General features: G+C 67.5%; 51 protein-coding genes and 1 riboswitch (2 of these 52 only partly in view). Of the genes, 32 read left to right on the top strand and 19 right to left on the bottom strand.

Annotation, left to right across the window (positions count from 1 at the left end):
- Positions 1-225, bottom strand: partial view of a glycoside hydrolase family 16 protein gene (locus R5O87_RS15900; protein ID WP_410557867.1) — the 5' portion only. 903 nt of this gene lie to the left of the window's left edge; only the first 225 of its 1,128 coding nucleotides appear in the window; the start codon lies at positions 223-225; its stop codon lies off the left edge, out of view.
- A 293-nt stretch (positions 226-518) separates the two neighbouring features.
- Between R5O87_RS15900 and R5O87_RS15895 the strand changes: the two genes are divergently transcribed.
- The 8 genes from R5O87_RS15895 (at position 519) to R5O87_RS15860 (ending at position 9,958) form a co-directional block, all read left to right on the top strand.
- On the top strand, positions 519-1,313 hold the full coding sequence (locus tag R5O87_RS15895) for a glycosyltransferase family 2 protein (protein WP_410557866.1): 795 nt from the start codon (positions 519-521) through the stop codon (positions 1,311-1,313).
- A gap of 1 nt (position 1,314) precedes the next feature.
- Entirely contained in the window at positions 1,315-2,313 is a 999-nt protein-coding gene (locus tag R5O87_RS15890; protein ID WP_410557865.1) for a glycosyltransferase, read from the top strand.
- Between the two features lie 70 nt (positions 2,314-2,383).
- Positions 2,384-3,484, top strand: coding sequence for a hypothetical protein (locus tag R5O87_RS15885; protein ID WP_410557864.1), 1,101 nt, complete (start codon positions 2,384-2,386; stop codon positions 3,482-3,484).
- A 1-nt stretch (position 3,485) separates the two neighbouring features.
- Entirely contained in the window at positions 3,486-5,606 is a 2,121-nt protein-coding gene (locus R5O87_RS15880) for a glycosyltransferase (RefSeq protein ID WP_410557863.1), read from the top strand.
- Entirely contained in the window at positions 5,603-7,585 is a 1,983-nt protein-coding gene (locus R5O87_RS15875) for a hypothetical protein (protein ID WP_410557862.1), read from the top strand. Before R5O87_RS15880 ends, R5O87_RS15875 begins: the two co-directional genes overlap by 4 nt.
- A complete protein-coding gene (locus R5O87_RS15870) occupies positions 7,575-7,982 on the top strand; it encodes a hypothetical protein (protein ID WP_410557861.1) in 408 nt (135 codons plus the stop codon). The genes R5O87_RS15875 and R5O87_RS15870 overlap by 11 nt, the downstream gene beginning before the upstream one ends.
- 260 nt (positions 7,983-8,242) lie before the next feature.
- Complete coding sequence (locus R5O87_RS15865) at positions 8,243-8,980, top strand: hypothetical protein (RefSeq protein WP_410557860.1); 738 nt, start codon at positions 8,243-8,245, stop codon at positions 8,978-8,980.
- A gap of 108 nt (positions 8,981-9,088) precedes the next feature.
- Positions 9,089-9,958 (top strand): DUF4031 domain-containing protein, encoded by an 870-nt coding sequence (locus tag R5O87_RS15860; RefSeq protein ID WP_410557859.1) that lies wholly within the window; start codon positions 9,089-9,091, stop codon positions 9,956-9,958.
- A 15-nt stretch (positions 9,959-9,973) separates the two neighbouring features.
- Here the strand turns inward: R5O87_RS15860 and R5O87_RS15855 are convergent, their stop codons facing one another.
- The 3 genes from R5O87_RS15855 to R5O87_RS15845 form a co-directional block, all read right to left on the bottom strand.
- On the bottom strand, positions 9,974-10,375 hold the full coding sequence (locus R5O87_RS15855) for a YccF domain-containing protein (RefSeq protein WP_410557858.1): 402 nt from the start codon (positions 10,373-10,375) through the stop codon (positions 9,974-9,976).
- A 74-nt stretch (positions 10,376-10,449) separates the two neighbouring features.
- Positions 10,450-11,625, bottom strand: coding sequence for an MFS transporter (locus R5O87_RS15850; RefSeq protein WP_410557899.1), 1,176 nt, complete (start codon positions 11,623-11,625; stop codon positions 10,450-10,452).
- A 19-nt stretch (positions 11,626-11,644) separates the two neighbouring features.
- Positions 11,645-12,241, bottom strand: a complete 597-nt coding sequence (locus R5O87_RS15845) for a phosphoribosylanthranilate isomerase (RefSeq protein ID WP_410557857.1) — start codon at positions 12,239-12,241, stop codon at positions 11,645-11,647.
- Positions 12,242-12,346: 105 nt separating this feature from the next.
- Between R5O87_RS15845 and R5O87_RS15840 the strand changes: the two genes are divergently transcribed.
- The 5 genes from R5O87_RS15840 (at position 12,347) to R5O87_RS15820 (ending at position 15,139) form a co-directional block, all read left to right on the top strand.
- Positions 12,347-12,973 (top strand): HutD/Ves family protein, encoded by a 627-nt coding sequence (locus R5O87_RS15840; RefSeq protein ID WP_410557856.1) that lies wholly within the window; start codon positions 12,347-12,349, stop codon positions 12,971-12,973.
- A gap of 42 nt (positions 12,974-13,015) precedes the next feature.
- Positions 13,016-13,546: a ferritin gene (locus R5O87_RS15835; protein ID WP_410557855.1), complete on the top strand. Its 531-nt coding sequence runs from the start codon at positions 13,016-13,018 to the stop codon at positions 13,544-13,546.
- A 126-nt stretch (positions 13,547-13,672) separates the two neighbouring features.
- Positions 13,673-13,741: riboswitch (guanidine-III (ykkC-III) riboswitch) on the top strand.
- Positions 13,742-13,750: 9 nt separating this feature from the next.
- On the top strand, positions 13,751-14,074 hold the full coding sequence (locus R5O87_RS15830; protein WP_410557854.1) for a DMT family transporter: 324 nt from the start codon (positions 13,751-13,753) through the stop codon (positions 14,072-14,074).
- Positions 14,074-14,445 carry a DMT family transporter gene (locus R5O87_RS15825; RefSeq protein ID WP_410557853.1) on the top strand — a complete coding sequence of 124 codons (372 nt, stop codon included), beginning with the start codon at positions 14,074-14,076 and terminating at the stop codon, positions 14,443-14,445. Before R5O87_RS15830 ends, R5O87_RS15825 begins: the two co-directional genes overlap by 1 nt.
- 43 nt (positions 14,446-14,488) lie before the next feature.
- On the top strand, positions 14,489-15,139 hold the full coding sequence (locus R5O87_RS15820; protein ID WP_410557851.1) for an MBL fold metallo-hydrolase: 651 nt from the start codon (positions 14,489-14,491) through the stop codon (positions 15,137-15,139).
- Positions 15,140-15,220: 81 nt separating this feature from the next.
- Here the strand turns inward: R5O87_RS15820 and R5O87_RS15815 are convergent, their stop codons facing one another.
- Positions 15,221-17,089: a DEAD/DEAH box helicase gene (locus R5O87_RS15815; RefSeq protein WP_410557850.1), complete on the bottom strand. Its 1,869-nt coding sequence runs from the start codon at positions 17,087-17,089 to the stop codon at positions 15,221-15,223.
- A gap of 651 nt (positions 17,090-17,740) precedes the next feature.
- On the opposite strand from R5O87_RS15815, the gene cycA reads away from it, so the two are divergent.
- From cycA to R5O87_RS15795, 4 genes are all read left to right on the top strand, one after another.
- Positions 17,741-19,234 carry a D-serine/D-alanine/glycine transporter gene (gene cycA, locus R5O87_RS15810; protein ID WP_410557849.1) on the top strand — a complete coding sequence of 498 codons (1,494 nt, stop codon included), beginning with the start codon at positions 17,741-17,743 and terminating at the stop codon, positions 19,232-19,234.
- A 112-nt stretch (positions 19,235-19,346) separates the two neighbouring features.
- The gene (locus R5O87_RS15805; protein WP_410557848.1) at positions 19,347-20,087 is read left to right on the top strand and encodes an SAM-dependent methyltransferase; all 741 of its coding nucleotides are present in this window, start codon (positions 19,347-19,349) and stop codon (positions 20,085-20,087) included.
- Between the two features lie 106 nt (positions 20,088-20,193).
- The gene (locus R5O87_RS15800) at positions 20,194-20,466 is read left to right on the top strand and encodes a hypothetical protein (RefSeq protein WP_410557847.1); all 273 of its coding nucleotides are present in this window, start codon (positions 20,194-20,196) and stop codon (positions 20,464-20,466) included.
- A complete protein-coding gene (locus R5O87_RS15795) occupies positions 20,463-20,606 on the top strand; it encodes a hypothetical protein (protein ID WP_410557846.1) in 144 nt (47 codons plus the stop codon). Before R5O87_RS15800 ends, R5O87_RS15795 begins: the two co-directional genes overlap by 4 nt.
- A gap of 94 nt (positions 20,607-20,700) precedes the next feature.
- Here R5O87_RS15795 and R5O87_RS15790 read toward each other — a convergent pair whose 3' ends face one another.
- Positions 20,701-22,092 (bottom strand): MFS transporter, encoded by a 1,392-nt coding sequence (locus tag R5O87_RS15790; RefSeq protein WP_410557845.1) that lies wholly within the window; start codon positions 22,090-22,092, stop codon positions 20,701-20,703.
- Between the two features lie 2 nt (positions 22,093-22,094).
- A complete protein-coding gene (locus R5O87_RS15785) occupies positions 22,095-23,168 on the bottom strand; it encodes an Lrp/AsnC family transcriptional regulator (protein ID WP_410557844.1) in 1,074 nt (357 codons plus the stop codon).
- 100 nt (positions 23,169-23,268) lie between these two features.
- Between R5O87_RS15785 and R5O87_RS15780 the strand changes: the two genes are divergently transcribed.
- Together R5O87_RS15780 and R5O87_RS15775 are read left to right on the top strand one after the other, a co-directional pair.
- Positions 23,269-24,546, top strand: coding sequence for a M20 metallopeptidase family protein (locus R5O87_RS15780; protein WP_410557843.1), 1,278 nt, complete (start codon positions 23,269-23,271; stop codon positions 24,544-24,546).
- A gap of 24 nt (positions 24,547-24,570) precedes the next feature.
- Positions 24,571-25,860 carry an MFS transporter gene (locus tag R5O87_RS15775; RefSeq protein ID WP_410557842.1) on the top strand — a complete coding sequence of 430 codons (1,290 nt, stop codon included), beginning with the start codon at positions 24,571-24,573 and terminating at the stop codon, positions 25,858-25,860.
- Between the two features lie 70 nt (positions 25,861-25,930).
- Here R5O87_RS15775 and R5O87_RS15770 read toward each other — a convergent pair whose 3' ends face one another.
- On the bottom strand, positions 25,931-27,229 hold the full coding sequence (locus R5O87_RS15770; protein ID WP_410557841.1) for a CynX/NimT family MFS transporter: 1,299 nt from the start codon (positions 27,227-27,229) through the stop codon (positions 25,931-25,933).
- 312 nt (positions 27,230-27,541) lie between these two features.
- On the opposite strand from R5O87_RS15770, the gene R5O87_RS15765 reads away from it, so the two are divergent.
- The 3 genes from R5O87_RS15765 (at position 27,542) to R5O87_RS15755 (ending at position 29,797) form a co-directional block, all read left to right on the top strand.
- Entirely contained in the window at positions 27,542-27,901 is a 360-nt protein-coding gene (locus R5O87_RS15765; protein ID WP_462836315.1) for a hypothetical protein, read from the top strand.
- Between the two features lie 29 nt (positions 27,902-27,930).
- Complete coding sequence (gene trmB / locus R5O87_RS15760; protein WP_410557839.1) at positions 27,931-28,863, top strand: tRNA (guanosine(46)-N7)-methyltransferase TrmB; 933 nt, start codon at positions 27,931-27,933, stop codon at positions 28,861-28,863.
- A gap of 127 nt (positions 28,864-28,990) precedes the next feature.
- Positions 28,991-29,797, top strand: a complete 807-nt coding sequence (locus tag R5O87_RS15755) for a DUF1206 domain-containing protein (RefSeq protein ID WP_410557898.1) — start codon at positions 28,991-28,993, stop codon at positions 29,795-29,797.
- A 29-nt stretch (positions 29,798-29,826) separates the two neighbouring features.
- On the opposite strand, the gene R5O87_RS15750 is transcribed toward R5O87_RS15755, so the two are convergent.
- Together R5O87_RS15750 and R5O87_RS15745 are read right to left on the bottom strand one after the other, a co-directional pair.
- Positions 29,827-30,510, bottom strand: a complete 684-nt coding sequence (locus R5O87_RS15750) for a zf-HC2 domain-containing protein (RefSeq protein WP_462836314.1) — start codon at positions 30,508-30,510, stop codon at positions 29,827-29,829.
- Positions 30,507-31,007, bottom strand: a complete 501-nt coding sequence (locus R5O87_RS15745) for a sigma-70 family RNA polymerase sigma factor (protein WP_410556306.1) — start codon at positions 31,005-31,007, stop codon at positions 30,507-30,509. The genes R5O87_RS15750 and R5O87_RS15745 overlap by 4 nt, the downstream gene beginning before the upstream one ends.
- Before the next feature lie 192 nt (positions 31,008-31,199).
- Here R5O87_RS15745 and R5O87_RS15740 point away from each other — a divergent pair, with 192 nt between their 5' ends.
- Together R5O87_RS15740 and R5O87_RS15735 are read left to right on the top strand one after the other, a co-directional pair.
- Positions 31,200-31,721: a COG4315 family predicted lipoprotein gene (locus R5O87_RS15740; protein WP_410556305.1), complete on the top strand. Its 522-nt coding sequence runs from the start codon at positions 31,200-31,202 to the stop codon at positions 31,719-31,721.
- 54 nt (positions 31,722-31,775) lie between these two features.
- Entirely contained in the window at positions 31,776-32,369 is a 594-nt protein-coding gene (locus R5O87_RS15735) for a DUF5655 domain-containing protein (protein ID WP_410556304.1), read from the top strand.
- 14 nt (positions 32,370-32,383) lie between these two features.
- Here R5O87_RS15735 and R5O87_RS15730 read toward each other — a convergent pair whose 3' ends face one another.
- From R5O87_RS15730 to R5O87_RS15700, 7 genes are all read right to left on the bottom strand, one after another.
- Positions 32,384-33,907 (bottom strand): glycoside hydrolase family 32 protein, encoded by a 1,524-nt coding sequence (locus R5O87_RS15730; RefSeq protein ID WP_410556303.1) that lies wholly within the window; start codon positions 33,905-33,907, stop codon positions 32,384-32,386.
- A 31-nt stretch (positions 33,908-33,938) separates the two neighbouring features.
- Positions 33,939-34,817, bottom strand: a complete 879-nt coding sequence (locus R5O87_RS15725; protein WP_410556302.1) for a carbohydrate ABC transporter permease — start codon at positions 34,815-34,817, stop codon at positions 33,939-33,941.
- Between the two features lies 1 nt (position 34,818).
- Complete coding sequence (locus R5O87_RS15720) at positions 34,819-35,778, bottom strand: carbohydrate ABC transporter permease (protein ID WP_410556301.1); 960 nt, start codon at positions 35,776-35,778, stop codon at positions 34,819-34,821.
- A gap of 85 nt (positions 35,779-35,863) precedes the next feature.
- A complete protein-coding gene (locus R5O87_RS15715) occupies positions 35,864-37,159 on the bottom strand; it encodes a sugar ABC transporter substrate-binding protein (protein ID WP_410556299.1) in 1,296 nt (431 codons plus the stop codon).
- Between the two features lie 149 nt (positions 37,160-37,308).
- Positions 37,309-38,331, bottom strand: a complete 1,023-nt coding sequence (locus R5O87_RS15710) for a LacI family DNA-binding transcriptional regulator (RefSeq protein WP_410556298.1) — start codon at positions 38,329-38,331, stop codon at positions 37,309-37,311.
- 167 nt (positions 38,332-38,498) lie between these two features.
- A complete protein-coding gene (locus R5O87_RS15705; protein ID WP_410556297.1) occupies positions 38,499-40,220 on the bottom strand; it encodes an Ig-like domain-containing protein in 1,722 nt (573 codons plus the stop codon).
- Positions 40,221-40,426: 206 nt separating this feature from the next.
- Complete coding sequence (locus R5O87_RS15700) at positions 40,427-41,284, bottom strand: DMP19 family protein (RefSeq protein WP_410556296.1); 858 nt, start codon at positions 41,282-41,284, stop codon at positions 40,427-40,429.
- A 248-nt stretch (positions 41,285-41,532) separates the two neighbouring features.
- Between R5O87_RS15700 and R5O87_RS15695 the strand changes: the two genes are divergently transcribed.
- On the top strand, positions 41,533-44,976 hold the full coding sequence (locus R5O87_RS15695; RefSeq protein ID WP_410556295.1) for a DEAD/DEAH box helicase: 3,444 nt from the start codon (positions 41,533-41,535) through the stop codon (positions 44,974-44,976).
- 29 nt (positions 44,977-45,005) lie between these two features.
- On the opposite strand, the gene R5O87_RS15690 is transcribed toward R5O87_RS15695, so the two are convergent.
- A complete protein-coding gene (locus tag R5O87_RS15690; RefSeq protein ID WP_410556294.1) occupies positions 45,006-45,428 on the bottom strand; it encodes a hypothetical protein in 423 nt (140 codons plus the stop codon).
- Positions 45,429-45,729: 301 nt separating this feature from the next.
- Here R5O87_RS15690 and R5O87_RS15685 point away from each other — a divergent pair, with 301 nt between their 5' ends.
- The 7 genes from R5O87_RS15685 (at position 45,730) to R5O87_RS15655 (ending at position 55,765) form a co-directional block, all read left to right on the top strand.
- On the top strand, positions 45,730-47,091 hold the full coding sequence (locus tag R5O87_RS15685; RefSeq protein WP_410556293.1) for an NAD(P)H-dependent oxidoreductase: 1,362 nt from the start codon (positions 45,730-45,732) through the stop codon (positions 47,089-47,091).
- A gap of 77 nt (positions 47,092-47,168) precedes the next feature.
- Complete coding sequence (locus tag R5O87_RS15680) at positions 47,169-47,909, top strand: FadR/GntR family transcriptional regulator (protein ID WP_410556292.1); 741 nt, start codon at positions 47,169-47,171, stop codon at positions 47,907-47,909.
- Between the two features lie 89 nt (positions 47,910-47,998).
- Positions 47,999-49,324, top strand: coding sequence for an MFS transporter (locus tag R5O87_RS15675; RefSeq protein WP_410556291.1), 1,326 nt, complete (start codon positions 47,999-48,001; stop codon positions 49,322-49,324).
- 111 nt (positions 49,325-49,435) lie between these two features.
- Positions 49,436-51,397, top strand: coding sequence for a helix-turn-helix domain-containing protein (locus R5O87_RS15670; protein WP_410556290.1), 1,962 nt, complete (start codon positions 49,436-49,438; stop codon positions 51,395-51,397).
- Positions 51,398-51,548: 151 nt separating this feature from the next.
- Positions 51,549-52,799, top strand: coding sequence for an iron-containing alcohol dehydrogenase (locus R5O87_RS15665; protein ID WP_410556288.1), 1,251 nt, complete (start codon positions 51,549-51,551; stop codon positions 52,797-52,799).
- A 45-nt stretch (positions 52,800-52,844) separates the two neighbouring features.
- Positions 52,845-54,320, top strand: a complete 1,476-nt coding sequence (locus R5O87_RS15660; RefSeq protein ID WP_410556287.1) for an NAD-dependent succinate-semialdehyde dehydrogenase — start codon at positions 52,845-52,847, stop codon at positions 54,318-54,320.
- A 65-nt stretch (positions 54,321-54,385) separates the two neighbouring features.
- A complete protein-coding gene (locus R5O87_RS15655) occupies positions 54,386-55,765 on the top strand; it encodes an MFS transporter (RefSeq protein WP_410556286.1) in 1,380 nt (459 codons plus the stop codon).
- Between the two features lie 78 nt (positions 55,766-55,843).
- Here the strand turns inward: R5O87_RS15655 and R5O87_RS15650 are convergent, their stop codons facing one another.
- Positions 55,844-56,633, bottom strand: partial view of a SulP family inorganic anion transporter gene (locus tag R5O87_RS15650; protein ID WP_410556284.1) — the 3' portion only. The gene runs 1,535 nt beyond the window's last position; the window shows 790 of its 2,325 coding nt (coding positions 1,536-2,325); the start codon falls outside the window, past its right edge; its stop codon occupies positions 55,844-55,846.

Genomic DNA, 56,633 nt, shown 5'->3' with positions numbered 1-56,633 from the left:
CGGCGGCGAGGGCTTGGCAGCGTTGGCGTCCGGGGATGTCGCAGCGGCCGCTTTCGTCGCCGATGGTTCCTCGGCCGGCCCCCGGTCCGACGGTGCCCGCTGCGCCTCCGTGGCCACTGTCCCGTACACGGTCAGCGCGGCCACCGCTGCGAGCACAGCAAGGCGCCCGAGGGGACGTCGCAGATTGCGGCGCCCACGGTGCCTGCCGTGGGCTGAGTTAACCATGGGGCAAGTGTGACACCGGAGACTTGTAGCCACCTAGGATTCCGCGACCCCTAAAACTGGGGTCATTTCAAGTGACCCCAAGCTTTTTACAAGTTGGCGGGCCGACCATGTTCCGAGGGGGAGTGCAAGCAAAGTTGCCAGTACCGCAGCAGCAGGCGCTTCTATTTTCCCGTATCCAGCCGGGAGGGCTGCTCGGGAGGGGCATAGGCATACGACTCCAATGAGTGGTGAGGCTAGTGACCATCCCTATACAAGTTTCATCTGTTCGTGCACCAAATGCGGTACCGGTACCCTTGGCCTCCATCAGCGTGGTGATCCCCACCCTTAATGAAGCCTTGAACCTTCCGTGGGTCCTTCGACGCATGCCCTCGTACGTGGACGAGGTGGTAATAGTCGACGGGCGTTCCCTGGACAGCACCGTCGATGTGGCCCGCGCGTTGCGCCTGGACGTCGTGGTGGTTTCCGAACCCCAGGCCGGCAAGGGTTTCGCGGTGCGGGCGGGTCTGTCCGCGGCATCCGGGGACATCATCGTCATGCTGGACGCTGACGGGAGCATGGATCCGCAGGAAATCGGCTGGTTCATCTCGCCGCTCCAGCATGAATTCGACTTCGTCAAGGGCTCCCGGTATGTCACCGGCGGGGGCTCCGAGGACATCACGCTGCTCCGCAGTGCCGGCAACCGAGCCCTGACCCGGCTGGCCAACCTCGTCCTGCACAGCAACTACTCGGATCTTTGCTACGGCTACATCGCAATGCGGCGGGAATGCCTGCAGATCCTTGAGCTGGCGTCGGAAGGGTTCGAAATTGAGACGGAGCTGATCGTCCGTGCCTCCAGGGCCGGCCTGCGGATCGCCGAGGTACCCAGCAACGAACTGACCCGGATCTCCGGCAACTCCAACCTTCATACCTTCCGCGACGGCTGGCGCGTGCTGCGGACCCTGGCCCGTGAATGCGTGGGCTGGGAAGCCCCTACGGCGGGCGCCAGGCCCGAGTCGCTCAGGCGCGTGAAATACAGGTACCCCAGCATGACCCTCCCCCACATTCCGACGGATCCGGCGACCGTCCTTGGCCTGATTGCGGGTGATTAACGTGAACCGCTCTGAAGGGCTCCCTGCCGTTTCGGTGGTGATCTGCTCCTACACGGAAGACCGGTGGGACCGGCTGATGGCCGCCGTCGAATCCGTCCGTGCCCAAACGGTGCCGCCGCAGCAGACCATCCTGGTGGTGGACTACAACGTGGACCTCTACAAGCGGCTCATCTTCACGGTCGATGACGTCGTGATCCTGGAGAACACCGGCCCCAAGGGCCTCTCCGGGGCACGGAACACTGGCGCCGCGGCGGCGACGGCCGGCGTCGTAGCCTTCCTTGATGACGACGCAGTGGCGGCCCCGGACTGGCTGGAGCGGCTGACGGCCCTCTACGACGACCCCGACGTGCTGGCCGTGGGCGGACGCGTGGTGCCGGACTGGGAAACGGGCCGGCCGGACTATTTCGGCGAGGAGCTGGACTGGATCATCGGCTGCACGCACCGCGGCCTGCCCAAGGTGGCCGCCGAGGTGCGCAACGTCATCGGCGCCAACATGTCCTTCCGTTCCCAGGTTCTGCAGGTGGTCGGCGGCTTCAACACATCCCTGGGCCGCCAGAATTCGCTGCCCCTGGGCTGCGAGGAGACGGAGATCTGCATCCGGGCGGTCATCGGTTCACCGGGAGGCCGCGTGGTGTACGAGCCGGCGGCCCTCGTGAACCATTATGTTCCGGCCCAGCGGGGCACGCTCAGCTACATGCTGCGGCGCGCCTGGTCCGAGGGAATTTCTAAAGCCATGGTCAGCAAGATCGTCGGCCACAAGCGCGCACTGGGACCCGAAAGGCGGTACGTCCGCAGCGTGCTGCCGCGTGCCGTGGCCTCAGGCGTAGCGGGCAGGATCCGGGGAAAGGACCCCGCCGGCCTGCGCCGCGCGGCGGCCGTCATCGCCGTGCTGGCCGTCACTACCTGCGGGTACATCCGGGGACGCCGCCTGCCCCTTGATACAGCGGACGCGGGTTTCGCGCCGCACGAGCCACACGCCAGCTGGAGGGAAGTCAAATGACCAGGATGTACCCGCAGTACACGCCTGCCTGCACCGCAAAGACCACCGAGACCGCTGGAGGGCACGGGGCATGAGCCAGTCCGAAAAAGAATTCCTGCGGGATTCGGTCCCGTCCACCGGCACCAGCTTCGACGTCCACGGCCTCGTGGGTATCGACGTGGCCCCCGGAACCCCCGGCGAAGCGCAGCTGAGGGACATGCTCGCCCCGTTCCTGGGTCCGTCCCGGGCACCGCTCCGGCTGCATGTCAGCGCCGAAACGGCGGAGGTGGCGGACCAGTCGCACGCCGAGGATACCTTCCGGTTCACCGCGGAGTCGCTGTACATCCCGGCGGACCGCGTACAGGTCCAGGAGACCTCCGACGGTTACTCCGTCCAGGGCCGCGGCGAGCTGCTGACTGCCGTCATCCCGCTGCTGGACCGGCTCTGCATCCGGCAGAACGCCGCCATGATCCATGCGGCGGTGGTCGACTTCCGCGGCTCGGGGGTCCTCCTCCCGGCGTGGGGCGGCGTGGGCAAGACCAGCACGGTCGCGAAACTTGTGGCCATGCCCGGCGTGCGGTTCATGGCCGATGACTGGGCGTTCCTGGATGCCGACGGCATGCTCATGGGCTATGCGAAGCCGATGTTCCTCAAACCGCACCACCGCAGGATCTACCCCGAGGTGTTCAGCGGCGCCCGCAAGCCTCTGGCCCCGGGCTGGCTCACGAATACGGTGGCCCACCTCGCCACGGCCGTCCATCCCGTGATCGTCCGCTATCCGAAGACCGCTGCCTTCACGCGGCGCTGGTCCCCTGAGCACCGGATGGTCCATCCGGAGCTGGTCTTCGGGCAGGACGGCATCTCCTCGGCGGCGCTCACCCGGCTGGCCATTTTCCTTGAACGCTATGACGGTTCCGAAGCCCGGCTGGAAACACGCAGCCGTGAATGGATGACCTCCCGCATTGTCGGGAACTTCCATTCCGAACTGCCGGTGGTGTCACGGCGGCTGATCGAGGCACTCGGCGCCACCAGTCTGGTTCCGCTGGAGGAATTCTTCAGCCAGAAGGCAGCCGTGGTGCGGCGGGCCCTGGATGATGTGCCATGTTCCCTGCTCCGGATTCCCGCCTCGTGGTCCGCCGACCGGACATCCGACTACGTTGCCGCCCTGATCAGCTCCAAACTGGAGGAGTGATATGCGGGCCCACGTGAGCGACCTCGACGTGTCCGTAGTGGTTCCCGCGCGGAACGCTGCCCGCTGGCTGGGTGAATGCCTGGAATCCATCCGCGCCGAGAAACCGTGGGAGATCATCGTGGTGGACGGCTGCTCCACGGACAACACGGCAGAGATCGCACGGTCCGCGGGCGCCCGCGTCATCTCGGACGAGGGCCGCGGGCTGCCGGCAGCGCGGATGCTCGGGGTACAAAGCGCCAACTGCGACGTAGTGGCCCTGATCGACGCCGATGTCGTCGTTCCGGCGGGTGCGTTGGGCGGGCTCCTGGACGAGTTCAAGGCCTGCGGCTACGACGGACTGCAGTTCGGCCTGGTCAGCGAGGCGGACGGCCCCGGCTATTGGGGCGCCGCCCTCGCCTGGCACCACGTCCATAGCCGGGTGCGCTCCTGGTTCGGCGTGTGCGCCACGCTTATGCGCAGGAAGGTCCTGCTGTCCGTGGCGTTCGATGACACCTTCCGTTCCGGAGAGGACATCGAGCTGAGGATCAGGCTCGAAGAGGCCGGCTACCGGCTTGGCGTCTCGCGGACCACTTTGGTGCGGCATCGCTTCATGGATTCATTCGACGACGCACGGGACCAGTGGCTCCAGGACGGGGCCGGGATGGCCCGCACGATCCGAAAGCACCCCGGACGCGCCGGCTGGCTTGCGGTACTGCCGCTGCTGGCCACGGTCCGCGGCGTCGGCCTGTCGCTGCTCCGGGCGCCCAGGTTCCTGCCCTACTGGGTCTGTTTCCTGGTTTATAACTACCGCTCGATGCTGGGCGAGCTCCTGCGTCCGCCCGAGACCGGGCTCTCCGTGGGAGGCAATGCGGCCTGGCTTACCGCTGCCCGGGTTGCTCCGATGGCCGCGGGGTTCCTGTTCTGGGCACTGGCTGCTGTCGGGCTGCCGCCGGGGCAACTCGGCTTGGGTTCCGCGGTGGTGGCAGCGGCCCTCCTGACCGTACAGCTCGGAATGCTGGGCGTTGGCCCTGCCATTCTCACGCTGCTTCCTGCACAGCCCGACGGCGGACGCCAACTGGCCGCCAGTAGCCTCGTCACAGTCGCGGTTTCCACGCTTGTTGTGTCCGGCGCAGTGGCAGCGGTGACCTACGGGCTGGGTTCCGGCGTGGGCCTCGCGTGGAACGATCCGGTCATGACCGGGTTGTTCGCTGCCACGGCGCTGTTTGCTGCGGCCGCGTACCAGCTGGATCACGTGGGCGTCGCACAGGAACGCTCCGACCGTGCCATGGTCAGGAGCCTCGCCCAGAGCGTGGTGCAGCTGGCTGTGCTGGCTTTGGCGCTGGCCGCCGGAATCCGGGAAACGTCGGTGGTGGTCGCGGCGGTGGCCGCGGGCGCCCTGGCGAGCGTGGTCCTCGGGCTGCGCCAGCTGAACCGCGCCGGCATCTCACCCGACTGGAAGCACGGGCTCCGCATCGGTCCGGCCCTGCGGCTGCTGCGGCCGGGCCTGCCGAACCATGCGCTGATGCTCGCCGACCGCGCCCCCGGCTACCTCCTTCCGTTGATCGTAGCTGCGGTCCTCGGCCCCACCGCCACCGCATCCTGGTACATGGTGTGGATGATGGCGTCGGCGGTGTTCTTTGTTCCCCAGTCCGCCGGGTTCTCGCTGCAGACCGCGCTCGCCGGTGGCAGGTCACGGCCGGGGCTGGTCTCCGCGGCACTTAAGGCCAGCCTTGGCCTCACGCTGGCCGCCGGCGTGATGCTGCTGGTCGCCGGGCCTTATCTTTTCAATTTCCTGGGACCGGAGTATGCCGGGGCCGGCATCCTGCTCCCTGTCCTGGTGCCGGCCCTGCTGCTGGGCTGCGTCACGCAGGTCTACTTCGGCCTTTGCCGGGCACAGGGGCGCCTCGCCGAAGCTACAGCCGTCGCAGTGTCCGCCGCCGTGCTGACCGTGGCCCCCGCCGCCTTCACCGCCCAACAGTTCGGCCTTGTGGGCATCTCTGCCCTCTGGTCAGGCGCCCAGGCCGCCGCAGCACTGGCGGCCGTCTGGCGCCTTCGGATGCTGACTCCCGCCACGCCCGCCGCTGAACCGGTCCAGGTTGCATCAGCGGTCCTCAACCAGCCGACCGAAATCGAGAAGCCATGACACCTGAACCCACGTCCACGGCACCTGCGGCGCCACCGTCACCGGCCCCTCCGAAGCCGGCGCCGCCATCACATGCGCCGCACCGGCACCTCGAGCCGAAGCGCGGCGAAACCCACCACGGCCACCACGGCGAGCACGCCGAAACCAAGCACAGCGGTGCCAGGCACGGCGGGGCTGAACCGCCCGCCGTCGTGCATCACGGCCCCACCCCGCCGTGGCAACTGGTCACACTGGCTGCTTTGGCAGCCGCTGCCCTGGCGCTTGGTATCTGGAGCCTGCTGAGCGTGGACCCTGCGCGGATTGGCGGGACGGGGCTCGTGGAGGCGGTGCCGCCCACCTACTTCCTTGCCATCTTCCTCAGCCTGACCGGGTTCGTGGCAACGCTGAACCTGCGCCGGCACACCCCGACGCTGCTGGCCGCCCAGGTGGTGGTCCTCGTGGTGATCCTGCACGCCGCCGACCCCATCGTCCACGGCCTGCCCCGGCTGACGGCCAGTTACAGGCACCTCGGCGTCGCCGACTACATTGCCAGCTCGGGGCAGCTGGACACGAACCTCGACGCCTACTTCAACTGGCCCGGCTTCCTCGCCTTCCTGGGACTGCTGTCCGATGCCACCGGCGTCAGGGACCTGATGGGCATCGCCACGTGGGCACCCCTTGGAATGAACCTGCTGCTGCTGGCGCCGCTACTGGCCCTGGCCAGGCGGCTCACCTCCCAAAGCCGGCACGCATGGGCCGGTGTGTGGCTTTTCTACTTGAGCAGCTGGGTGGGGCAGGACTACCTCGCGCCGCAGGCTTACGCCTTCCTGCTCCTGGTCACGCTGACCGCCTGCCTCCTGAGCGCCTTCAGCGGCTGGGCCTGGCCCACCGGCAGCAACCGCTTTACGAGATTCCTGGCACGCCACGTGACCCGGCTGGATCCGACCGTCCCGCACCAGGGCATGTCCAGCCCGCCGCCGGTGGACACCGCAATCCTGCTGGTCGTCTGCGCCGGCCTCCTCGTGGCGATGACAGCCGCCCACCAGCTCACACCCTTCGCGGCTATCCCGATCCTCACCGTGTTCCTCCTGAGCGGACGGCTCCGGATGCCGTCCCTGCCGATTCTTTCCGCGGTGCTGGCAGTCGGCTGGCTCGTGTTCGTGGCGAGGGACTTCTTTGACGGCCACCTGACCCAGCTGTTCGGATCGTTCGGCGACGTCGAGGGCCACACCCTCGGGGCCGTGACGCAGAGGGTCGGCGGCAGCGACGACCACGTCCTGGTGGTCTACACCCGGCTGGCCGAGGTGGCCCTGGTTTGGCTACTGGCCGCACTCGGAGCCTTCATGGCGCACCGGCGGCGCTCAGCCTGGCTCACCGCGGTGCTCGGGGCACTGGCCCCGCTCACCCTCATTCCCGGCCAGCCCTACGGCGGCGAACTGCTGCTCCGGCTGTACCTCTTCAGCCTGCCGTTCGCAGCCTGCCTCGCCGTGCTGACGCTCCTGCCGGACCGTCCCGGCAAGCCCGGCTGGCGCCGTGCGTCTGCGCTGCTGGTGATGGGAGCCGTCCTGGCCTCCGCCACTGTGGTCACCAGGTACGGCAATGACAGCATGGAGAAGTTCACGCCGGACGAAATCTCACTGGTCAACCAGCTCTATGGGACGGCGCCGGAGGGATCGATCCTCATCGAGGCGGTGCACAACACTCCGTGGAAGTTCCAGAAGTACGCGGACTACAAGTACCGCGCGCTGGTTAACGCCGAGCCGAGACCCGGTGCCGAACCGCTGACCTGCGATCCGGCCAACAAGATCGCCGAGCAGTCGGGTGCCTACCTGATCGTCACGTCCAGCCAGAAGCGGGCCGCGGACCTTCTCGAAACGACGCCCCCGGGGGATCTTGACCACTTCATCGCCACGTGTGGCAGTTCCCCGGGCTGGACGAAGTTGTTCGAGAACGCCGGTGGCGTGGTCTTCCATATTCAAGGAGCAGGCAATGGCAATTGATCGCAATCACGTCGCGTGGGTGGTGGCGGCCCTCGCCGTCGCCGCGGTCCCGCTGGCATTTTTCGGTCCGGAGGGACTGCGGCTGGCCGTCATCGGCCTCCTGATGCTCGCCGGACCGGGGACCGCCCTGGTCCTGTATCTCAGGCTCGGCTCGGCAGGCAACGATGACGCCGACGGCGCCGGCGCCCACCGGTCGGCCGCGCAAAGCACCCTTCCGCTGGCCATCTCCATTGCGGTGGCGTCCAGCCTGGCGCTGTCGACGCTTGTGGCGACGGCCATGGTCTTCGCCAGGATGTGGTCCCCGCCGGTGGCGGTGCTGGTGCTGTCGCTGATCACCCTCCTCCTGCTGGTCCTCGGGGCCAGAAGGTTCCCGGTTTCCGCGGCAGGTGCGTCATGATCGTCTTTTTGGCTGGCTTTGCCACCGTTGTAGCAGTGGTTACGTGTGATGCCTTGCGCATAGTTCGGCCGGATGCCCCCCTGCCGAAAACCGCGGTATACACCGCGGCGGCTCTCCTTTCCCTAATCTGCGTTTCGCTTCTGACCAGGCTCATCCAACTGCTTTGACGGCGTTTCGCTCCTGACGGCCTGCCCGGCTGCTGGACCGGGCCCGGCACCTGGTGCCGGTGACCTTCGAAACCGAACAAGATAGGACAACCAATGAGCAAGCTGAAGAAACTGGGCACCCTGGGCACCGTCGGTGTCCTGATGACGGGCGGGCTGATGCTCGGCTCGTCCCCCGCCAACGCTGTGACCTGCAGCAACTCCACCGTAAAGCCAACAAACTCGCTGACCGGCACCACGGTGGCCGCCACGAGCTTCGAGACGGCGTCCTTCACCCCGTTCGTCACCTCCACGGCGACCACAGGGACCGCGACCATCAGCACCTCGCAGCACCGGACGGGCACCTGCTCGGCCAAGCTGCATGTGACCACCGACTCCGGCTCGGTGGCCAAGATGTCCGTCTCCCTGGGATCCACCGCTCCCAGGACGGCCAACGCCGACGGCTGGTTCAACATCACGACTGCCGGGGTCACGGGCAATGATGTCCCCTACCTGCGGTTCTTCTCGAACGGCACGCGGATCGCGGACATCTACCGCTACAACAGCAACGGCCAGCTGTGGCTGCGGGTCACGGCGCCCAACGGCACCTTCTCCTACACCAAGCTGAAGTCCTCCAGCATCCCGCTGAGCACCTGGCACCGCGCCCAGATGGAGGTCACTGCCAACCGCAGCGCTTCCACCATCAAGGTGTGGTTTGACGGAGCACTTGAGTTCTCCAGCAGCGCGGTGAACCTCGGCGTCTCAAGCCTGACGCATGTGCAGCTTGGAGCCGAGCACTCCCGCCAGATGGGCGACGAATACATCGACGACGTCGTCGTCAAGAAGACATCCTAGGCGCAGCGGGTTCCACGTTTACGGCACGGCAGGCGGTGGCCGGTAGTACGCCTGCCGTGCCGTCCTGCGCTTAACAGCCAGGCGCGGGCGCGGACTAGACTCTCCCCCATGGCCGTCTATCTCGATCCGCCGCTTTGGCCTGCCCACGAGACGCTCTTTTCGCACCTGATTTCGGATACCTCCCTGGCGGAGCTGCACGCCTTCGCCGCGGCCGCGGGCATCCCGGAGCGGGCCTTCGACGGCGACCACTACGACGTGCCGCAGCGCCGCTATGACGATCTGGTCGCCGCCGGCGCCATTCCGGTGGAGGCGCGGGTCCTGGTCCGGAAACTCATCGCCAGCGGGCTCCGGATCCCGGCTCGCAGCCGCACGAAGTCCCTCAAGACTCCCCTGCTCAACCGCTGGAACACGGTGATGCCCGGCCATGACGCCCTGTTCCTGGACCTGCTGGACCGCTGGAGCGAGAGCCACCGCAGGTACCACGGCTGCACCCACCTGCTCGCGGTGCTGGAGGCCCTGGATCTGCTGGCCGAGCCGGCGCGGCCGCCGCGGACCGTTGTGCTGGCGGCCTGGTTCCACGACGCCGTCTACCGGGGAGCCGCCGGCCAGGACGAGGAGGAATCCGCCCTGCTCGCCGAACTCCGGCTGGCCCAGGCCGGGCTCCCGCCGGCCGACGTCGAAGAGGTGGCGCGGCTGGTCCGGCTCACCTCGGATCACCAGCCGGAGGCAGGGGACGACGACGGCGCCCTCCTCTGCGACGCGGACCTGTCGGTTTTGGGCGGGGAACCGGAGCCCTACGCCCGGTACGTGGCCGCCGTCCGGGAAGATTATGCGCACATCGGCGACGCCGATTTCGCGGCCGGAAGGGCCGCCGTCGTCCGCCAACTGCTGGCGCTGGACCCGCTTTTCCACACCGAACGGGCCCGCGAGCTGTGGCTGGACGCCGCCCGGCGGAACCTGCAGGGCGAACTGGCCTGACCGGCGCTTGCGGGGTCAGCGGTAGGCGGTGATGAACGGCCGGTCCGTTGGCACGATCTGCTTGCCCAGCGGCATCAGCGAAACCGGGATCAGCTTCAGGTTGGCGATGGCCAGCGGGATACCGATGATGGTCATGGCCATGGCGACGGCCGTGACCACGTGCCCGATCGCGATCCAGATGCCGGCCACCAGCAGCCAGATGACGTTGCCGAGCAGCGAAAACACGCCGTTTCCGCCCGGCTTGTCCACCACCATCCGGCCGAATGGCCGCAGCGTGTACGACGCGATCCGGAAGGACGCGATGCCCCAGGGGATGGTCACGATGAGCAGGCAGCAGATGATGCCGGCGGCGAAGTAGCCGAGCGCCAGCCAGAAACCGCCGAAAACCAGCCAGATGATGTTCAGGAGTGTCTTCATTCGTCCATTCTGCCGGTCACGGGCCCCGAAGCGCCTCGGGATCTGCCCTGATTTAACCCTTAACCTTCAGCCTGCTAACTTTCGTCCCGGGAATCATCCGCCGCTGCGCTGAGGCGAGGGACCCCCGCGGCGGCGACCAGCAGCGCGAGCAGCCCCAGGCCCAGCGGGAACGAGGCAGCGGTGGCAACAGTCCCCACCAGGAGCGGACCGCCGGCGTCGCCGAGTTCGCGGCCCAGTTCGGCCGAGCCCATGGTCCGGCCCATCCGTTCCTTCGGCGTGCTGTCCGCCAGATGCGCAAATCCCAGCGGGGTGGCCGCGCCGACGCCGGCGCCAATCACCGCCGCGGCGATGAAGATGGTGACCGGCCCCGGCACGGCTGCCACGAGGGCCACCCCGGCGGCGGTGAGCAGCAGGCCGGTGCGCATCCCGCCGGCGTCGCCGATGCGGTGCATGTCGCGCATCGCGCCGATCCGCGGCTGGACCAGCAGCGAGGCGACGGCCAGCACGCTGACGGCTGCGGTGCCGGCCACGGGATCCAGGCCGTGCTGCACGGCGAGGGCCGGGAGGAAACCGATGGCTGCCCCCATGGCCCCCATCGAGGCCGCCAGCACCAGGGTGGGAACCAGGAACCTGCGCTCGGCAACCTGCCGGGCCAGGTCCAGCACGGTGTACCGCTGGCGCGGGAGCGGCGGCAGGTGCGGCACGGCGAAAAGGACCCACACGGCGGTGGCCGCGGCAAGTACGGACAACGCGCCGAACAGCAGCGCGAAGCCGCCGGCGGCAATCAGCCCGGCACCGAGCAGAGGGCCGATCACATAGCCGAGGCTCTTCCACGACCCGTACCTGCCGAAGAAGGTCCCGGCGTTCTTCCCCGCCGAGAGCCGGGCCACCATCGCCGAAGATGCCGGGGAGAACGCAGAGGCGGCGGCCCCCTGGCCCAGCCGGGCAAGGCCCAGGAGCAGCGGGTTGGCGGCCCACAGGCCGATCAGGGACAGCGCGGCGAAGCCGATGAGTCCGCCGACGATGACCGGCTTGGCGCCGATCCGGTCGCTCAGCGCGCCAAAGACGGGCTTGAGGAACACCTCGGAGATGTCGTAGACGGCCAGCAGGATGCCCAGGTTCAGCAGGGTCAGGCCGATGTTGCCGCTCTGGGCGCCCATGCCGGCGGCAATGCTGTGCGCGCCGAACGCGGTCACGAACCCGGCAGCGTAAAGAGGGGCCGCGGGCGTCCTGGCGCCGCGGACGGTCATTGACGGAGTCACAGGGCGGTCAGCCTTTGGCTGCCGTCACGAAGGCCCTGATCTTGGCCAGGTCCTTCACTCCCATGCTTTGCTCGACGCCGGAGGAGACGTCCACGCCCCAGGCTCCGGCATCGCTGGCGGCCTCGACCACGTTGGCGGCGTCAAGTCCGCCGGCCAGGAGCCATTGCCGTCCCGCCAGTCCTTTGCCGCGCACCGAACCGTAGTCCCAGGCTTCGCCGGAACCGGGAACAGCGGCGTCGATGAGCAGCAGGTCCTCGCCCCAGTCGGCAAACGCCTCCGGTCCGGCACCCATGGTGACGGCTCGGATGACCTTCATGCCGGCGTCGTGCGCCGTTTTTACGTCGTCGGGTGTGCGCTCACCGTGGAGCTGGATCCAGCCCAGCCCGGCGGCGCGGGCGATGGCCACGGCGTCGGCGGCGGGTTCGTCACGGAAAACACCGACGGCGGCCACCCCGTCAGGCACGGCCTGAACGAGCTGGGTGGCCAGATGCGGTGACACCACGCGCGGGCTGGCCGTCAGGACAAAGCCGACGGCGTCCGCCCCGGCTTCCACGGCCTCCCGGACAGATTCAGGCGTGCTCAGGCCGCAGACTTTGACGAACATTCACCGGCTCCTTGTTGTTGAAAGCGTCGCCCTCGACCGCAGCGATCCGTCGCCGACTTTACGCGGGGAGGGAGTGTACGGGCAACGCGCGGATAGGCTGGGCTGATGCAGATCATCCGCTTCGCCGACCTCAAACCCCAGCCCTGGCGCAACGGCGGCGGGGTCACCCGCGAGCTTGCCAGCCACAGCGGAGGCACTTCAGCTGACACCACTTCAGCGGACGACGGGGCGTTTGACTGGCGGGTCAGCCTCGCCGATGTCACCAGCGCCGGGGACTATTCCCCCTTTCCGGGGATGGAACGGGTACTGACCGTCGTCGAGGGCGAACTGCTGCTGCTGGCCGTGGACGGCACCGAGCACCCGCTGGAGAAATACCGGCCCTTCCGGTTTCCCGGCGGCGCCGCGTCCTCGTCGGCGCTGCCCACCGGGGATGTCCGCAACCTCAACGTCATCGCGCGGGAGGGCGCCTTCAAGGCGTACACCTCCATCATCGAGCTGTCCAAGAAACGGGCCCATCCCGTCTTCGAGGGCCAGCTGGGCGTCCTGCTGCAGGGACAGGCCACGGTCAGCCCGGGGAACGCCGGGCCGGACGCCGGGTCCGGCGCCGGGCCGGACAGCGCTCCCGTTCCGCTCGGCCGCTATGACGCAGTGGTCGGCTCGGACAGCCAAACCCCGGAAATCCTGGGCCGCGGGTTCCTGGCCGTGGTGTCCATCGATCCGGTAACCGGCTAGCGGCTCTGGTCGCAGGAGGTGCCGGAACCTAGACTCGGTGCCATGACCAAATCAAAATTCAGTGATCTCCTGCTGCTGCAGATAGGCAATGAATTCGCGGCCTCGCAGCAGTACATTGCCGTGGCGGTCTGGTTCGCCAACCAGGACCTCCCCCAATTGGCCAGGTACTTCTACCGGCAGTCCGTGGAGGAACGCAACCACGCCATGATGATGGTCCAGTACATGGTGGACCGCGGCGTTGCCGTTACCATCCCGGGGGTGCCCGCCGTCCGCAACGACTTCGCGTCGGTAACGGACCCGCTCTCACTCGCGCTCCAGCAGGAGAAGAAAGTCACCCGCAGCATTGAAAGCCTGTTCCGCGCGGCCCGGGCCGAAGATGACGCGCTGGGCGAGCAGTTCATGCTCTGGTTCCTCAAAGAGCAGGTGGAGGAGGTCGCCGCGATGACCACCCTGCTGAACATTGCCGAGCGTGCGGACAACACCTTCGACGTCGAGAATTTCGTTGCCCGTGAAACCATCGGCGACGGCGGCCGGGATGCCGCAGCACCGGAGGCAGCCGGCGGCAAGCTCTGACCGGAGCTCCACCCCGCGCAAGCTGACGGCGGCGCCCGCTTACCCAGGCACCGGCAGCCGGGCACCGCCGGCGGTGAGTTTTGCCACCAACGCTGGCCGCCGCCGTCGGGCGTTGCTAGGGTAAAAGCCAAGGTCCCTCTCCCCCGGACCTCCGGACGACGGTTCAGTACCCGGTGCGCGACAAGACTGGCCAAAGGATCTGTCATGTCGTGGTTCATCCTTATTTTTTCCGGAGCCCTCGAGGCGGTGTGGGCGGCAGCGCTGCACCGCGCATCCCAATCCACCGGCCGGCGCCGGGTCGCGGCCGGCGCGCTCTTCCTCGTCGCCGTCGTGGCCAGCACCGCAGGCCTCGGCATCGCGATGCAGTCCATTCCCACCGGCACCGCCTACGCGGTGTGGGTCGGAGTGGGCGTTGTGCTGACGTCCGCCTACGCGATCGTGGCCAAAGTCGAACGCCCGACGGCGGCGCGGCTGCTGCTGCTCACCGGCATCGCGGCGTGCGTGGTTGGCCTGAAGGCGGTGGCGTAATGCTCTCGAAGCCCGCCATGGCCTGGCTCATCCTGCTCGCCTCTGCCGTCCTGGAAGCTGTCTGGGCCACGGCACTGGGCCTGTCCGACGGCCTGACCCGTCCCGTTCCTGCCGTTGTCTTCGTCGTGACGGCCGCGCTCAGCATGCAGGGCCTGGGCATGGCGGTGAAGCACATCCCGCTCGGCACCGCCTACGCGGTCTGGGTGGGGATTGGCGCGGCTCTGACGGTCGGCTGGGCCATGGCCACCGGCGTCGAGCCCTTCAGCCTGCTCAAGGTGCTGTTCATCGCGGGCATTGTGGGATGCGCGGCCGGGCTCAAGATGCTGCCCTCGGGTCCTGCCCGGCGGCGCGGAGCTGACCGGGTTCCCTAGGCTGGCGTCTTTCCCAGGCTGGGCTCCTCCCTAGACTGGGCACATGGACACGCTCATTCACTCACTTCGGGACATCACCATCCGCCGGATCTCGGTCAGCGAGATGGACAACAACGTGTATCTGCTGACGGCCAAGGAGTCCGGGGCGCAGCTGCTGATTGACGCCGCCGACGACCTGCCGGCCATCCAGGGCCTGCTCGCGGACGCCGCAGCGGACACTGCCGGGGAGCCGAAGCTGGCGCTCATCGCCACCACGCACCAGCACTGGGACCACGTGCGCGCACTGCCCGGCCTCGTCGAGGCCACCGGGGCCAGGACGGCTGCCGGCACCGACGACGCCCCGGAACTGCCCGTGACGGTGGACGTCCTGCTGGACCACGGCGACGTCGGGAACTTCGACGGGTTCGACGTCACCGCCATCCACCTGCGCGGCCACACCCCCGGTTCCGTGGCGCTGGTCTACCAGGACCCGGAGGGCCCGGCACACATCTTCTCCGGCGACTCCCTGTTCCCGGGCGGCGTGGGCAACACCCAGAAGGATCCCGGGCGGTTCAACCAGCTGCTCACGGACGTCACCGAGCGGATCTTCGACGTCTACCCGGACAGCACCGTGGTGCACCCGGGCCACGGCAAACCCACCACCCTCGGCGCGGAGCGTCCGCACCTCGAGGAGTGGCGCGCCCGCGGCTGGTGAATCCCGGTTTTAAAGCACAATGCCGGCCGCTATGGGGAATTCCCTTAGCGGCCGGCATTGTGAATAGTCGGCTCCTACTGTTTAGCGGCTGCGGCGCTCGTTCGAGGCCGGGGCCGATGCGCGGCGCGGGGCCTTCCGGGCGGGACGGCCGTCACTGGAGCGGCCGTTGCCGCCCGAGGAGGAACCGCCTGCGTAGGATCCGCCGGACGTTCCGCCGGTGGTGGAGGACCAGACGGCCTTGGAGCCGCCGGTCTTGCTTCCGGCAGCGGCGCGCTGGCCGGTGGCCGGACGTCCGCTGCGCTGGCCTCCGCCGGCCGGGCGGCCGGTGCCGCCACGGGGGGCATCGCTGCGGGTGAAGCGGGAATCGCCCCGGCCCTCCGCTGCACGCCCGTCCGAACCGCGGCCGGCCGATGAACGGCCACCAGCGGCAGGAACGTCGTTGCGGTGCGTCGACGCCGTGCCACGGCTGCGTGCGTTGCGGCGGGCTGCAGCTGCCGCAGTGGCGCGGTCCTCGTTCTGTTCAATGATGCGCTCGGCAGCATCGCGGGCAGCGGCGCGGCCCTCGTAGGCTGCTGCACGGCGTTCGGCGCGCGGCAGGTCCGTGCGCGGAGCCTCGGCGGAAACCCGTCCGCGGCCGCCGCGTCCGCCCCGGCCACCGGCGGTGGGGGATGCCTGGCGGCGTGCACGCTTGCGTTCGGCGTTGGCGCCGGTGGACTTGCCGCCGCCTTGCTGCGGGGCCTTGGCCGCGAGGAGTGCGGCGCGGGTCCGGGGGTCAACCTTGTCGGCGATCTCGCCCACGAGCTCGGCCACGATCGGCGAGCTGGCGGTGACGCGTTCGAAGGTGACCTCGACGCCGGCAGCCTTCATGAGCTTCCTGACGTCTGTCTGCTGCTCGGGCAGGGTCAGCGTGACCACGGTGCCGTCGGAACCGGCACGGGCGGTGCGGCCGGAGCGGTGCAGGTAAGCCTTGTGCTCGGTGGGCGGGTCGACGTGGATGACCAGTTCGACGTCGTCGACGTGCACACCGCGGGCCGCGACGTCGGTGGCCACCAGGACCCGGACGTCACCGGAGGAGAACTCGGCAAGGTTGCGGTCACGGGCGTTCTGCGACAGGTTGCCGTGCAGGTCGACGGCGGGAATCCCGGCGTCGGTCAGCGTCTTGGCCAGCTTGCGGGCGTGGTGCTTGGTCCGCATGAACAGCACGCGGCGGCCGGCGCCGGAGGCCAGTTCAACGATCAGCTGCTTCTTGACGGTCTGGTCGTTGACCACCAGCACGTGGTGCTCCATGGTGGTCACCGCTGCCTGCGGGTCGTCCACGGAGTGGGTCAGCGGGTTGGACAGGTAGCGCTGGACGATCTTGTCCACGCCGTTGTCCAACGTGGCGGAGAACAGCAGGCGCTGGCCCTGGCTCGGGGTCATGTCCATGAGCTTCTTGACCACGGGCAGGAAGCCGAGATCGGCCATGTGGTCGGCCTCGTCCAGGACCGTCACCTCAACAGCCTCGAGGGTCAGGATGCGCTGGCGGATCAGGTCCTCCAGCCGGCCCGGGCAGGCGATGACAATGTCGACGCCGGCACGCAGGGCCTTCTCCTGGCGCGCCTGGGAGATGCCGCCGTAGATCACGGTGGTGTTCAGGCCCATGGCCTTGGCCAGCGGCTCGATGGTCGCGTTGATCTGGGTGGCCAGTTCACGGGTGGGTGCCAGGACCAGGCCCATGGGGCGTCCGGGCTTGCGGAAGTAGGCGGCCTCGCGCTCGGCGAGGCGGGCCACCAGGGGGATGGCGAAAGCGATGGTCTTGCCGGAGCCGGTGCGGCCACGGCCCAGGACGTCGCGGCCGGCGAGGGTGTCCGGCAGGGTCTTGACCTGGATGGGGAACGGGGACTCGATGCCCTGGGCGGTCAGGGTCTCGGTGAGTGCCTTGGGCGTGCCGAGGGCAGCAAAAGTAGTCATATGCGTTTATCAGGGTCTTTCAGGCGGTATCCAGCGGATATCGGCCCCCGACGCCGGTTGGCGCAGGGGGTCGCCGAAGAAAAGTCAGGTGGTCAACCGGGCTGCTGCCAGTGTTCAAACAGCGGCCGCCGGGACCAATAGCGTTCATCGACGCAGGATGTGCCTCTCACATGAAAAAAGCCCACCGTAGGCGGGCATCACTGCACATCAAGTGACACCAGTCTACCATCCGGGCGTTGCAGGCCCTATTTACCCCATTGCAGCTCCGCTTTGCCCCTTCACAACGCCACGCGATCATACGTGACGCAGCTCACAGACAACAATGGACGACATTTGAGGCTGGCATGCTGGACATATGTCGAAGACTATTGCGGCGTTACGCGTTCACCGCGAATTTCCCACTGGCGGACCTGACCCGCGGCGGGACTGCGGGAATGCGCTTTTCCGGCCGCGTCATCCTGCGAGGCATGCGGGCATGCCGCCCGCCTGCCGCATGGCGCCCCGGGCGGTCGGCGGGCATATTCAGCGCTTCGCCGCTCTTAGTCTTAACACCATCCCATTTGTTAGTTCCGTCACATCTCCGGCGGACCGACGCGGCCGGCACGGCAACCTCGCGCACGTGCCGGCACCTGTGACAAGGAAGAAGACTTGATGTCTGAACGCACCACCAGCATTTCCGTTCAACCCTCCACAGAACGTGCTGAACCCGGCCAGAGCAGGGAACCGCACCTCGCCCGCGGACTTGGCAACCGGCACATCCAACTCCTGGCCATCGGCGGCGCCATCGGCACCGGCCTGTTCATGGGCTCCGGCAAGACCATCTCCCTGGCCGGCCCGTCCGTCATCTTCGTGTACATGATCATCGGCTTCATGCTGTTCTTCGTCATGCGCGCCATGGGCGAAATCCTGCTCTCCAACCTGAACTACAAGTCCTTCAGCGACTTCGCCGGGGACATCCTCGGGCCCTGGGCAGGTTTCTTCACCGGCTGGTCCTACTGGTTCTTCTGGGTGGTGACCGGCGTGGCCGACATCGTGGCCATCGCCGGCTACGTGGACAAACTGGCCCCGGGGACGCCGCTGTGGATCCCGGCACTGATCACGCCCGTGGTCCTCATCCTGCTGAACCTTCCCACGGTCAAGGCCTTCGGTGAGGCGGAATTCTGGTTCGCCATCATCAAGGTGGTCGCCATCATCGCCCTGATCGTCACCGGCGTGGTCATGATCGCCACCAACTTCACCTCGCCGAGCGGCGCGGTGGCCAACCTGGCGAACATGTGGAACGACGGCGGCATGTTCCCGCACGGCCTGTTCGGCTTCATCCTCGGCTTCCAGATCGCCATCTTCGCGTTCGCCGGCATTGAGCTCGTGGGCACGGCGGCCGCCGAAACCAAGGACCCGGAAAAGAATCTCCCCCGGGCCATCAACTCGATCCCGGTCCGTGTCCTGCTCTTCTACGTGGGTGCCCTGGTGGTCATCATGGCCGTCAACCCCTGGCGCAGCATCGACCCCGCCAGCAGCCCGTTCATCGGCATGTTCACCCTCGCCGGCCTGGGCATCGCCGCCGTGGTGATCAACCTCGTGGTCCTCACCTCCGCTGCCTCCAGCGCCAACTCCGGCATCTACTCCACGTCGCGCATGGTCTACGGCCTGGCACAGGACGGCAACGCGCCGAAGGCCTTCGGCAAGCTCAGCGTCCGCAAGGTTCCGCAAAACGCGCTGCTGTTCTCCTGCATCTTCCTGCTGGCCGGCCTGGTCCTGCTGTACGCGGGCGATTCCGTGATCGGCGCCTTCACCATCGTCACCTCCGTGGCATCGGTGCTGACCATGTTCGTCTGGTCGATGATCCTCGTCAGCTACATCATGTTCCGCCGCCGCCGGCCGGAACTCCACGAGGCGTCCGCCTTCAAGATGCCGGGTTCAGCCTTCATGCCCTACGTGGTCCTGGCGTTCTTCGTGTTCATGCTCGTGGCGCTGGCCCAGGCCGAGGACACCCGCCTCGCGCTGGTGGTTGCCCCGGTATGGTTCCTGCTGCTGGGCGCCGCCTGGTACTTCAACCGCCAGACGCCGCTGCAGCAGGCCCGGATCGAGGAATGGAAGGCCGAGAACACCGGCATCCCCGCTGCGGCCGCCTCCGGCAAGGCCTAGATCCCGCCGCCTGGATCCCCTGCACTAAGACCGCGCTGCGGCCACTCCGGTGGCCGCGGCGCGGTTTTTCTTTGCCCTGGTTGCACCCTGCTTTCTGTGGCAGGGTATCCCCATGGACCACGAGGGGCACGACGGCGCCGCGCGCCATTGGGACGACATGTACCGGAGCAGGGCGCGCGTGTGGAGCGGCCGCCCCAACCCGCAGCTGGTGGCTGAAGCGGCCGGACTGGAGCCGGGCACTGCCCTGGACCTCGGCTGCGGCGAGGGTGCGGACGCCCTGTGGCTCGCCGAGCAGGGCTGGACGGTGACCGCGGTGGATGTCTCCGCCGTCGCACTCGAACGGGCCGGGCAGCACGCCGCGGGTTCGGCGGCCGGGAACCGCATCACGTGGCTCCAGCGCGACCTTGATGCGTGGGCGCCGGAGGAGCAGTTCGATCTCGTGTCCGCCCAGTTCCTGCACTCCACCGAGGCGCCGTGGCAGCGGCCGCACCGGGTGGCTGCGGAGGCGGTTCGCCCCGGCGGGACGCTGCTGATTGTCGGCCACCACCCCGACGGCCTGCCGCCCTGGCGGAGCCAGTCTGACGAGCGGAGCCAGTCTGCGGAAAGCCTGGCCGACCCGGACGCTGGCCACGCCGATGAGCACAGCCACTCGCACGGCGGCGACGGCCACGCGACGTCGGAGATGTTTTTCACGGCGGAGCAGGCCGCGGCCGAGCTCGGCATCGCACCGCCCGCCTGGCGCGTGGAGGTTGCGGCCAGCCGGGAGCGGGAAGCCACGGGCCCGGACGGCCAGTCGGCCACGCTCGCCGACGCCGTCCTCAGGGCCACCCGCCTGCAGCCCCCGCCCGCCTAGATTGGAGTTTTTGTCCAGATATCGCGACCTCAGGGCCCCATAACCCGCGACAGCTGGACAAAAACTCAAGCCCGGCGCACGTACAGCCATCGAGAGGAGCGCCCGGATGGCCAGGTTGGTCGCCGAGATGACGATGTCCCTGGACGGCTTCATCGCCCTCCCGGACGACTCCGTCGATGGCCTCTTTGACTGGTACAACAACGGCGAGGTGGAGGTCGCCACGGCCAGGCCGGACATGACCTGGCACGTGACAGAAGCCAGCGCCATGCACCTGCGAGGGCCGCCACCGCGCTGGCCGGGGACAAGGACGTCGGGCTGGCGGGGCCGGACATCATCCGGCAGGCCATCGACGCCGGACTCGTTGAGGAGATCCGGGTGAACCTGGCCCCGTGGATCCTCGGCCACGGCATCCGGTTCTTCGACAACCTCGCTGCCGCCCCGGTAAAGCTCGAACAGACGGCGGTGATCCAGGGCGACGCCGTGACCCACCTGTACTACAAGGTCCTCCCCCGCATCTGACCCGTTTTCATCGGAGTTTTTGTCCACAATCGCCACTTCGAGGGGGTCTAACTCGCGATACGTGGACAAAAACTCCAAGCGGGTGGGCGGGAGGTTAATGGGCGACGCGGGGCGCTATGGCCACCGCGGCTGCGGCGATCACCGCGGTCAGCACGAAGACGCCGGCGAAGGAAGCCGCCGTCGTCGTAAACGCCGTGAACACGATTCCCGTGGCGGCGAGCGCGAGAGCGCCGCCGAGCGAGTCGGAAATGGACATCGCCGAGCTGTTGAAGCCCTCCGTGTCCGGCGTGGACAGTGCCAGCGTCATCACGCTCAGGCGCGGATATGCAAGGCCCATCCCGCCGCCGGCAAGGACCCAGCCGGCAATCGCGACGGCGGGAGGCCAGCCAAGCGCTGTGGTCGCCAGCGCCAGGGCAATCGCCAGTAGCACCATCACCGAGCCGATCCGCACGGCGACAGGGCTGCCGAGCCTGCCGCCCAGACGGCTCTGCACCCCCGACGCCGCCGCCCACGCGAGGGCACCGCCGGTCAGCGTCAGGCCGGCGAAGGTGGGCGAGAACGCGTAGCGTTCCACGAGCAGGTACGGCAGGTAGACCTCGGCTCCGAAGAATCCGGCCGCAACCAGTCCGCGGATCAGGATCACGCTGGGCAGGCCCCGCCGCGCCGTAAGGGTGCCGCGCGGCACCAGTGGCCTGACGGCCAGCAGTGCGATGACGACGGCGGCCCCCGCCAGCAGCGGCCCGGCCGCCGGAAGTCCGGAGGACAGGTTCAGGCCGAGCACCGCCAGCGCGGCCAGGGCCGCCCAGGCCAGCCGTCCCGGCGCCCAGGGCACCGGGGCAGCCGGCGGGCCTGAAGCGTCAACGGACCCGTTCCCGTTCGCGTTGCCCGACCGGACGCCGCGCAGCGCGGGAAGCAGCATCGCCAGGGCCGGGATCACCAGCACCACGACGCCCAGGAACACCCAGTGCCAGCTCGCCAGCTGGGCCACCAGCCCGGCGGCGAACGGCCCCACGAGCGAGGGGATGACCCACGCGGCGGAGAAGGCGGCGAAGATCCTGGGGTGCAGGACGGCCGGATAGACCCGCGCCACCACCACGTACAGGGCCACCGTCATGGCGCCACCGCCCAGCCCCTGCACCAGCCTGCCCGCCACCACCGCCCACATGGTGCCAGCTGTACCCGCCACCAGCAGGCCCAGCGCGAAAACAGCCACCGAGGCGAGCAGCGGGCCGACGGGGCCGCGCCGGTCGGACCAGTTCCCCGCGCCCACCATGCCGATCACGCCGGTGGCCAGCGGGCCGGCGAAGGCGAGCGCGTACAGCCCGGCCCCGCCGAGCTCCCGGCTCACCACGGGCATGACGGTCGTGACGGCGAGGGACTCGAACGCGGCAAGGAACACCAGGGCACAGGCGCCCACGGTCACCAGCAGGTAGTGCCGGTGCAGGATCCCGGCACCGGCAGGGGCGGATACGGCAGATTCGCGCACGGTCAGCCCACCAGCTCCGGGGCGCCGGTGGTCACGGCAACAACGTCGCCGCTGGCCGTCGAGTCGGGATTGAGCATCCAGCCCACCCGCTTGACCGTCCGCAGCATCACCACACTCTCCACCAGTTCAATGCCGGGGATGCGCTGCTGAAGGGCCAGCTCAGCGGTCATGACGTCGGCAAGCGACTGCAGCCACATGATGATGACGAAGTTGGTGCGGCCGGTGGTGGAGGCGCTCAGCCGCACATTGCGGACGCTGCGGAGCTCCTCAGCCGCCGCTTCATGCTGGCCGGGCGGGACGTTCGCGAACCAGTGGCAGGTCACCGGAAAGCCCGAATACCGCTGCGCAATCTCGCAGCGGAAGGACAGGACCCCGCTGGCGAGCACCCTGTTCAGCTGGCGCTGCACGGTGGCCGGATGCCGGTCCAGCGCCCTGGCGATTTCCGCCGCCGTCGCCCTTCCGTCCTTCGACAGGAACGGCAGGATCGCCAGGTGGCTGGCGGGCAGCGGCTCCCCCACCGCCGCCGAGGGTGCTGACGCTGCGGCCTCGGGGCCGGCGAGCGCCCGGAGCGCCTGGAGCTGGCTGCGGTTGAGGACGTTGATGCGCCAGGCGTAGGCGCCTGTGTGCAGCCGGGTGGCCAGCGAGGTCTGGTATTTGACCAGCCCCTCGATGGCATGCAGCTTCGAGGCCACGGCGGTGAAGTGCTGCAGGGAGCCGGTGATAACCGTCAGCATCAGGTCCCGGTTGCTCGCCGCCTCCTCCACGGTGACGATCTCCGGCACCGCAGCCAGTGCCCGGGTTACTTCCGCACGGCGGTGCAGCTCGCACTCGACGTCGACGAAGGCGAGGCACATCTTCTGCGGATCCCCCATCGGATGCGCCGTCACCCAGGCGGCACCCGCAGCGGTGAGGCGCTCCCACCGCGCGGCCAGGGTGGTGGCATGCACGCCCAGCACCTCCGCGGCGTCGGCCCAGCTCAGCCGCGGTGCGATCTGCAGGGCGTTGATCAGTGCGAGGTCCTCCTCCGTGACGTCCAGCGGCCTTCCCTCCCGCGCGCTCCTGCACGAATCCTGCATATCGGGGCGAGCTTTTGCATTTTTCCAGCACTTCGGCCGGATGTGAAACAGACCACTCCAGAATAGACCCACAGCACCGGACCACCAATGAGGAGAACACGTGCCGATTGCCGCAGACGCCCGCCAGATGCAGGAAGACCTTGCCCGGTTCCGCCACGACCTGCACCGGGAACCCGAAATCGGACTGCAGCTGCCGCGGACCCAGGAAAAGGTACTAAAGGCCCTGGACGGCCTGCCGTATGAAATCACGCTGGGCAAGGACACGACGTCCGTCACCGCGGTCCTGCGCGGCGGAGCGTCCGACGGCGGTGCTTCCGCCGGCGCTTCCGGCGCGGCACCGGCCGGGCTGCCGCCTGCCGTGCTCCTCAGGGCGGACATGGACGGACTGCCCGTGCAGGAGAAGACCGGCGTCGGCTACACCTCCACCATCGACGGCGCGATGCACGCCTGCGGCCACGACCTCCACACCTCCATGCTCACCGGTGCGGCCACCCTCCTGGCCGAGCGGCGGCACCGGCTGGCGGGCGACGTCGTGCTGATGTTCCAGCCCGGCGAGGAGGGCTTCGACGGCGCCAGCTACATGATCCGCGAAGGCGTCCTGGATGCACCCGGCCGGCGGGTCGACGCGGCCTACGGCATGCACGTGTTCTCCTCCCTCGAGCCGCACGGAACGTTCTGCACCAAGCCCGGCGTGATGCTCAGCGCCTCCGACGGCCTGGTGGTCACCGTGCTCGGCGCCGGCGGCCACGGCTCCGCCCCGCATTCGGCCAAGGACCCGGTGACGGCCGCGGCCGAGATGGTCACGGCCCTGCAGGTGATGGTCACGCGCCAGTTCAACATGTTCGATCCCGTGGTCCTCTCCGTCGGGGTGCTCCACGCGGGCACCAAGCGCAACGTCATCCCGGAAACGGCCCGCATCGAGGCCACCATCCGCACGTTCTCCGAGGAGAACCGGCAGCGGATGATGGACGCCGTCCCGCGGCTGCTCAAGGGCATCGCTGCCGCGCATGGCCTCGACGTCGACGTGGACTACCAGCAGGAATACCCCCTGACCATCACGGACCAGGACGAGACACACACCGCGGAAAGGGTGATCACCGAACTGTTCGGCGACTCGAGGCTCTCGCGGTGGGCCACGCCGCTCAGCGGCTCCGAGGACTTCTCCCGGGTCCTGGCCGAAGTGCCCGGCACCTTTGTGGGCCTGAGCGCCGTCCCCCAGGGCGCGGACCACGCCGCCTCCCCGTTCAACCACTCGCCGTACGCAACGTTCGACGACGGTGTGCTGGCTGACGGTGCCGCGCTCTACGCGGAACTCGCCATTTCCCGCCTCGAGGCGCTGGCCGGCGCCGGGGTCCCCGCTTCCGTTCCGGCCCTCTAGCCCGCCCATTCCAGGGAGACAACCATGACTGCCATCATCAACGCCCAGCGCGAGGGCCGGACCTCGACCCGCAAGACCATCATCGGCACCGGCATCGGCAACGCCGTCGAATGGTACGACTGGGCCATCTACGCCACCTTCACGCCCTTCATCGCCAGCCAGCTGTTCAGCAAGTCCGACCCCGCCTCAGCCGTGCTGTCCACGCTGGCGATCTTCGCCGTCGGCTTCGTTGCCCGCCCCTTCGGCGGCTTCCTGTTCGGCTGGATCGGCGACCGGGTGGGCCGCAAGGCGTCCATGACCCTCGCCGTCGGCCTGGCGTCGCTGGGCAGCCTCATGATCGGCATCGCCCCCACGTTCGCCAGCGTCGGGGCCTTCGCATCGCTGATGCTGCTGGTGGCCCGGCTGGTACAGGGCCTGGCGCACGGCGGCGAGCTGCCGTCGTCGCAAACGTATCTGTCCGAGATGGCACCCCGGGAACACCGCGGCTTCTGGGCCACCCTGATCTACACCTCCGGCACGGTCGGCATCCTCTTTGGCACGCTGCTGGGCGCGGTGCTGAACATGGCGCTGACCACCGAGGTCATGAATGCCTGGGGCTGGCGCATCCCGTTCCTGATCGGTGCCGCGATGGGCCTGTACGCACTGATCATGCGCTCCCGGCTGCACGAGACGGACGTGTTCGAAGGCGAGACCGCCACCCAGAAGCGCGCCCCGATCTGGCCGCAGATTGTCCGGTACCGCAAGCAGGCCGTGCAGGTGATCGGCCTGACCGTGGGCCTCACCGTCATCTACTACATCTGGGGCGTGGTGGCGCCCAGCTACGCGACCACCGCCTTGAAGATCGACCGCGGCGAGGCCCTCTGGGCCGGCGTCATCGGCAACATCGTCTTCATTGCCGCGCTTCCGGTCTGGGGCAAGCTGTCCGACCGGATCGGCCGCAAGAAGGTGCTGTGGGCCGGCGCGATCGGCTCAGCCGTCATGCATTTCCCGATGACCTGGCTGCTGAAGGACTCCGCCTGGCAGCTGGCCGTGAGCATGTCCGTCATGCTCATCTTCATCGCCGCGAGCGCCGCCATCGTTCCGGCCGTGTACGCCGAGCTGTTCCCCACGAGCATCCGCACCGTGGGCGTGGGCGTGCCGTACTCCATCTGTGTGGCAGCCTTCGGCGGAACCGCGCCCTACCTGCAGCAGTGGCTGGGCACCACCATCCAGATGCCCAACCTGTTCAACGTCTACGCGGTGGTGCTGCTGGCCATCAGCGTGGCGTTCATCTTCACCATCCCCGAGACCAGGGGCAAAGACCTGGCGCACTGACCCAACTAGGTAGCAGCAGAGGGCGTTCCCCGCCGTGGGAACGCCCTCTGCTGCTACCTACATGGGCCGCCTAGCCCCCGATGAACCTGTCCCGGCCGGCCCGGTAGCCGAACACCGCGGCCAGCAATCCCACCGCCAGGAACAGGATCCCTGCCGCCGCAAACGAACCGGTGCCCTGGTGCAGCTGACCCACCAGCAGCGTGCCGGTGGAGCCGAGCCCGTAGCCCACCCCCTGCATCATGCCGGAGAGGTGGGCTGCGGTGTGCCCGTCGCGGGTGCGGAGCATGATCATGGTCAGGGCGACGGCGGTAAGGCTTCCCTGGCCCAGCCCCAGCATTCCGGTCCAAACCCACACCAGATCCAGCGGGCCGAAGATGCTCAGCGCAAAGCCGCCTCCGGTCATAAGCGCCACCACCGTGTTGATCACCCGCTGGTCGCGGAACCGGGCGGCGAGTGCCGGTGCGAAGAGCGAGCCCAGCATCTGCAGCACGATGGACACCGACACAATCAGCCCGGCCGTGCCGCCGCCCACCCCGCGTTCGCGCAGGATCGGCGCGAGCCAGGCGAAGACGCTGAAGGACATCATCGCCTGCAGCACCATGAAAATCGTGACCTGCCACGCCACCGCCGAGCGCCACACATTCACGCCCTCCCGCACCGAGGTGTGCTGCCCGTGCCGCTGCCGTGCCGCCACCGGCAGGAAAAGCAAAAGTACGACGGCGGCCGGTGCCGCCCAGAACCACAGCGCCGAAGTCCACTGCCCGGTAGCGCTGAAAACGGGGTAGGTGAAGCCCGCACCCAGCGCGGCGGATGCGCAGATGGCCGTCGTATACAGGCCGCCCATCAGGCCGAGCCGGTGCGGGAAGTCCCGCTTCACCAGCCCGGGCAACAGCACGTTGCACAGCGCAATGGCGGCCCCGCATGCGGCGGTCCCGGCGAACAGAGCCGGCAGGTGCCCGGCGCCCGGAACCTCGGCAGGCCGCAGGAGCAGGCCGGCCGTCAGGACGGCCATCGCCCCGAGCAGTACCCGTTCCGCGCCGAACCGCCGGGCCAGGACAGGGGCCAGCGGCGCAAACACGCCGAGCAGCGTGACCGGCACCGTGGTCAGCACCACCACCGCCCAGCCGGGCAGGCCGGCGTCGGAGGTCACCTCGGGAAGAACCGCCGAAAAACTGGAGAACACGGTCCTCAGGTTGAGCCCGATCAGCACCAGGCACAGGCCGAGGTAGGCCAGCGCACGGCGGCCGGTTACCTGCGTGGGCTCGGCGGCGGGAACCTCGTCTGCCTCTGCGTCCACCAGGGTGTCTGCATTAACGGCGGGACGTGGCTGCCTGCCGCCGTGTTTGCGCGAATTCTGGGCATCGATCACCCGCCCATTCTTGCAGTCGCGCTGGGCGGATCCGGGCCATCAAGCCCGGGCACCGGACTGCGGCTCCCGACGCGGGGAGGGTTATCCACATACGGTCGCTGCACGGTATCCCGGGTCACCGCGGCGCCCATAGTCTGGCCGCACGTGCGCATCCAATCCGTCAGCAGTCCGCGTCCAGGAGGACCCATGAGCATTCCGCAGGCACCCGAGTCCGGCGATCGGCCGCCGCACGGCCGGATAAATCTGAGTCCTGGAGATCGGGGCCCCGGTCCTGGGGGCTGGGGTCCCGGTCCTGGGGGCTGGGGTCCCGGCATGCAGGGATTTGGCTACCCAGGCCGGGACGGGTATGGCATGGCGGTGGCCAGCCTGGTGTGCGGCGCCCTGGTTCTGCCCGGCGCGTTCGTCACCCTGTATCCCGCGATGTTGGCCATGCTGTTCACGCGGCCGGACCGCGGAAGCAATGGCAAAGAGTGGGTGGCAAACGTCGTCTTCTACAGTTTGCCTGCCCTGTTCGCAGTGTTGGCCCTGGTCCTGGGGCGCGTTGCACTGAAGCGGTCGCTTCGGGGCTCCAGTGTGCGGCGCATCAGCGTTGCCGGACTCATCGTGGCCGGCGTTGCGGCCGTCATATTGCTCGTGCCGTTGTTTGTGGGCGAGTTTGATGCCTTCTCGTGACGCTCACCGGCTCCACTATTCTGGAAGGGATGAGCGAATCTCCCGAATCCCCCCAACCGCCGGTAAATCCGGACCAGCCCCGGCCGGTCACACCGGGAAGCCAGGCGTCCTATGGAACCTACGGCGGACGGCCGGTCAGCTTTGTCCGCCGCGGAACCCGGCTGCAGGGGCGCCGCCAGGCGGCCTGGGAGGAGCACTCCGGCCGCTGGGCCATCGACGTTCCCCGCCATGTGGCCAACACATCGGTCCACCCCGACTATTCGTTCGACGCCGAAGCCGAGTTCGGGCGCCGGGCGCCGCTGATCGTCGAGATCGGCTCGGGTCTGGGCGACGCCGTCTGCCACGCCGCAGAGGAAAACCCGGACAAGGACTTCCTCGCCGTGGAGGTCTACACTCCCGGACTGGCCAACACCATGATCAAGATCAACAGCCGCGGCCTCACCAACGTCCGTGTCGTGGAGGCGAACGCCCCCGAGGTTCTGGCCACCATGCTGCCGCCCGGCTCGGTCAGCGAACTCTGGGTCTTTTTCCCGGACCCCTGGCACAAGTCCCGGCACCACAAGCGCCGCCTGATCCAACCCGAATTTGCCGAGCTCGCCGCGAAGGCGCTGAAGCCGGGCGGCCTCTGGCGCATCGCCACGGACTGGTCCAACTACGCCGTGCACGTCCGCGACGTCCTCGCCGGATCCGAAGCGTTCGAGAACCTGCACAACGGTGAGCGCAGTGGCCCCGAGAGTCCCCTCACCCACGTGTGGCAGACCGGCGTCGAATCGCTGGTGGGCGGCGCGCCGGTCAAGGAGGGACGGGCGCCGGTGAGCACGGAACACACGGGACCCAACGAGGGCATCGACGAAAGGGGCGGCTGGGCTCCCCGCTTCGAGGGCCGCATCCGCACCAGCTTCGAAAACAAGGCGCACGAAGCCGGCCGGATGATTTTCGACCTCTGCTACCGCCGGATCTAGCCGCGCCCGGCTGCCCGGTCCATCCCCGTCCGGGGCTCTGTTCCCCGGCGCCCCGCCGTGGCACGATAAGCCTGTGGCGGAGTGCCACAGCAGCCGCCGGCGCAGAGGAGCGATCATCAAACGGGAACTGAGAAGCGCAGCCGGCAAGGCCGAGGACGTCACGAACTCCAAGCCCCTCGAAATGCTGGCACGCGGTGGATTTGCGGCTAGCGGTGTGCTCCACATCCTGGTCGGCTTCATTGCCTTCGGCCTCGCCCTGGGCCGTGGCGGCCGCGCGGATGTGAGCGGCGCCGTCGCCGAACTGGCCAGCCAGCCCGCCGGTCCGGCGCTCCTGTGGGTCAGCTTCGCGGGATGCATTGCCCTGGCCCTGTGGCAGGCCGGCGACGCGATTTTCGACTTCGAGCGGTTGCCCACCAAGCACAAGGCCGGCAAGAAGCTGCAGGCCGCGGCGCAGGCGGTGGTCTACGCCGGCCTGGCATTCACGCTCGCAGCCTTCGCGCGCGGCGCCGGCAAGGACAACCGGGAATCAACCAGCGACTTCACCGTCAATCTGATGAAGGCACCGGGTGGCATCCTGCTGTTGGTGCTGATCGGAGCGGGCGTGGCCGTCGTTGGCATCATTTACGCGGTCCGCGGGTTCAGGAAGTCCTTTGAGAAGCACATCAATCCGCCGTCTTCCCCGGGCGGGCGCAAAGCCATCATCGCCCTTGGGATGGTGGGCTATGTGGCCAAGGGCGTTGCCCTGTTTGTGACGGGCCTGCTGGTGGTCATCGCCACCGTCACCGTCCACCCCGAGCAGTCGACGGGACTCGACGGCGGCCTCCGCGCCCTGCGGGAGCAGCCCTACGGCGTGTACGTGCTGGCCGCGGTGGGCGCCGGGCTCATTTGCTACGGGGTCTTCACGGTGGTGCGGGCGCGGCTCGCCAGAATGTGACTCCGCCGGGACGGCTGACCCCACGCAGTTCAGGTGCCCGGCATGGCAATGACGGCAATGGTCTGCTGCCGGTCGTTCCGCACTTCGACGCTGGCGATGCTCGTGTACTGCAGCGGCGTGGCGCTGGTGACCCGGACCCTTCCGCTCGGTGTCGCCATCCACGCGCACGCCCTGTCCTCAACCCCGGCGCGGTCCTTGACCCACAGTGAAAGCCGGCCGTTCTGCGGCAGGCTCCGCCCGTCGACGGCCAGTTCGGTGCCCCAGGTTTTCTTCACCATGCCCACCGTGACCTGCATGCCGCTGTCCGCCTTGACCGAGTAGCTGGCATCGGGCTTGTCGGCGGGATCAAACAGCGGCGCCGCCGCGAACCCCAGTGCCAGGCAGGCCGCCGCCACCACCCCCACAAGGGCCGTCAGCCGCCGTCGGGAATTACGACGGCGGGCGGCCAGTTCGTCCAGAACGGGCTGGGGGACGGGGGCGGGGGCGGGCGGGGCGGGGTCCGAGCCGGGCCGGCGGGCCGCCGGAACGGCGAGCGCCACGGCTTCCGGGACCGGAAGGGCGTCCAGCAGTCCCGGCAGGGATTCCAGATCCGACAGTTCACTGCGGCACGTGGCGCACTGCTTAAGGTGGTCCTCGAAGCGTAGCCTGTCCGCGTCGTCGAGCCCTCCCAGCAGGTATGCCCCCAGCAGCTCATGGACTTCCTTGCCGTTCACCGTTCCACACCCATTTCATCGAGTATTGTCCGCAGGGCCTTCACTGCGTAGAAGGCCCTGGATTTCACCGTTCCGCTCGGAATGTTCAACTGCACCGCCGCCTCGCCTACCGTGAACCGCCGGTAGTGCAGTGCCACCAGTACATCCCGGTGCTCCGAACTCAGCCGCAGCAGCGCTTCCTCCATCAGCACCTTGTTCAGCAGATCGTCAACCCGTCCGGTGGCCTCCTCCGGGTCCGCGATGTCGCGGTCCTCGGCTTCCTGCGGCCGCCGCTGTGACTTCCGGTAGTTGTCGATCATGATGTTCCGGGCAGTCCGGAACAGGTAGCTGCGCATGCTGCCTGTGACCTTGGGCGCCTGTTGCCAGACGCGGAGCACTGTTTCCTGCACGATGTCGTCGGCCAGGTGCGGGTCGCGGGAAGCACTGAGCACAAACCGGCGAAGTGCCGTTCCGTGCTCGCGGTAGATCGCTGCAACCAAATCCTCATCCAGCGGCACCTTCGGCCTCCCTGCAATGACCCTATGAAGCCGGATCCGAGGGCCCGGCCTTCCTGGCAAATACGACGCCGGCAGCAGGAAATAAGTTCAATTCCGGTCAGCGTCAGATTCTTTGAACCATTCTTCACCTTTGTGCGTCATTCCAAATAGCGCCGGTCCCTCAGTCTGCCGGCCCGAGCCAAGGAGCAGCACATGAAGAAGCATCTGAGCGTTGGCCTCGCAGTTATGGCCCTTGCCGCCTCACTGACGGCCTGTGGCGGCGGATCCGGCACAACCACCACCACTTCGGCGGCGGCCCCTGCCAGCGAGTCGCCCGCGACCTCCGCCAGCGCATCGGCCACGGCGTCCTCCAGCGAGATGGCGTCGGTGGACCTCAAGACCGCTTCGTCCAGCAAGGGCAACATCGTGGTGGACGGCAAAGGCATGAGCGTTTACTACTTCACCAAGGACGTCAAGGACTCCGGCAAGAGCAACTGCCTGGGTGACTGCCTCGTGAAGTGGCCGCCGGTGATTGCCGCCACGGACACCCCCAAGGTCGAGGGTGTAACCGGCAAGGTCGGCACCATCGATACCCCTGACGGCAAGAAGCAGGTCACGGTCAATGGCATGCCCGTCTACCTGTGGGAGAAGGACAAGGCCCCCGGCGACATCACCGGCCAGGGCGTCGGCAATGTCTGGTACCTCGTGGCACCCGACGGGACGATGATCAAGTAAGGCGTGCAGGTTGGGCCGGCGCCTCTCCGTAGGCGCCGGCACTACCATCGGAGGATGGTGAATCCACACAACCTGACAGCGGAGGCCGGAACCTGGAAATCCATGGTGGACAGCAACCAGGCACTGCTGCTGCGGAAGTCAGGACATGACGTCCATTGGTGGGCGGAGCAGGGACGCTCCGCCGGAGTGAAGAGCGATGCCGAGCTGCGCGAATGGATGCGCGCCGAGCACGGAATTACGGGCTACGCCCAATACGCCGTGTCCTGGGAGATGTTCGGCTATCCCGAGTTCATGCTGCGGGACGCCGACGAACTCCTTGACGGCCAGTACAGGGACCACCCGAACCTGCGGCCCATCGTCAACACCCTCCTGGCGTGGGCCGCAGCCCATCCGGGCGTGGCAATCCAGATGCGCAAGGGCTACGTGTCGCTGCACAGCAGCCGCCGGAAGTTCGCGCAGGTGACCAGGGCGAACAACACCGCCGTGGACGTGACTCTCCGCCTTGAGGCGCCCATTGGGGAGCGCCTCAAGGCGGTCAAGGTCCGCGACGGCGATTTCTTCGACCGCAAGGTCCGGCTCACGTCGTTAGCCCAGGTGGACCAGGAATTCGTGGACTTCCTCGAAACCGCCCTCGAGCAGAACAGCTGACCGCAACGCGGGAGCTAGCCGGTGACGCACAGGGTTACCAGGGTGCCGCCGTCGCCGTCGGCCAGCAGTCCGACGGCGGTGCTGGACTCCGCGGGGAAGATCTGGTCCGTAAGGGTCACCAGGCCGTCCTGCGCGAAAACCTCAACAGAACAGCGGTCCAGGAAGATCCTGAGTCGCAGCAGGCCGGTGCTGTCCAGGACAACCGGCACCCGCTCCACGGACGGGAAGTCGGCATGGAAACCGACGTTCCCGGACGCGGTGCGGTCCAGGCTGAGCTCGCCCGTCAGGGAAGAGTAGGCAAGCACGGTCCGCTCCTGCACGCCGTCGGCCTCGCCGGCACGCAGCACCAGCCCCACCTTGCCGGCGGAACCGGGCCGGAACTCGGCGTCCACGCGCAGCACATCCCCGGAGGCCTCGGCAGGCAGCCACCGCACCCCGTCCGCAAGCCGCCCGGGACCCGCGGCGAACAGCTCCGTGCCGGAAGCGTCGAACGGGTCCACCGGGGCCTGCACCAGCACGGGGCGCCCGCCGCGGGTCTCCAGCCGGACCTCGCGGACCAGGGACATGGCGCTGCGCCAGCCCTGCGAAGGCGTCGAAGCAGCGTACTGCCAGTTGTTCATCCAGCCGATCATGAGGCGGCGCCCGCCCGGGGCGTTGCTGAACGAGACGGCGGCGTAGTAGTCCCGGCCCCAGTCGAGCCAGCCGTAGTCGTGCATCCGGCTGTCGTCGGCCTGCATGCCCTCGGTGACCGTGGTTTCGGAACGGAACGTCACGCCGTCGAACGTTCCCAGGAAGTACTGGCCCGCCGAGCCGCCGGCGATCCCGCCAGGGCTCAGATTCACCACGAGGACCCACCGGGTGTTCCCGGCATCGCCGTCCAGGGGCAGTTCGAACAGGTCCGGGCATTCCCAGACGCCGCCCGTGGCGTTGGCAGGGCCGAAGGTGCTCAGGTACTCCCACGTTTTGAGGTCGGCGGACTTGTAGAGCACCACCTCATGCCGGACTGCCTCGACGGCGGCCATCACCCAGTAGCTGCCGGCGTCGCCGTCGTACCAGAAGACCTTGGGGTCGCGGAAGTCCGCGGACGCCCGGTCCAGCACCGGGTTTGCCGCATACTTGGTCCAGGTGGCGCCGTCGTCGGTGCTGTACGCGAGGGACTGTGCCTGCCGGCCCGCCAGCGGCGATGACGGTGAGTAGGCGCTGGTGTAGACGGCCACCAGCGGCGGCACTCCCCCGACGCCGAATCCGCTCGTGTTGTGCGTATCCACCACGGCCGATCCGGAGAAAATAGCCTCCTGTTCGTCGCAGGGGATGGCCACCGGCTGCTCGTCCCAGTTCAGCAGGTCTGCCGAGGTGGCGTGCCCCCAGGACATGTTGCCCCACACGTCACCGAACGGATTGTGCTGGTAGAAGAGGTGGTAGACGCCGTTGGAGTACACCAGCCCGTTGGGGTCGTTGAGCCAGTTGCGCTCCGCAGCGTAGTGCCATGTGGGCCGGTACCGGCAGTCGAGGGCGGGCGTTGCATTCAGGGAAGTCATGGTTCGCTTTCGAACTAGAAAGGGGGCTGGGTCAGCCTTTGACGCCGCTGGAGGCGATGCTGTTGATGAAAGAGCGCTGGAACGCGATGAAGAGGACCACCACGGGAACCGTGATCAGCGAGGCGTAGGCCATGACCTCACCCCAGGAGACGTTCAGCTGGAAGAAGTACTGGATACCGATCATCACCGGGCGCAGTTCCTCGGACTGGACCACCATGAGCGGCCACAGGTAGGAGTTCCAGGCGGGCAGGAAAGTCAGGATGGCGACGGTGGCCGTGGCGGGACCGGCCAGCGGCATCACCACCTGGCGGTAGATCTTGAACCAGCCGGCGCCGTCTATCCGGGCCGCCTCGTCAAGTTCCTTGGGGATGGACTCGAAGTACTGGTGGTACAGGTAGATGGAGAACGCGTTGGCGATGAACGGGATGATCTGCACCTGGTAGGTGTCCAGCCAGCCCTTCGAGATCTCCAGGCTGAAGCCGTTGAGTTCGAAGTAGGGCAGCTGGTTCACCCACCACACCAGCGGCAGGGCTAGCGTCTGGAACGGCACGATCAGGGTGGCCAGGATCGCCGTGAACACGATGCGCTTGCCGCGGACCTGCATGCGGGACAGTGCGAAGGCGCAGAGGCTGTTGATGAAGATTCCCAGCACCACTGTCACGGCGGACACGCCGACGGAGTTGATCAGGAAGCGCGCTGCCGGAACCCGGTCGAAGACGGCGGTGTAGTTGTCCAGCGAGATGTTGCCGATGGGCAGGAAAGCCGCCACCGAGGACATGTCGCCGAAGATCTGCTGGTCCGGCTTGAGCGAGGACACGAGCATGAACACGATGGGGAACGCGGCGACGGCCGCGAAGAGGATCCGCACGGCCATGGTGCCGATCGAATTGAGGCGGAGCACGTTTTTCACGTCAGTCCTTCTCTCGGGTCAGGTAGCGCTGGACCGCGGAGACCAGCAGCACCAGGACGAAGAATACGAGCGAGATGGCGGAAGCGTAGGAGGTTTCCTGCTGCTTGAAGCCGGAGCGGACCGCCTCGTAGATGATGGTGGTGGTCGAGTCGAGCGGGCCGCCCTGCGTCATGACGCTCACCTGGTCGAAGAGGCCGAGCGCCTGGATGGTGATGGTCACCAGGACCAGGGTGCGGGTGTGCTTCAGTCCCGGCCAGGTGACGTACCGGAACTGGTGCCAGCGGCTGGCTCCGTCCAGCTGCGCCGCCTCGTACAGCTCCCCGGAAATGCTTTGCAGCCCGGCCAGCCAGATGATCATGTGGAAGCCGGCGGCCTGCCAGATGGACAGCCCGATGATGGCCGGCATGGCGGTGGAGGGGTCGTTCAGCCAGTCGGCGCCCTGGATGAGGCCGAAACTGAACGTGGACAGCAGCTCGTTGATCAGGCCGTCCTTGCGGTACATGAAGAGCCAGAGCAGCGACACCACCACCATGGACGTCACTACGGGCAGGAAGTAGACGGTGCGGAAGAAGTTCACCCCGCGGAACTTCTTGTTGATCAGCAGTGCCATAGCCAGGGCGAGGCCGGACTGTACGGGCACCACCACCACGGCGAAGTAGCTGACATTCAGGAGCGACCGCCAGAATGTGGGGTCTGTGAAGAGCCGGGCAAAGTTGTCCATCCCGACGAACTCCACCGGCCGCGGGGAGATCAGGCGGGCGTTCGTAAAGGCCAGCCCGAAGCCGAGAATCGCCGGCAGGAACACGAAGGCGAGCAGGAGGACCGCCGCCGGTGCGATCATCCCCCAGCCGCTGAGCTGTTCGCGCAGGTGGCCGGGGCGCTTGCGGCGGGCAGCGGCTTCAGTGGTGCCGCCCGGCGCTGGAACAGCGGAGGTACGGGAGCGAAGTTGGGTGGTTGTCATGGGAGTCTCCGTTGACAGTCAGTGCCGGGTGGAGGACGACGGCGGCAGGTGCCGCCCGCCGTCGTCCTCCCGTCCGGCGCGCTGGCTAGTTCTTGTAGCCGCCGTTGGACTTGATGTTGGCGTCGATCGCCTTGACCGCCTTGTCCAGGACGGTCTTGGGGTCAGCCCCGGCCAGGATGTCCTGGACGGCCTTGCCGTACTCGGTGGCGATGAACGGGTAGGCCGGCGTCTCGGGCCGCATGACGGCCTGCTGGCGGGAGAGTTCCATGAAGACCCGGTTTTCGCCGCCCTCGGCGAAGGCGGGGATCAGGGCGGCCGCTTCGTCGGTGGCCGGGATGGTTCCGGTGGCCTTGGCCACGGCGGCGATGTTTTCCGGCTTCAGCGAGTAGGAGAGGTAGTCCATCGCGGCCTCGGAGTTCTTGCATCCGCTGGTCACGCCCCACTGCCACGAGGCGCCGCCGATCTTCGGGCCGTTGCCGAGGTCCACGGAAGGCATAACGGCCAGGTCCTTGCCGAGTGCCTTGCGTGCCTTGTCCGCGGCCCAGGAGCCGGTGTAGACGATGCCGCTCTTGTTGTTGAGGAAGTCCTGGGTGGAATCCTTGCCGCTCTTTTTCGCCATGAAGCCCTGGTCGGCGAGTCCGCGGAACCACGCGGCCCATTCGACGGCCTTGTCCCCGTTGAGGGCTCCGTCCGCTGACTGGAAGCCGTCGCGGTTGACGAGGTCGCCGCCGAAGGACTGAAGCAGCGGCGAGTAGGCGTAGGGCAGCCACTCTCCGGTGCCGGCAGTCCCCATGTCGAGGGGGTACTGCCACTTGCCCAGGGCCTTGAGCTTGGTCAGCGCGTCCTGGAATTCCTCCTTGGTCCACGGCTTTTCCACCGTGGCGGTACGGACTCCGGCCGCCTTGAGGTCCGACGCGCGGGCCAGCATTGCGAGGGCGACGTCGTAGTAGCCCACCGCGTACGTTTCGCCCTCCCACTTGGCGACGGTGCTGGGCAGGTTCTTGGACAGATCGGCCGAGAGCTTCAGCGGCGTCAGGTACTTGGCCCACGCCCAGTTGGGCACGTTGGGACCGTCGATGTCCACGATGCAGGGCAGCTTCCCGGCGGCTGCGGCCGAGACCACCGAGTCGTTGTAGGAGTCCTGCGGGAATGCCTGCACCTTGATCTGCGCCTTCGCGGTGCCGCTCTTGTTGTATTTGTCGACGATGGCCTTGATCGCCGCGAGCTCGTCAGGGTTTCCCGCGTTGTGGGTCCACATGGTGATCTCGTTGCTGTCCTGGGTCGTGGCAGACGCGCTGCCCTTACCGCAGGCAGCGAGGCTGCCCATGAGTGCCGCCGCGGCTATGCTGGTGGCCAGGATCCGTGTGAATCGCTTGTTCATGAAGGTCCAGTCTTTCTGCTGATTTTGCGCGTGGATGATTGGCCCGGGGTCCGGAAGGGGCGCGGCCGCTGCAACGGCTGCGTCCCTTTTTCAGACGGACACGGGGTTTGGACGAACTGGTTGTATTGCTGGTGGTTGCTGGAATCCGGTCAGGTCCTGGGCGGTCCCACGGATCCCCGCTCGATCAGGGGACAGGCCAGCCGCACCTGTTCCGGCGGCGTTCCCGGGTTGTCGATGTCGTCAAGAACCCGGTTGACCGCCCACCGCCCCATGTCGTAGTGCGGCAGGGCCACGGTGGTCAGCCCCGGCCACAGCGAGCCCGCGATGAGCTCCAGGTTGTCGATGCCCACGATCGAAACATCCTCCGGGATGTTCAGTCCCAGAGCTGCGGCCGCCTGGTACGCGCCCATGGCCACCCTGTCGCTGAAGCAGAACAGCGCTGTGGGCCCGTCCGGCTGGCCGAGGAGCCCCAGTGCGGCCTCACGGCCGCCGGAGGTCTCCGGAACGGTGATGACGAGGTGCCGTGGATCATGGGCGATGCCGTGGCGGCGCAGGGCGTTGTGGAATCCTTCCAGCCGGCCATGGCTTGCGGGAATGTCGTCCACGTTGTTGATCATTCCGATCCGTGTGTGTCCCGCCGCGATGAGGGCTTCGACGGCGGTTTCGGCGGCGTCGACCTCGTCCGGGACAATGGAGGAGACCGCTGGATCACCGGTCACGGCGTCCAGCAGCACGGTGGGAATCGCCGAGAGCGCGGCCGGCAGCTCGACCCCTTGGTGGTACAGCCGGGCGTACACCACGCCGTCCACCTGGTGCTGCTGAAGCATAGTAATTTCGCGGTGTTCAAGCTCGCTGTCCAGCCCGGAGTTCACCACCATGACCACGTAGCCGCGTTCGTACGCCGCATCCTGCGCTCCGCGGATCATGGCCCCGGCGAACGGCGTGGTGGTGATCTCATCGCTGACCAGGCCCAGGATTTGGGAGCGCTGGTTGCGCAGCCCGCTGGCGAGCCGGTTGGGGGCGTAGCCAAGGTTCCTGGCCACCTCCCGGACGTGCTGCTGGGTTTCCGCTTTGACCCGGGAGCTGGTGGCGTCGTTGAGGGCGTGGGAAACGGTGGTCACAGAGACTCCCGCGGCCTTGGCCACTTCACGTATCCCTACTCGCGTCGTCATCGACTTCCTTTGCAAAACGTTTTGGTTCGGTGGAACTGAGAATACACAAAACGTTTTGCATGTGTCAAACGTCACTCCCCATCCGTGGGGTTCCGCACCCACATGGGTCCGGCCCGGCGCTGCCCTTGCGGGCGGCGCCGGGCCGGAGATCCTGTGAGACTGCTCCGTTACCGTCCTGTGGTGAAGCTCCAGGAGAGGCCGCTGAGCGGGTTCCCGCCGGCATCCTTGATGCTGGTGGAAATGGTGGCTGTGTACTTCGTGTTGGCCGCCAGGGTCACGTTCGGGTTCAGCGTGGCCACGTGGCTGGTGGCGTTGTAACTGACGGCGTAGCTCACCAAGGCGCCGGTGGCGGCGTTCCGGAGGGCAAACGTTCCGTTGGACACGCCGATCACGTTCTCACTGATGGTCGCCGTAACGTTGGCGACGCGGCTCACGGCGGTGGCGTTCGCCCCCGGGGACTTGGTGGTCACCACCGGCCGCGGGCCCGTGGTGAACGCCCACGAGTTGGCGGCGATCGGGTTGCCCGCGATATCGGTAATGCCGGCCGTCAGCGTTGCCGTGTGCTTCCGGTCAGCCGCCAGTGTGACGTTCGGGTTCAGCGTGGCAACCCGGGTGGTGGCGTTCCACGTCACCGGAGAGGCGATGAGCGCTCCTGCCGAGTTCTTCAGGGTGAAGGATGCCGTTCCCAGCCCTGCGATCGGTTCGTTGAAGGTTGCCGTGACGTTGGCCGTCTGGCTGACCATCAGCGAGTTGACGCCGGGCGCCTTGGCAGTAACCACCGGTGCCACGGTGTCGACCGTGACGGCCAGCGAACCGGTTGAGCGTGTTTCGACTCCGCCCGGGCTCACTTCGCCTGCCGTCACGGTGTGGCGCCCGTTGGCCAGCGTCCGGTTGGACGTGATCGAGTAGCTGCCGTTCACGACCGATGCCGAGCCGCTGGCCACGCCGTCGATGTAGAGGTTGACGCTGGCTGCGTCCGGCAACGCAACGGCACCCGTGAAGGTCGGCGTGGTGCTGCGGGTGATGTTGTCCGTGTTGAACCGGCCAGTGTCGCTCGCGGCGGTCAGGTCAGGCGTGCTCGGACCCTTGGCCAGTGGTGCGGTGCAGGGGGCGGCCGGGCCGCCGATCGCCCCGTACTCAAAGATCGTGACTTCGTTGCCGGTGGCGGCGTTGCGTCCCAGCCACATGCCCCGGCTTTCGGAGGTGTTGGCGGCTGTAGCGCGGTCGGCGTCGGTCACGCCGTCGGTGCCAACGCCGGTGAGGCCCGTCCAGGTGGCTGTCCAGGTGGTGAGGCCCGGTCCGTCATACACAACGGTGCCGTCCTCGCCCGAGCCCGGGGCGCCGGCACGCAGCGTGCGCCGCCCATTCAGTGCGAACGACTGGTTGGCTGCCACGATCCTGGCTTCCAGCTGGTCCGCCGGAAGCTGCCCGCCGCCGGGCGCAACAGCGGTGCCCTTCATGACCACGGTGCCGGCGTTGATCTTGGTTGCCGGCTGCGTGACGGTGACGTTTCCTACGAATGTCTGGTCGCCGACGTCGGGCGCTGTCAGAACACGGATCACGTCACCGGAGCGGATGTCCGGAGTGGTGCCTTCCCAGCATCCTCCGCCGGGATGGTTGACTTCAACGATGCCGCCCACCGGCACCAGGTTGGACGCCGTACCGATGACCGCGCCGCCGCGAAGCACCTGGATCGTGGGACGGTCACTGGCCGCATACCCCTCGGCCGAGACCATATCCCGCTCCGGGAAAACGGTAATGATGTGCGTTCCCGGGTCACTGATGACGGCGAAAGCCGGAACAACTGCCGCTGTTGGAACGGCCAGCGCAATCAGCGCGCCGGCCGTGACGGCCGCTGCCAGGCGTGGACGCATTCTTGCAGGTTTCATGGAAAGCTCCCCTCAAAGGCCCCAGACTTCACCCGGCTGAGACCCAGCGAGGGTGATCCTCTTCAGGTCCATGATCTGAAGAGGATGCCAGTATCCGGACGCCACCCTGCGGAAACCTTTAACCAAAACCTATGCGCCCCCTCAACAGGGCCCGCACATGGGTGGGCGGGCCGGCGCCGAAAAACGGCCGGCCCGCCCGTGCACCGCTACGCCTCTACGAGGTCCTCGTCCAGCTCCTCGAACTCGACGGCGGCCACGATTTCCTTGGTCTCCGGGTTGAGCATGTAGGCCTCATCTTCCTCCTCGATCATGAGGAAATCGCCGTGGTCGGTGCTGAAGCGCCACGCGAGCACCGTCTCGCCGTTGTGGTCGTAGTTCGGATCGCCCATCGTGATTTTCTGCAGCTCGTAACCGGCGATGTCGCACAGCTCGCGGATGATGACCTCGAATTCCGGGGCGTTCTCCAGGGCCTCTTCCTCGGCCTCGGCGCGCCGCTCTTCGAGGTCCGGCAGCGCCGCCACGCGCTTGGCGATGTGGGCGGTGAGCTCGTCGTCGTTCAGGACCAGCAGGCCTTCCTGTCCGCGCAGCCACGCCGCGTTGAGGACCACGATGTCCTCCGTCTCGAGGAGTGATTCGAATTCGGCGTCGAGGTCCTCCATGGCCTGCACGCGTTCGGGAAGCTCGCCGTCCTCCTCGGCGTCGGACTCGCCGTCCAGGTAGATGTCCGCCTCCTCCTCGGAGAGGGCATCGAAGGCCTCCGCGGTGCGGTCGAAGAGGTCAACGTGACCGGCGGCGCCCATGCCTTCCAGGCCTTCGCGGATGTAGGCGTCAAGCTCCTCGCGGTCCGGGGCGGTGAAGACATACTGCGCAAAGCCACCGCCCAGGGACTGTGTCAGGTAGAAGTCCACGAAGTAGCTGCGCAGGGCGTTGGGAGCAATCTCCCCCGAGCCGAGGAGCTCCTGGTACATGGTGTTCACCACGGCAACGTTGGAATCAACGACCTCCCCATCGCCGCCTGCGGCGCCTTCGACGGTCAGGACAACGGGGTATTCGCTGGAAGTCATGGGAAATCCTTACTGCAGAAAGCCGGTGATGCTCAGGACCTTCTCAAGGTACGCGCCGCCGGCAGCCCGCAGGTTTAGGGCGAAGTGAACGTCAGGCGAAGTTTGCCCGTACCCCGTTTGGGCACAAAACAGGGCAAAAGCAGAAGAGCCCGACGGCGGGCGGCGGCAAATTTGAGGGCCCCTCCGGCCCGACTAAGATGGATCAGATAACCTGCAGATTTTCGACCTGCCGAAAGTAGCGCGCACCCATGCCTTCCCAACCGGACGACAGTGCGGCACTGGCAATCCAGACCCCCGCGATCAACGACCGCTCCCTCGCGGCCGGGCTCGCCTATGCCATGGGCGGCCGCGTCTCCGGGATCTCGTTCGACGCCGCCACCGGCCTCATGCTCGGCAAGGTCCGCGGCGGCTCCGAGGTGCCCTACTCCACCACTGCCAAGCTGGTCCGCAAGGGCGGCGGCTGGAGCTGCACGGTGGGTGTCTGCAGCTGCCCGGTCCGCAAGGACTGCAAGCACGTGGCAGCACTCCTGTTCGCGGCCGAAGACAACCCGGCCGTGCGGGTGCAGCTGCTGTTCCCGGCCGACGTCTCGCGGGTGTCGCGGGAAAAGTCCGTACCGGCGCTTTCGGACTGGGAGCAGGCGCTCAGCCCCCTGATTTCGCAGGCCGGCCCCGCCCAGCAGGCCGGCGGCACGCCCCTGGCCCTGCAGTTCGAGGTGGAGGAACCGGCCCCGCACTTCTCCTACACAGGCCGCCGGGATCCGCTCCGCAGCGTCCGCCAGCTCAAGGCCCGCCCGGTGATCATGGGTGCCAAGGGCAAATGGATCCGCGGCGACGTCTCGTGGAACACGCTGAGCTACCTGAGCTTCAAGCGCGAGTGCAACCAGGCGCACGTGGAGTGGATGCAGACCTTTCTCGCCGCCCACACCGCGGGCGCCAACCGCGCGTACTCGTCGTCGTCCCTCTGGCTGGGGCTGAACACCTTCGCCGGCAAGAACCTGTGGGGCCTGCTGGAGGAAGCCCGGCAGCTCGGCGTCGCGCTGGTGCACAGCCGCGGCCAGGAACCGGTGAAGGTGGCGGCGGAGCCCGCGGCGGTGGGCCTCAACCTGGGCCGATACGGAAGCGGGACCCAGGACGGCGGCCTGGAGCTCGCGTCCACCATCACGGTGGACGGCACCGAGGTTGATCCGGCTTCGGTGGGCACCATCGGCCGCCCGGCACACGGCATTTTCCTGACCACCAGCGGGGACTCGCTGCCGGGGGTCGCCGCGGACGAGACCATCACGCTGGCCCCGCTGGAGAGCGGGCTGAGCGAGGAACTGCTGGCGTTCGTCACGGCGGGCAACACGCTGCACATCCCGGCACGGGATGAAGGCCGCTTCCTCACCGGCTTCTACCCCAAGCTGAAGCAGACCGCGCGCGTGACGGCGGCGGACGAATCCGTCGAGCTGCCCGAGCTTGCCATCCCGACGCTCTCGCTGCTGGCCAACTACGGCACCGACCACCGCGTGCGCCTGCACTGGGAGTGGCACTACAAATCCGGCACCATCGTCACCGCGCAGCCGCTCTGGCGCCACCCCGGCGACCACGGCTACCGTGACGATCCCGCCGAGGCCCGGATTCTGGAGGCTGTGGGCCAGCCGTGGGACGTGGTGCCCAAGCTGGGCGAGTCAGCCACCGGCGGCTGGGGCACGCCGCGGCTTGCGGCCACCGCGGAGCTGAGCGGGCTGGACACCCTGGCGTTCACAGAGGAGGTGCTCCCCCTGCTGCGGAACACGCCCGGCGTCGACGTGGACACCTCGGGCGACATCGCGGACTACCGGGAGGCCGAAGAAGCGCCCGTGGTGGCGATCTCCACGAAGGCCACGGACCAGCGCGACTGGTTCGACCTCGGCATCGTGATCACCCTCGAGGGCCAGCCGGTGTCCTTCGCTGCCCTCTTCTCCGCCCTTGCCGCCGGGCAGACGCGCATGCTGCTCCCCAGCGGCGCGTACTTCTCCCTCGACCTGCCGGAGCTGCACCAGCTGCGGGCCCTGATCGACGAGGCCCGCGCGCTGCAGGATAACAAGGACGCACCCCTGCAGATCAGTCGCTTCCAGGCCGGCCTGTGGGATGAGCTTGCCCAGCTGGGGATCGTGGACGAGCAGGCGGCCGCCTGGCGTACGGCCGTGGGCGGGCTGCTGGCGGACGGCGTCCAGGGCCTCCCGCTCCCGGCCACCCTCAACGCCGAGCTGCGCCCGTATCAGCTGGAGGGCTACAACTGGCTGAGTTTCCTGTACCGCCACAGCCTGGGCGGCGTGCTCGCGGACGACATGGGCCTGGGCAAGACGGTCCAGGCGCTGGCCCTGATGTGCGCGGCCAAGGAACACGCTGAGTCTTCCTCGGACGCTGGGCAAGCGGACCCCCAGGCAGCGGACAGCAAACCAGCGGATCCCAAAACAGCGGACGACGGCGGCACTCCCTTTTTGGTGGTGGCCCCCACCAGCGTCGTGGGCAACTGGGAGGCCGAGGCGGCCCGGTTCGCACCGGGACTGACGGTCCGCGCCGTCGGCGAGACGTTCGCCAAGAGCGGCGCCGACCCCGCCGAGGCCATGGCCGGGGCGGACATCGTCATCACGTCCTACGCGCTGTTCAGGATCGACTACGAGTCCTACGCCGGACGGCACTGGGCCGGGCTGGTGCTGGACGAGGCGCAGTTCGTGAAGAACCACCAGTCCAAGGCCTACCAGTGCGCCCGAAAGCTTCCGGCCGCGTTCAAGCTGGCCATTACGGGCACGCCGCTGGAGAACAACCTCATGGAGTTCTGGGCGCTGACCTCCATCGTGGCGCCCGGGCTGTTCGCCAGCCCGTCCCGGTTTGCCGAGTACTACCAGAAGCCGGTGGAGAAGAACGGCGACAAGGGGCAGCTGGACAAGCTCCGCCGTCGGGTCCGTCCGCTCATGATGCGCCGCACCAAGGAGCAGGTCATCAAGGACCTGCCGCCCAAGCAGGAACAGATCCTCGAAGTGGTGCTCAACCCGCGGCACCAGAAGGTCTACCAGACCCACCTGCAGCGCGAGCGGCAGAAGATCCTGGGCCTGATCGAGGACGTGAACAAGAACCGCTTCACAATCTTCCAGTCGCTGACTTTGCTGCGCCAGCTCAGCCTGGACGCGACGCTCGTGGATGAGTCCCTGTCCGGCGTGCGGTCCAGCAAGCTGGACGTGCTGTTCGAGCAGCTGGAGGACCTCGTGGCCGAAGGCCACCGCGCCCTCATTTTCAGCCAGTTCACCGGGTTCCTGGGCAAGGTCCGCGAGCGCCTCATCGAGGAGGACATCGAGTTCTGCTATCTCGACGGCGGCACCCGGAACCGTTCCGACGTCGTCAATGAGTTCAAGAACGGCGCGGCGCCGGTGTTCCTGATCAGCCTCAAGGCCGGCGGCTTCGGCCTCAACCTGACCGAGGCGGACTATGTGTTCCTGCTCGACCCGTGGTGGAACCCGGCGTCGGAGGCGCAGGCGGTGGACCGTACGCACCGCATCGGCCAGGCCCGGAACGTCATGGTGTACCGGCTGGTGGCCAAGGACACCATCGAGGAAAAAGTCATGGCGCTGAAGGCCAAGAAGTCGCAGCTGTTCGCCGACGTGATGGAGGGCGACGCGCTCTCGGGCGGTGCGCTCACGGCGGAGGACCTGGCGGGGCTCTTCAACGACTGACGTGGTGCCGGACTCTCATGCCGCGGGGGCTACCGGGGCGGCAGCCCCGCCTGCATCGCTGCGGCGGATGCCGGCCGGAGCCCGAAGGCGGCCCTCCTGCTGAACCAGCGCCCCAGGGCCTTGCCTTTGCCCTTCCACCAGCTGTCCTCGTCGGTGTCGGTACGCCACCGGTAGATCAGGACCACCAGCACGAACATCCCGGCCGTGACGTTGGGCCACACGCCGGAGGCAGCATCGAGCAGCGCCCTGACGGCGGTGGCCAGGATCGCCGGCACCACCAGGCTGCGGAAGACCGTGTTGGCCAGATACCGCCGGTGGGAGCGCGGCACGGAGAGCAGGCGGACCATGTCGGAACAGGCGCACACCACCACCACGGCCTGCCCCAGCAAGAGCAAAATGGACCCCGGCAGGGACCCGGCGAACTGCACCGCTGACGCCAGTCCGGAACTCATGGCCCGCACCCTTCCATGCCGTCTCCTCCGTCGCTTGCGCTGTTTCCTGTATCGCGTCCTGTACCCCGGTGTGTGTCTGTCCATTCAACGGCCCCGCCGGCTTTGAGTCACGGGGGTTGGCTACCCGTCTTTGCCGCCGGGACTACCCGGGTTCCCGCTGCTGTACGTACCCGGGGCCGAACCCGCCCTGGACGTGACGCTTGACACACACTTGCGGTCCATGTCATGGTTGCAACATCAGATGGTCAGACCAACTAACCATTAGCCGCCTGAGACCACCGTTGCTCCGAGGAAGAAATCCATGAACCTCCATTCGCTCCTGCAGAAGAGAACAGCCACCAGCGGCCCCATCCGGGTCGGCGTCATCGGCGCAGGCAAGTTCGCCTCCATGTTTTTGACCCAGGCCCTCAATTCAGAAGGCATCCACGTCGTCGGCGTCGCGGATATCGATGTCCCCAAGGCCAAGGGCGCCCTGCAGCGGACGGGCTGGCCGGCCGAACGCTATGCCGCCGGCAGCTTCGCCGAGGCACTGCGCCACGGCACCACGTTCGTCACCGACAGCTCCGCAGACCTGATCCGGCAGCCGCAGATCGAGGTAATCCTCGAGGTTACGGGCAACCCGATCGTCGGCACCGCCCACGCCGTGCAGAGCATCGACAACGGCAAACACATCATCATGGTCAACGTCGAGGCTGACTGCATGGTGGGCCCGCTCCTGCAGCGGCGCGCCGAGGCCGCCGGCGTCGTCTACTCCATGGCCTACGGCGACCAGCCGGCCCTGATCTGCGAAATGGTCGACTGGTGCCGCACGGTGGGCTTCGACGTCGTGGCCGCCGGAAAGGGCACCAAGTACCTCCCCGAATACAACTACTCCACCCCGGACACGGTCTGGAACTACTACGGCTTCACCGACGAACAGCTCGCCAGCGGCGACTTCAACCCGAAGATGTTCAACTCGTTCCTGGACGGCACCAAGTCCGCCATCGAGATGGCGGCCGTCGCCAACGGCACCGGCCTCACGCCCCAGGACGAGGGGCTGTTCTTCCCGCCGGCCGGCGTCGACGACCTGCCGCACGTTTACCGCGAGCAGTCCGTCGGCGGCGCCCTCACCCGCCGCGGCACCGTGGAAATCGCCTCCAGCCTTAACCGGGACGGCACCGAAGTGGACCGTGATCTCCGCTGGGGCGTCTACGTCACCTTCGAGGCCAGGACCGACTACGCCGTGCAGTGCTTCGCGGAATACGGCGTGAAGACCGACTCCACCGGCCGCTACGGCTCGCTCTACCGGCCTTACCACATGATCGGGCTGGAGCTCGGCGTCAGCATCGCCTCCGCCGTGCTCCGCGGTGAAGCCACCGGCGCCCCCACCGGGTTCCGCGGCGACGTGGTGACCACCGCCAAGAAGGACCTCAGGGCCGGTGAAATTCTCGATGGCGAGGGCGGCTACACAGCGTTCGGCAAGCTGGCTCCGGCGCGGATCTCGCTCGAGCGGAACGCCCTGCCCCTGGGCCTGGCCCACGGCATGAAGCTCAAGCGTGATGTGCCCAAGGACCGCACGGTTTCCTGGGACGACGTTGACGCCGACGAGAGCCTGCTTGCCGTCCAGATCCGGCGCCAGCTTGAGAACGAAGCCCGCGCCGAACTGTTCGCGGCCCAGCGGTAAGACGGTCAGGCCGAGCAACTACCATGAAATAGCCGCGGCCCTCTGCCGCAGGCAGAAATCTCAAAGGGGTGATCGGCGTGAGCGCAGAAGCATGGGAACCGGTACAGCGGGTACGTACCTACGAACAGGTCATGGCCCAGATCGAGGAACGCATCCTGGACGGCAGGCTCAAGGCCGGGGACAAGCTCCCCAGCGAACGTGACCTGTCCGCCCTCCTGAACGTTTCCCGCCCTTCCCTGCGGGAATCACTCAGGGTCCTGGAGGCACTCGGCATCGTCGACATCCGCCCCGGTGGCGGGGCCGACGGCGGCGCAGTCCTTGTTGATGAACCCGGCTCAGGGTTCATCAACCTCCTCAAGCTCCAGCTGGCACTAGGCCAGTTCGACCACACCGAGGTCCTCGAGACCAGGATCGCCCTTGAAACCTGGTGCTGCGAGGAGGCCGCCCAGCGGGCAACCGAGGACGACCTGGCGGAGCTGGAGCAGATCCTGGACCAGATGGAGGACCCGGAGATCTCCACCCCGGAGTTCAACCGGCTGGATGCGGCGTTCCATGTGCGGATCGCCGAATCCACCGGCAACTCGCTGACGGCACACCTGATGGGGTCCCTCCGGACGGCCATCAACCGCCAGATGATCGAGGCCTATGCCCGGCTGGAGAACTGGCGGGAAACGGCCAAGGTGGTCCGCAGCGAGCACCGCCAGATCCTTGCCGCCATCCGCCGGAAGGAAGCCGATGAGGCTCGGCGGGCCGTGGGCGACCACATCCGCAGCTTTTACGACATTGACAACGCCAAGGCTCTGAAACAGCCCAGGTGACGCCGGGGCCGGTGTCCATGGGGACAGCGCCTGCGGCAACCGCAGGGGCAGGAAGCAACCTGTCCCATATCGAAGGAGATATGAACGCGATGAGCACCCTCACGCAAACGCACGCCCAGCAGGCCAAGCACGGATCACCGGACAAACTGAAGGTGGCCATCGGCAGCGCCGTCGGCACCACCATTGAAAACTACGACTTCCTCGCCTACGGAACGGCGGCGGCCCTGTACTTCGGCAGCGCCTTCTTCCCCGGCCAGGATCCCCTCGCCGCCACCCTGCTCGCCTTCGCCACCCTGGCCGTGGGCTTCGCCATGCGTCCCCTCGGGGGCCTGATCGGCGGCTACCTCGGCGACAAATACGGCCGGAAGCCGGTCCTGGTCGGCGCGCTGCTGGTGATGGGTGCGGCGACGTTCCTCATCGGCGTCCTTCCCACGTACCAGCAGGTGGGCGTCCTGGCGCCGATCCTGCTGGTGGCCATCCGCATCATCCAGGGCCTGGCCTTCGGCGCCGAGTGGGGCGGGGCCATCATGATGACCTTCGAACACGCCCCGTGGCGCAAGCGCGGGCAGTACACCGGCATCCCGCAGGCCGGCGTCCCGCTCGGCCTGCTGCTGGCAAACCTCGTGTTCCTCGGCACGACGGGCTGGAACAACGAGTGGTCCTGGCGTGTGCCGTTCCTGGCCAGCTCCATCCTCATCATCGCCGGCATCATCATCCGCATGAAGGTCAGCGAATCCCCCGAGTTCGAAGAGACCAAGGCCCGCGGCGAACTCGTGAAGAACCCGCTGCTGACCGTCATCAGGGAGGACTGGCGCAACATCCTTCGTGTGATCGGGCTGCGCCTGGCCGAATCCGGCGGCTTCTACGTCATCGTCACCTACCTCCTCTCCTACATCAGCACCAACAAGATCGTCGACCGGCAGGTGGGCCTGACCGGCCTGGTGCTCGCAGCCGCAATCGGCGTTGCCGCAACCATCCTGTGGGGACGGGTAACGGACCGCATCGGACGCCGCAAGCTCTACCTCGCCGGCTGCGCCGGGATCATCCTGTTCGGGTTCCCCATGTTCCTCATGGTCAACACCGCCGTCCCGTTCCTCATCGTGCTGGTCTACGTAATCGGCCTGCCCGTGCTCCACGACATGCTGGCCGGCGCACAGGGCGCCTGGTTCTCCGAACTGTTCAACGCCAATACCCGCACTTCCGGGGCGTCCATCGGCTACCAGTTCTCTGCCGCGATCTCCGGCTTCATCCCGCTGATCGCGGCAGCCACCGCGGCCGCCTGGGGCTGGAGCGGAGTGTCCATCGTCTACATCGCCTGCGGAGCGATCGGCCTCATCGCGGCGCTGGCAACCAGGGAAACCTGGAGCAGCCGCGAAAAGAACGAAGTCGAGACCCTGATCTCAGCTGGCAAGTAGTACGCAGCAAGCGGACAACGACGGTCCCGGGCAGGATTTCCTGCCCGGGACCACCTGCTGTTCGGTGCCGTTCCGGCCGGGCAACCGGCGGCAGCCACTACCATTGGCCCTATGGGTGCCTACGACAGCCCGCACGGCCGGGCCGGCGCCGTTCCTCCGCGGGAGGAGATGGCGCTGGGCAGTCTTCTGGCCCTCCTGGGGGAAGGCATCTCTGCCGACAACCTGGAGCTAAAGCTCGCGGCCATGCAGGCGGAAAACCTCATCGATCCGGTTACGGCAGCGGCAGCCCGGACCCTCAGCGCCCGGCTCCGGGAAGCCAGCCGGCGGGAGGGCCTGCTACGGGTCCTGTACGACACCGCCACGGACCTCACCGGCATCCGGGACGTGGAGGCCGTGCTGAAAGCCATCGTCCGCAGAACCCGTTCGCTCATCGGCAGCGACATCGCCTACCTGAGCCTGAACGACTACAACTCCGGGGAATCGTATATCCGGGTGACTGACGGTGCCGCCACGGCCCTGTTCCGGAGTATCCGCATGCCCCTGGGCGAGGGCGTTCTCGGCGCCGTGGCCACCGGTGAAGCCCCTTCCCAATCCGCGGACTACCTGAGCGACCTGAGCAAATCTCACCTCGAGTCGAGTGATGCGGCGGTTGCGGCAGAAGGCGTCAAGGCCATCATGGGCGTCCCCTTGCGGGCCGAGGGTAAGGTCATCGGAGCCCTCCTCGTTGCGGACCGGCACGCGCACAACTTCAGCAGCGACGACGTCGCGCTCATGGAATCCATCGGCACCCACGCCGCTGTGGCCCTGGAGAACGCACGCCACTTCACCGAAATGACCGATGCCCTGGCGCGGCTGGACCAGGCTCAGCGGCAGAACCTTGCCCATGTGAAGGCGCTGGAGGAGCTTTCCTCCCTCGACCAGCGGCTCATGGAGACCCTGGCGTCCGCCAACAGCCTGCCCAACCTCATGCTGCTTTTGGCCGAGTCGATGGGCAGCGAGGTGTTCGTGGTCTCACCCATCGGTGAAACCGTAGCAGGGCTCGGCACAAATCCGGACTTCGGCAGTCCCGCTGCGTTGAGCGCCGCGGAGCTCTCCGCCGCCCGGTCGCTGCCCATGCCCTTTACCGTCAAAGGCCGCCAGTACACCGTAATGTCGGCTGTCGCCGGGGACCAGCACCTGGCGTCGCTGATCGTAGCCGGCCAGATCAACCAGGATCGGCTTGCAGTGCTGGAGCGAAGCGCCCTGGTCCTCAGTGCGGCGTTGCTCTTTGAAAGAACCTTCCAGGACGCGCAGTACCGGCTCCAGCTCGAACTCATAGACGAACTCCTGAATCCGCGGTCCGAGGACACCGAAGCGCTGAAACGGCGGGCCGGGCGCTTTGGCCTCGCGGACAATATCCCGCTGGTGGTCCGGGTGGTGGGTGTCCGGGAGGAGCAGCGGCAAAGGGCCCTCGCAGTATTGAAGCGGCATGCACAGGACCGTCCCGGGATCACCGCCCTCCACGAATCACATCTGTGCGTCATCGAGCCGCCCGCCCGCCGTGGCGGTACTTCCGCCGGGGACCAGGGCGAGGACAACGGCCAGTCCCTCGTCGATGCCCTGAAGCACCAGCGCATCGAGGCCAGCGTGGGTTCGTCCCAGGCGGTGGCAGGATTCTCCCGGCTGGCGGAGGCCCACGCCGAGGCCGATGCCGTGCTGCGCGCACTGCAGGCACTGGCGCGCAACGGCGAGGCCGCCGACCGGGCTGCCCTCGGCACGGCCGGCATGCTGCTGGGCGCCATGGACAGCCCCTTTGCCGCCCAACTGTTGGCGGCCCAGCTCGGGCCGCTGCTCGACTACGACAGCCGCCGCGGAACGCAGCTGGTTCTGACTGCCTGGACCTTTTTGGAGAATGACGCGTCCGGCACGGCGGCCGCGGAGGCCCTGCACATTCATCCCAATACGCTCCGCCAGCGGCTGGAGCGCATTGACACTGTCCTCGGTGCCAGCTGGCGAAGGGCCGGCCGCTCCCTGGACATCCATGTGGCCCTGCGGCTCTGGCGTCTGCAGTCCGCGGGGATCCGCAGCCACTAACACCAGCAGCACAGGAATGTGGCTTCAACTGACATGTTCCCGCCGCCAATATGGCAAAAACTTCCATAGGCCACCTGGCAGGGCTCTGGAACGATGAGATCTGCGGCACCTTTCGGGTAGCCGAGATCCCCATCTTTAGGAGTCAGTCACAATGTCGTGTGCGCATGCAGCGGGCATCCGTCCCGCAACCTTCGGCGTCCTGCGCTTGCCGCGGAATATCGTCGTCGGTGCCCAGCAGCGTTTTGCCATCGCCGATATCGCAGCAGAGCTCGGTGACAGCGTCCTCGTCTGCACGGACCCCAGGCTTGCAGCCTCGGACGAGCTGCAAGCCCTGGTCACGAGCCTTGAGCGCCGGAAGCTGTCCGTCCGGGTCTACGGAGAAACCCAGGCCGAGCTGCCCACCCCGGGCATCGTTTCCTGCGTCGAAGGGCTCAAGGGCCAGGACATCGACGTCGTCATCGGCTTTGGTGGCGGCAGCTGCATGGACATGGCCAAAGTGGTCTCGGTGCTTCTGACCCACGGCGGCCAGCCCAGCGACTACTACGGCGAATTCGCCGTACCCGGCCCTGTCAAGCCCGTCATCGCCCTGCCCACCACGGCGGGCACCGGGTCCGAAGCGACAGCCATTGCCGTGGTTTCCGACCCCGGACTCGGCATGAAAATGGGCATCTCGAGCCCCCACATCATCCCCTTCGCCTCGGTGTGCGACCCCGAACTGACCTACACCTGCCCGCCGCCCCTGACGGCGGCCACCGGTGCGGACACCTTCGTCCACCTGGTCGAGTCGTTCACCGCCATCACTCGGGAACCGACCCGCACGCTCGCCAACGAGCGCGTGTTCGTGGGCAAGAATGTCCTGACGGACTCCCTGGCGCTGGACGGGATCCGGCTCTTGGGCCGCAGCCTTGCCACCGCCTACAAGGATCCGGGCAACACCGATGCCCGGGCCGACATGATGCTGGCCGCGCTCTACGGCGGCATAGTGCTCAGCAACGCCGGGACGGCGGCGGCGCACGCCATCCAGTACCCCGTCGGCGCACTGACACACACTCCGCACGGCGTGGGCGTAGGCCTGCTGCTCCCCTACGTCGTCCGCCACAACTTCAGCGCCATTGAACCGCAATTGGCACAGGTTGCCGAAGCGCTGGGACGCGACATCAAGGGCCTGGACGTCCGCAGCGCTGCGATCGCCGGCGTGGAGGCCATCGACGAAGTCATCGCCGCCATCGAACTGCCCGCGACGCTTCAGGACCTCGGAGTGCAGGAGGGCGACCTCGGCCAGATTGCCAGGCTGTCGCTGAACTCCAAGCGGCTCATCGACAACAATCCGGTGCCGCTCGACCTTGAGTCCGTCACGTCCATCGTGAACGCCGCCTATGCCGGTGACCGCACCATCCGCTAAAACACTTCGCTGACGCCATCACTTGATCAAACCTGAGGATCACCAATGACACATCTCTCCGCCCAGGAACCACTCGACATCGATGAGCTGGCGGTCCCCCGCCAACTGCTCATCGCTGGCGGCTGGCAGGACGCCGCCGGCGGCCGCACCGTCGACGTCGTCAATCCCTCCGACGGCACTGTAATCACCGCTATCGCGGACGCCGACGTCGAGGACGGCCTTGCCGCCGTCGATGCCGCCGCAGCGGCCTTTCCCGACTGGGCAGCGACGCCGCCCCGGCGCCGCGCCGAAATACTGAGCCGCTGTTTTGACCTGATGATCGAACGCAGGGAACAGCTTGCCCACCTTATCTCCCTCGAGAACGGCAAAGCACTGCCGGATGCCCGCGGTGAGGTGGCATACGCGGCCGAGTTCTTCCGCTGGTACGCGGAAGAGGCAGTCCGGATCATCGGCGACGTTTCCGTCTCACCGTCCGGCGCGAACCGCATCCTTGTCCAGCACCAGCCGATCGGTGTCTGCGTCCTGATCACCCCGTGGAACTTCCCCGCCGCCATGGCAACCCGCAAGCTCGCACCGGCACTTGCCGCAGGCTGCACCGCCGTGCTCAAGCCCGCCACCCTCACTCCCCTGACGTCCCTGGCCATCGCCCAGCTCATGGTCGACGCAGGTGTCCCCGCCGGCGTCGTCAACGTGGTCACCACAAGCAAGACGGGCGACGTCATGACGCCCATCCTCGCCGACCCCCGCGTCCGCAAGCTCTCATTCACCGGCTCCACCGGCGTCGGACGCCACCTGCTGCGCCAGGCCGCGGACAACGTCCTCAAGTGCTCCATGGAACTGGGCGGCAACGCGCCCTTCCTGGTGTTCGACGACGCTGACCTCGACAAGGCCGTTGACGGCGTCATGATCGCCAAGATGCGCAACGGCGGCCAGGCCTGCACCGCGGCCAACAGGATCTACGTCCAGCGCGGAATCCAGGCGGAGTTCGCAAGCCGCCTGGCCAGCCGCATGTCCGCCCTGACAGTCGGGGCCGGCACAGACCCGTCCACCGAAGTGGGCCCGCTGGTGGACGAGGCAAGCGTCCTGAAAGTCGACGCCCTGGTCCGCGATGCCCTCGCCCAGGGTGCACGCCTGCTCACCGGCGGGCAGCTGCCGCAAGGGGAAGGCTACTACTACCCGCCCACGGTGGTGACCAACGTGCCGCTCCATGCACGCATGGTCAGTGAGGAAATCTTCGGCCCCGTGGCATCGGTCATCGGCTTCGATACCGAAGAAGAAGTCATCGCGGCCGCCAACGACTCCGAGTACGGCCTCGCCGCGTATGTGTTCACCGAGGACCTGCGCCGGGGGCTGCGGGTGTCCGAACGCATTGAAAGCGGAATGGTGGCCCTCAACCGCGGGCTCGTCTCCGACCCGGCAGCCCCGTTCGGCGGCGTCAAGCAAAGCGGACTGGGCCGCGAAGGCGCCCACCAGGGCCTGCTGGACTTCACGGAAACCAAGTACATCGCCGTCGACTGGTAAACCCGGTTCACTCCCGTTCGCCATTCCCACGCATCCCTAATTCCAACCTTCGAAAGAGACGACCAATGACGCTCTCCGCAGCAACGACCGGCAACGCACGCCGGGTGCCCTGGCGGGTATCCCTCGCCAGCTTCGCCGGAACCACCATCGAGTGGTACGACTACTACATCTTCGGCCTCCTTGCGGCCACCGGCGTTTTCAGCCGGCTCTACTTCCCCGAGCAGGACCCCGCCACAGGCCTCCTGCTTGCCTTCCTCACCTACGCGGTGGGCTTCGTGGCCCGGCCCTTCGGCGGCATGTTCGCCGGCCACTACGGGGACAAGATCGGCCGCAAGCCGATGCTGGTACTCTCGCTGCTCCTGATGGGCTTCGCCACCCTGGCGATGGGCCTGCTGCCCGCCTACGCTCAGATCGGCGTCTGGGCCCCGATCCTGCTGACCGTCCTGCGGCTCATGCAGGGGTTCGGCGCGGGTGCTGAATGGGCAGGTGCCGCCATCATCTCCACGGAACACGCCCCGGAAGGCCGCCGCGGGTTCTTCGGCAGCTTTACCCAGATGGGCGTCCCGGCGGGCATGCTGCTCGCCAACTCGTCCGTCCTGGCCGTAAAAGCTGCGGTTCCGGCCGATGTCTTTGACGCCTGGGCCTGGCGCATTCCCTTCCTGCTGAGCGTGCTGCTGATCGTCGTGGGCCTGGTGGTCCGGGCGAAGCTCGAGGACTCCGAGGACTTCAAGGAACTCGTGGCCAAGAAGCAGACCGCTCACAACCCGCTCGGCGAAGCCCTGAAGAAGGAAACCAAGGGCGTCTGGCTGGTCGTTGGCATGCGCCTTGCAGAGAACTCGGCCTTCTACCTGTACACCACCTTCTCCGTCGTCTACATCATGCGGACCTTCGGTCCGGAACGCGCTAACCAGGGCTCCATGTCCGTACTGATCGCCTCCGCCATCGGCGTCGTCGCGGTGCCGCTCTGGGCAGCACTGTCCGACAGGATCGGCCGGAAGCCGCTCTACCTGTTCGGCTCCATCGGCGGGCTGCTGTTCTTCCCGCTCTACTTTGTCATGACCGACACCGGCAGCGCCCTGCTGGCAACCCTGGCAATCATCATCGGCCTCGCGGTCTTCCACAACTCCATGTATGGCCCGCAGGCTGCATTCTTCGCCGAGCTCTTCTCCACCAAGCTCCGCTACAGCGGTGCCTCCATGGGTTACCAGTTCGGCTCGGTCCTGGCCGGGGGCATCGCGCCGCTGGTCGCCGTGGCCCTGCTCAATGCAGGCAACGGCGAACCCGGCTGGGTGATCCTGTACTTCAGCGTCATCGGCGTCATCACCGTAGCCTCGGCAATCTTGGCGCCCGAAACGGTGAAGCGGGTGCGTGGCAGCCTCGAGGCGGCACAGCGGCAGGAGTCACCGGCCGCTGAGAACGCAACTGGCAAGGCCGGCGTCCGCTAGAGGATTCGGGCATTTTGAAAAAATCAGGCGGCATTGGCAGTGTGTGCACTGCCAATGCCGCCTGTGGTTTCCCGGGCGTCAGGCCGGCGCCAGCTCTTCTGTCCGCGGCAGCGGATCCAGGTGGCTGATGCCGGTGGGCGTAATCTGCAGCACCCGGGCGGTGGCGATGTCGTAGAACAGGCCCGTCACGTGGACGTTCCCGCTCCGGACCGCGTCCTGCAGGCTGGCGTGCTGCTGCAGCCGCTCGAGCTGGACGGCGACGTTGACCATGGCCAGCTGGTCCACCGCACCGTAGCCTGCCTGCTCTGCGGCAACCTGGACGGGATGTCCTGCCTGGAACGCTTCCAGGCTCGGCCGGCCGTGGTCGAGCCAGGAATCGACCGGGCAGCGGTCCCCGGCCTTCTGCCCCTCGGCCTTCCGGTCCCCGGCAGGGCGGGCGAGCAGCGCCGTCATGGCGCCGCAGCCGGAATGGCCACAGACCACAACGGACGTGACGCACAGCTCGTCGAGGGCGAACTTCAGGGATGCCTCGACCGACGGTTCGAGCCGGCTACTCCCTACCACGTTGCCCACGTTCCGGACCGTGAACAGGTCCCCCGGGCCGCTGCTGGTGATCAGGTTGGGCACCAGCCGGGAGTCGGCGCAGGTGATGAACAGCGTGTCCGGGTCCTGGAAGGTGGACAGCTCCTCGACGTGCGGCCGCAGCAGGTGGGCGTGGCGGCGGTGGTAGCTGTCCACGCCGTTGAGCACCGAGCGCACCGCGGCCGGGACATGCCCGGCCGCGTCGGCAGCCAGTGAGGCGCTGTCCCGCTGCCAGCTCCGCCACGGTGCGAAACCGCCGCGCAGCGCGGAACGCGATGAGCCGCGT

The sequence above is a fragment of the Arthrobacter globiformis genome, assembly GCF_046536215.2.
Taxonomy (GTDB): Bacteria; Actinomycetota; Actinomycetes; order Actinomycetales; family Micrococcaceae; genus Arthrobacter; species Arthrobacter globiformis_E.
The sequence above is the reverse complement of the archived record's forward strand: the minus strand, read 5'-3'. Positions and strand labels throughout refer to the sequence as shown.

Excerpts from the sequence above, each read along its gene's own strand:
- R5O87_RS15885 (WP_410557864.1), top strand. The coding sequence starts at position 2,384 with ATGAGCCAGTCCGAAAAAGAATTCCTGCGGGATTCGGTCCCGTCCACC.
- R5O87_RS15880 (WP_410557863.1), top strand. The coding sequence starts at position 3,486 with ATGCGGGCCCACGTGAGCGACCTCGACGTGTCCGTAGTGGTTCCCGCG.
- R5O87_RS15875 (WP_410557862.1), top strand. The coding sequence starts at position 5,603 with ATGACACCTGAACCCACGTCCACGGCACCTGCGGCGCCACCGTCACCG.
- R5O87_RS15870 (WP_410557861.1), top strand. The coding sequence starts at position 7,575 with ATGGCAATTGATCGCAATCACGTCGCGTGGGTGGTGGCGGCCCTCGCC.
- R5O87_RS15865 (WP_410557860.1), top strand. The coding sequence starts at position 8,243 with ATGAGCAAGCTGAAGAAACTGGGCACCCTGGGCACCGTCGGTGTCCTG.
- R5O87_RS15860 (WP_410557859.1), top strand. The coding sequence starts at position 9,089 with ATGGCCGTCTATCTCGATCCGCCGCTTTGGCCTGCCCACGAGACGCTC.
- R5O87_RS15855 (WP_410557858.1), bottom strand. The coding sequence starts at position 10,375 with ATGAAGACACTCCTGAACATCATCTGGCTGGTTTTCGGCGGTTTCTGG.
- R5O87_RS15850 (WP_410557899.1), bottom strand. The coding sequence starts at position 11,625 with ATGACCGTCCGCGGCGCCAGGACGCCCGCGGCCCCTCTTTACGCTGCC.
- R5O87_RS15845 (WP_410557857.1), bottom strand. The coding sequence starts at position 12,241 with ATGTTCGTCAAAGTCTGCGGCCTGAGCACGCCTGAATCTGTCCGGGAG.
- R5O87_RS15840 (WP_410557856.1), top strand. The coding sequence starts at position 12,347 with ATGCAGATCATCCGCTTCGCCGACCTCAAACCCCAGCCCTGGCGCAAC.
- R5O87_RS15835 (WP_410557855.1), top strand. The coding sequence starts at position 13,016 with ATGACCAAATCAAAATTCAGTGATCTCCTGCTGCTGCAGATAGGCAAT.
- R5O87_RS15830 (WP_410557854.1), top strand. The coding sequence starts at position 13,751 with ATGTCGTGGTTCATCCTTATTTTTTCCGGAGCCCTCGAGGCGGTGTGG.
- R5O87_RS15825 (WP_410557853.1), top strand. The coding sequence starts at position 14,074 with ATGCTCTCGAAGCCCGCCATGGCCTGGCTCATCCTGCTCGCCTCTGCC.
- R5O87_RS15820 (WP_410557851.1), top strand. The coding sequence starts at position 14,489 with ATGGACACGCTCATTCACTCACTTCGGGACATCACCATCCGCCGGATC.
- R5O87_RS15815 (WP_410557850.1), bottom strand. The coding sequence starts at position 17,089 with ATGACTACTTTTGCTGCCCTCGGCACGCCCAAGGCACTCACCGAGACC.
- cycA (WP_410557849.1), top strand. The coding sequence starts at position 17,741 with ATGTCTGAACGCACCACCAGCATTTCCGTTCAACCCTCCACAGAACGT.
- R5O87_RS15805 (WP_410557848.1), top strand. The coding sequence starts at position 19,347 with ATGGACCACGAGGGGCACGACGGCGCCGCGCGCCATTGGGACGACATG.
- R5O87_RS15800 (WP_410557847.1), top strand. The coding sequence starts at position 20,194 with ATGGCCAGGTTGGTCGCCGAGATGACGATGTCCCTGGACGGCTTCATC.
- R5O87_RS15785 (WP_410557844.1), bottom strand. The coding sequence starts at position 23,168 with ATGCAGGATTCGTGCAGGAGCGCGCGGGAGGGAAGGCCGCTGGACGTC.
- R5O87_RS15775 (WP_410557842.1), top strand. The coding sequence starts at position 24,571 with ATGACTGCCATCATCAACGCCCAGCGCGAGGGCCGGACCTCGACCCGC.
- R5O87_RS15765 (WP_462836315.1), top strand. The coding sequence starts at position 27,542 with ATGCAGGGATTTGGCTACCCAGGCCGGGACGGGTATGGCATGGCGGTG.
- trmB (WP_410557839.1), top strand. The coding sequence starts at position 27,931 with ATGAGCGAATCTCCCGAATCCCCCCAACCGCCGGTAAATCCGGACCAG.
- R5O87_RS15740 (WP_410556305.1), top strand. The coding sequence starts at position 31,200 with ATGAAGAAGCATCTGAGCGTTGGCCTCGCAGTTATGGCCCTTGCCGCC.
- R5O87_RS15735 (WP_410556304.1), top strand. The coding sequence starts at position 31,776 with ATGGTGAATCCACACAACCTGACAGCGGAGGCCGGAACCTGGAAATCC.
- R5O87_RS15730 (WP_410556303.1), bottom strand. The coding sequence starts at position 33,907 with ATGACTTCCCTGAATGCAACGCCCGCCCTCGACTGCCGGTACCGGCCC.
- R5O87_RS15720 (WP_410556301.1), bottom strand. The coding sequence starts at position 35,778 with ATGACAACCACCCAACTTCGCTCCCGTACCTCCGCTGTTCCAGCGCCG.
- R5O87_RS15715 (WP_410556299.1), bottom strand. The coding sequence starts at position 37,159 with ATGAACAAGCGATTCACACGGATCCTGGCCACCAGCATAGCCGCGGCG.
- R5O87_RS15710 (WP_410556298.1), bottom strand. The coding sequence starts at position 38,331 with ATGACGACGCGAGTAGGGATACGTGAAGTGGCCAAGGCCGCGGGAGTC.
- R5O87_RS15705 (WP_410556297.1), bottom strand. The coding sequence starts at position 40,220 with ATGAAACCTGCAAGAATGCGTCCACGCCTGGCAGCGGCCGTCACGGCC.
- R5O87_RS15700 (WP_410556296.1), bottom strand. The coding sequence starts at position 41,284 with ATGACTTCCAGCGAATACCCCGTTGTCCTGACCGTCGAAGGCGCCGCA.
- R5O87_RS15695 (WP_410556295.1), top strand. The coding sequence starts at position 41,533 with ATGCCTTCCCAACCGGACGACAGTGCGGCACTGGCAATCCAGACCCCC.
- R5O87_RS15690 (WP_410556294.1), bottom strand. The coding sequence starts at position 45,428 with ATGAGTTCCGGACTGGCGTCAGCGGTGCAGTTCGCCGGGTCCCTGCCG.
- R5O87_RS15685 (WP_410556293.1), top strand. The coding sequence starts at position 45,730 with ATGAACCTCCATTCGCTCCTGCAGAAGAGAACAGCCACCAGCGGCCCC.
- R5O87_RS15675 (WP_410556291.1), top strand. The coding sequence starts at position 47,999 with ATGAGCACCCTCACGCAAACGCACGCCCAGCAGGCCAAGCACGGATCA.
- R5O87_RS15670 (WP_410556290.1), top strand. The coding sequence starts at position 49,436 with ATGGGTGCCTACGACAGCCCGCACGGCCGGGCCGGCGCCGTTCCTCCG.
- R5O87_RS15665 (WP_410556288.1), top strand. The coding sequence starts at position 51,549 with ATGTCGTGTGCGCATGCAGCGGGCATCCGTCCCGCAACCTTCGGCGTC.
- R5O87_RS15660 (WP_410556287.1), top strand. The coding sequence starts at position 52,845 with ATGACACATCTCTCCGCCCAGGAACCACTCGACATCGATGAGCTGGCG.
- R5O87_RS15655 (WP_410556286.1), top strand. The coding sequence starts at position 54,386 with ATGACGCTCTCCGCAGCAACGACCGGCAACGCACGCCGGGTGCCCTGG.